Annotated in this window: 59 protein-coding genes (2 of these 59 cut by a window edge); 28 read left to right on the top strand and 31 right to left on the bottom strand. The window is 59.9% G+C overall.

The features are described from left to right. Nucleotides 1–586, top strand: partial view of an ABC transporter ATP-binding protein gene (locus EN807_RS18090; RefSeq protein ID WP_135936094.1) — the 3' portion only. Its footprint begins 200 nt before the window's first position; the window shows 586 of its 786 coding nt (coding positions 201–786); the start codon falls outside the window, past its left edge; its stop codon occupies nucleotides 584–586. Between the two features lie 506 nt (nucleotides 587–1092). After that, the gene (locus EN807_RS35565) at nucleotides 1093–1347 is read left to right on the top strand and encodes a hypothetical protein (protein ID WP_189522491.1); all 255 of its coding nucleotides are present in this window, start codon (nucleotides 1093–1095) and stop codon (nucleotides 1345–1347) included. A gap of 303 nt (nucleotides 1348–1650) precedes the next feature. Here the strand turns inward: EN807_RS35565 and EN807_RS18100 are convergent, their stop codons facing one another. The 8 genes from EN807_RS18100 to EN807_RS35570 form a co-directional block, all read right to left on the bottom strand. Continuing rightward, a complete protein-coding gene (locus tag EN807_RS18100) occupies nucleotides 1651–2595 on the bottom strand; it encodes a lipid kinase (RefSeq protein WP_135936096.1) in 945 nt (314 codons plus the stop codon). Nucleotides 2596–2845: 250 nt separating this feature from the next. Then, the gene (locus EN807_RS18105) at nucleotides 2846–3769 is read right to left on the bottom strand and encodes a branched-chain amino acid ABC transporter permease (RefSeq protein ID WP_246684241.1); all 924 of its coding nucleotides are present in this window, start codon (nucleotides 3767–3769) and stop codon (nucleotides 2846–2848) included. 59 nt (nucleotides 3770–3828) lie between these two features. Then, nucleotides 3829–4716: a branched-chain amino acid ABC transporter permease gene (locus tag EN807_RS18110; RefSeq protein ID WP_029355907.1), complete on the bottom strand. Its 888-nt coding sequence runs from the start codon at nucleotides 4714–4716 to the stop codon at nucleotides 3829–3831. Between the two features lie 70 nt (nucleotides 4717–4786). Beyond that, nucleotides 4787–5974: an ABC transporter substrate-binding protein gene (locus tag EN807_RS18115; protein WP_246684243.1), complete on the bottom strand. Its 1188-nt coding sequence runs from the start codon at nucleotides 5972–5974 to the stop codon at nucleotides 4787–4789. 55 nt (nucleotides 5975–6029) lie between these two features. Then, nucleotides 6030–6776 carry an ABC transporter ATP-binding protein gene (locus tag EN807_RS18120; RefSeq protein WP_135936099.1) on the bottom strand — a complete coding sequence of 249 codons (747 nt, stop codon included), beginning with the start codon at nucleotides 6774–6776 and terminating at the stop codon, nucleotides 6030–6032. Then, entirely contained in the window at nucleotides 6769–7524 is a 756-nt protein-coding gene (locus EN807_RS18125; RefSeq protein WP_135936100.1) for an ABC transporter ATP-binding protein, read from the bottom strand. The genes EN807_RS18120 and EN807_RS18125 overlap by 8 nt, the downstream gene beginning before the upstream one ends. 175 nt (nucleotides 7525–7699) lie before the next feature. Beyond that, nucleotides 7700–7900 carry a hypothetical protein gene (locus tag EN807_RS18130; protein ID WP_135936101.1) on the bottom strand — a complete coding sequence of 67 codons (201 nt, stop codon included), beginning with the start codon at nucleotides 7898–7900 and terminating at the stop codon, nucleotides 7700–7702. Between the two features lie 65 nt (nucleotides 7901–7965). Continuing rightward, complete coding sequence (locus tag EN807_RS35570; protein WP_189522492.1) at nucleotides 7966–8112, bottom strand: hypothetical protein; 147 nt, start codon at nucleotides 8110–8112, stop codon at nucleotides 7966–7968. A gap of 170 nt (nucleotides 8113–8282) precedes the next feature. On the opposite strand from EN807_RS35570, the gene EN807_RS18135 reads away from it, so the two are divergent. From EN807_RS18135 to EN807_RS18145, 3 genes are all read left to right on the top strand, one after another. Continuing rightward, nucleotides 8283–9377, top strand: coding sequence for a glycosyltransferase family 4 protein (locus EN807_RS18135; protein ID WP_135936102.1), 1095 nt, complete (start codon nucleotides 8283–8285; stop codon nucleotides 9375–9377). A 77-nt stretch (nucleotides 9378–9454) separates the two neighbouring features. Continuing rightward, nucleotides 9455–11623, top strand: a complete 2169-nt coding sequence (locus EN807_RS18140; RefSeq protein WP_135936103.1) for an amylo-alpha-1,6-glucosidase — start codon at nucleotides 9455–9457, stop codon at nucleotides 11621–11623. A 143-nt stretch (nucleotides 11624–11766) separates the two neighbouring features. Continuing rightward, nucleotides 11767–11976, top strand: coding sequence for a hypothetical protein (locus tag EN807_RS18145; RefSeq protein WP_127313769.1), 210 nt, complete (start codon nucleotides 11767–11769; stop codon nucleotides 11974–11976). Nucleotides 11977–12007: 31 nt separating this feature from the next. Here the strand turns inward: EN807_RS18145 and hutC are convergent, their stop codons facing one another. From hutC to EN807_RS18190, 9 genes are all read right to left on the bottom strand, one after another. After that, nucleotides 12008–12742: a histidine utilization repressor gene (gene hutC / locus EN807_RS18150; protein ID WP_029355923.1), complete on the bottom strand. Its 735-nt coding sequence runs from the start codon at nucleotides 12740–12742 to the stop codon at nucleotides 12008–12010. After that, entirely contained in the window at nucleotides 12742–13743 is a 1002-nt protein-coding gene (locus EN807_RS18155; protein WP_135936104.1) for a zinc-binding dehydrogenase, read from the bottom strand. Before EN807_RS18155 ends, hutC begins: the two co-directional genes overlap by 1 nt. A gap of 5 nt (nucleotides 13744–13748) precedes the next feature. After that, a complete protein-coding gene (hisD, locus tag EN807_RS18160) occupies nucleotides 13749–15071 on the bottom strand; it encodes a histidinol dehydrogenase (protein WP_135936105.1) in 1323 nt (440 codons plus the stop codon). A gap of 34 nt (nucleotides 15072–15105) precedes the next feature. Continuing rightward, the gene (locus EN807_RS18165; protein WP_135936106.1) at nucleotides 15106–15906 is read right to left on the bottom strand and encodes an ABC transporter permease; all 801 of its coding nucleotides are present in this window, start codon (nucleotides 15904–15906) and stop codon (nucleotides 15106–15108) included. Then, on the bottom strand, nucleotides 15903–16847 hold the full coding sequence (locus tag EN807_RS18170; protein ID WP_135936107.1) for an ABC transporter permease: 945 nt from the start codon (nucleotides 16845–16847) through the stop codon (nucleotides 15903–15905). Before EN807_RS18170 ends, EN807_RS18165 begins: the two co-directional genes overlap by 4 nt. A 65-nt stretch (nucleotides 16848–16912) precedes the next feature. Next, a complete protein-coding gene (locus EN807_RS18175) occupies nucleotides 16913–18019 on the bottom strand; it encodes a PotD/PotF family extracellular solute-binding protein (protein WP_127313734.1) in 1107 nt (368 codons plus the stop codon). A 35-nt stretch (nucleotides 18020–18054) separates the two neighbouring features. After that, entirely contained in the window at nucleotides 18055–19200 is a 1146-nt protein-coding gene (locus EN807_RS18180) for an ABC transporter ATP-binding protein (RefSeq protein WP_246684196.1), read from the bottom strand. A gap of 116 nt (nucleotides 19201–19316) precedes the next feature. Further along, on the bottom strand, nucleotides 19317–20090 hold the full coding sequence (locus EN807_RS18185; RefSeq protein ID WP_135936108.1) for a glucose 1-dehydrogenase: 774 nt from the start codon (nucleotides 20088–20090) through the stop codon (nucleotides 19317–19319). A gap of 384 nt (nucleotides 20091–20474) precedes the next feature. After that, the gene (locus EN807_RS18190) at nucleotides 20475–20714 is read right to left on the bottom strand and encodes a hypothetical protein (RefSeq protein ID WP_135936109.1); all 240 of its coding nucleotides are present in this window, start codon (nucleotides 20712–20714) and stop codon (nucleotides 20475–20477) included. A 510-nt stretch (nucleotides 20715–21224) separates the two neighbouring features. Between EN807_RS18190 and EN807_RS18195 the strand changes: the two genes are divergently transcribed. Together EN807_RS18195 and EN807_RS18200 are read left to right on the top strand one after the other, a co-directional pair. Then, entirely contained in the window at nucleotides 21225–21851 is a 627-nt protein-coding gene (locus EN807_RS18195) for a transglutaminase-like cysteine peptidase (protein ID WP_135936110.1), read from the top strand. A gap of 466 nt (nucleotides 21852–22317) precedes the next feature. Continuing rightward, nucleotides 22318–23067: a TylF/MycF/NovP-related O-methyltransferase gene (locus EN807_RS18200; protein ID WP_135936111.1), complete on the top strand. Its 750-nt coding sequence runs from the start codon at nucleotides 22318–22320 to the stop codon at nucleotides 23065–23067. Between the two features lie 69 nt (nucleotides 23068–23136). Here the strand turns inward: EN807_RS18200 and EN807_RS18205 are convergent, their stop codons facing one another. Beyond that, a complete protein-coding gene (locus tag EN807_RS18205; RefSeq protein WP_135936112.1) occupies nucleotides 23137–24060 on the bottom strand; it encodes a GSCFA domain-containing protein in 924 nt (307 codons plus the stop codon). 301 nt (nucleotides 24061–24361) lie between these two features. Here EN807_RS18205 and EN807_RS18210 point away from each other — a divergent pair, with 301 nt between their 5' ends. The 7 genes from EN807_RS18210 to EN807_RS18240 all read left to right on the top strand — a co-directional run bounded on the left by EN807_RS18210 (nucleotide 24362) and on the right by EN807_RS18240 (nucleotide 32423). Beyond that, a complete protein-coding gene (locus EN807_RS18210; RefSeq protein ID WP_135936113.1) occupies nucleotides 24362–26167 on the top strand; it encodes an ABC transporter ATP-binding protein in 1806 nt (601 codons plus the stop codon). A gap of 6 nt (nucleotides 26168–26173) precedes the next feature. Then, nucleotides 26174–27352 carry a hypothetical protein gene (locus EN807_RS18215; protein ID WP_135936114.1) on the top strand — a complete coding sequence of 393 codons (1179 nt, stop codon included), beginning with the start codon at nucleotides 26174–26176 and terminating at the stop codon, nucleotides 27350–27352. An 8-nt stretch (nucleotides 27353–27360) separates the two neighbouring features. Then, a complete protein-coding gene (locus EN807_RS18220) occupies nucleotides 27361–28548 on the top strand; it encodes a hypothetical protein (protein WP_135936115.1) in 1188 nt (395 codons plus the stop codon). After that, entirely contained in the window at nucleotides 28538–29710 is a 1173-nt protein-coding gene (locus EN807_RS18225) for a glycosyltransferase family 9 protein (protein ID WP_135936116.1), read from the top strand. Before EN807_RS18220 ends, EN807_RS18225 begins: the two co-directional genes overlap by 11 nt. 192 nt (nucleotides 29711–29902) lie before the next feature. Then, the gene (locus EN807_RS18230; RefSeq protein ID WP_135936117.1) at nucleotides 29903–30937 is read left to right on the top strand and encodes a hypothetical protein; all 1035 of its coding nucleotides are present in this window, start codon (nucleotides 29903–29905) and stop codon (nucleotides 30935–30937) included. A 38-nt stretch (nucleotides 30938–30975) separates the two neighbouring features. Next, nucleotides 30976–31740, top strand: a complete 765-nt coding sequence (locus EN807_RS18235) for a sulfotransferase domain-containing protein (protein WP_135936118.1) — start codon at nucleotides 30976–30978, stop codon at nucleotides 31738–31740. After that, on the top strand, nucleotides 31737–32423 hold the full coding sequence (locus EN807_RS18240) for a sulfotransferase (RefSeq protein WP_189522493.1): 687 nt from the start codon (nucleotides 31737–31739) through the stop codon (nucleotides 32421–32423). The genes EN807_RS18235 and EN807_RS18240 overlap by 4 nt, the downstream gene beginning before the upstream one ends. An 18-nt stretch (nucleotides 32424–32441) precedes the next feature. Here the strand turns inward: EN807_RS18240 and EN807_RS18245 are convergent, their stop codons facing one another. After that, the gene (locus EN807_RS18245) at nucleotides 32442–33362 is read right to left on the bottom strand and encodes a sulfotransferase family 2 domain-containing protein (RefSeq protein ID WP_135936120.1); all 921 of its coding nucleotides are present in this window, start codon (nucleotides 33360–33362) and stop codon (nucleotides 32442–32444) included. Nucleotides 33363–33659: 297 nt separating this feature from the next. On the opposite strand from EN807_RS18245, the gene EN807_RS18250 reads away from it, so the two are divergent. The 5 genes from EN807_RS18250 (at nucleotide 33660) to EN807_RS18270 (ending at nucleotide 38086) form a co-directional block, all read left to right on the top strand. Beyond that, a complete protein-coding gene (locus EN807_RS18250) occupies nucleotides 33660–34373 on the top strand; it encodes a sulfotransferase domain-containing protein (protein ID WP_127209253.1) in 714 nt (237 codons plus the stop codon). Between the two features lie 120 nt (nucleotides 34374–34493). Next, nucleotides 34494–35663 (top strand): glycosyltransferase family 4 protein, encoded by a 1170-nt coding sequence (locus EN807_RS18255; RefSeq protein WP_135936121.1) that lies wholly within the window; start codon nucleotides 34494–34496, stop codon nucleotides 35661–35663. 105 nt (nucleotides 35664–35768) lie between these two features. Then, nucleotides 35769–36584: a glycosyltransferase family 2 protein gene (locus EN807_RS18260; protein WP_206533401.1), complete on the top strand. Its 816-nt coding sequence runs from the start codon at nucleotides 35769–35771 to the stop codon at nucleotides 36582–36584. A gap of 78 nt (nucleotides 36585–36662) precedes the next feature. Next, nucleotides 36663–37394, top strand: coding sequence for a glycosyltransferase (locus EN807_RS18265; RefSeq protein ID WP_135936122.1), 732 nt, complete (start codon nucleotides 36663–36665; stop codon nucleotides 37392–37394). Nucleotides 37395–37630: 236 nt separating this feature from the next. Continuing rightward, entirely contained in the window at nucleotides 37631–38086 is a 456-nt protein-coding gene (locus EN807_RS18270) for an NUDIX domain-containing protein (RefSeq protein WP_135936481.1), read from the top strand. 122 nt (nucleotides 38087–38208) lie between these two features. Here EN807_RS18270 and EN807_RS18275 read toward each other — a convergent pair whose 3' ends face one another. After that, nucleotides 38209–39318, bottom strand: coding sequence for an ionic transporter (locus tag EN807_RS18275; protein WP_246684198.1), 1110 nt, complete (start codon nucleotides 39316–39318; stop codon nucleotides 38209–38211). Between the two features lie 394 nt (nucleotides 39319–39712). Here EN807_RS18275 and EN807_RS18280 point away from each other — a divergent pair, with 394 nt between their 5' ends. Next, on the top strand, nucleotides 39713–40369 hold the full coding sequence (locus EN807_RS18280; RefSeq protein WP_135936123.1) for a TerC family protein: 657 nt from the start codon (nucleotides 39713–39715) through the stop codon (nucleotides 40367–40369). Nucleotides 40370–40530: 161 nt separating this feature from the next. Here EN807_RS18280 and EN807_RS18285 read toward each other — a convergent pair whose 3' ends face one another. The 3 genes from EN807_RS18285 to EN807_RS18295 all read right to left on the bottom strand — a co-directional run bounded on the left by EN807_RS18285 (nucleotide 40531) and on the right by EN807_RS18295 (nucleotide 43909). Beyond that, nucleotides 40531–41661: a site-2 protease family protein gene (locus EN807_RS18285; RefSeq protein ID WP_135936124.1), complete on the bottom strand. Its 1131-nt coding sequence runs from the start codon at nucleotides 41659–41661 to the stop codon at nucleotides 40531–40533. Nucleotides 41662–42059: 398 nt separating this feature from the next. Beyond that, on the bottom strand, nucleotides 42060–43010 hold the full coding sequence (locus tag EN807_RS18290) for a glyoxylate/hydroxypyruvate reductase A (RefSeq protein ID WP_135936125.1): 951 nt from the start codon (nucleotides 43008–43010) through the stop codon (nucleotides 42060–42062). A gap of 461 nt (nucleotides 43011–43471) precedes the next feature. After that, entirely contained in the window at nucleotides 43472–43909 is a 438-nt protein-coding gene (locus EN807_RS18295) for a CBS domain-containing protein (RefSeq protein ID WP_065007865.1), read from the bottom strand. Nucleotides 43910–44160: 251 nt separating this feature from the next. On the opposite strand from EN807_RS18295, the gene EN807_RS18300 reads away from it, so the two are divergent. Beyond that, nucleotides 44161–44571: a DUF427 domain-containing protein gene (locus EN807_RS18300; RefSeq protein WP_135936126.1), complete on the top strand. Its 411-nt coding sequence runs from the start codon at nucleotides 44161–44163 to the stop codon at nucleotides 44569–44571. Nucleotides 44572–44626: 55 nt separating this feature from the next. On the opposite strand, the gene EN807_RS18305 is transcribed toward EN807_RS18300, so the two are convergent. Next, entirely contained in the window at nucleotides 44627–45043 is a 417-nt protein-coding gene (locus EN807_RS18305; protein ID WP_135936127.1) for an HD domain-containing protein, read from the bottom strand. 189 nt (nucleotides 45044–45232) lie between these two features. After that, the gene (locus EN807_RS18310; protein ID WP_127313715.1) at nucleotides 45233–45472 is read right to left on the bottom strand and encodes a hypothetical protein; all 240 of its coding nucleotides are present in this window, start codon (nucleotides 45470–45472) and stop codon (nucleotides 45233–45235) included. A 250-nt stretch (nucleotides 45473–45722) separates the two neighbouring features. Between EN807_RS18310 and EN807_RS18315 the strand changes: the two genes are divergently transcribed. Then, the gene (locus tag EN807_RS18315) at nucleotides 45723–46064 is read left to right on the top strand and encodes a hypothetical protein (RefSeq protein ID WP_135936128.1); all 342 of its coding nucleotides are present in this window, start codon (nucleotides 45723–45725) and stop codon (nucleotides 46062–46064) included. Between the two features lie 53 nt (nucleotides 46065–46117). On the opposite strand, the gene EN807_RS18320 is transcribed toward EN807_RS18315, so the two are convergent. The 4 genes from EN807_RS18320 to EN807_RS36650 form a co-directional block, all read right to left on the bottom strand. Continuing rightward, on the bottom strand, nucleotides 46118–47524 hold the full coding sequence (locus EN807_RS18320; protein ID WP_246684200.1) for a PAS domain S-box protein: 1407 nt from the start codon (nucleotides 47522–47524) through the stop codon (nucleotides 46118–46120). Nucleotides 47525–47695: 171 nt separating this feature from the next. Next, nucleotides 47696–47860 carry a DUF3309 family protein gene (locus EN807_RS18325; RefSeq protein WP_065007862.1) on the bottom strand — a complete coding sequence of 55 codons (165 nt, stop codon included), beginning with the start codon at nucleotides 47858–47860 and terminating at the stop codon, nucleotides 47696–47698. 354 nt (nucleotides 47861–48214) lie between these two features. Further along, a complete protein-coding gene (locus EN807_RS36645) occupies nucleotides 48215–48436 on the bottom strand; it encodes a hypothetical protein (RefSeq protein WP_135936129.1) in 222 nt (73 codons plus the stop codon). A gap of 8 nt (nucleotides 48437–48444) precedes the next feature. Continuing rightward, on the bottom strand, nucleotides 48445–48627 hold the full coding sequence (locus EN807_RS36650) for a hypothetical protein (RefSeq protein ID WP_127313712.1): 183 nt from the start codon (nucleotides 48625–48627) through the stop codon (nucleotides 48445–48447). Nucleotides 48628–48797: 170 nt separating this feature from the next. On the opposite strand from EN807_RS36650, the gene EN807_RS18340 reads away from it, so the two are divergent. The 5 genes from EN807_RS18340 to EN807_RS18365 all read left to right on the top strand — a co-directional run bounded on the left by EN807_RS18340 (nucleotide 48798) and on the right by EN807_RS18365 (nucleotide 52572). Next, on the top strand, nucleotides 48798–49229 hold the full coding sequence (locus tag EN807_RS18340) for a hypothetical protein (protein ID WP_135936130.1): 432 nt from the start codon (nucleotides 48798–48800) through the stop codon (nucleotides 49227–49229). Nucleotides 49230–49782: 553 nt separating this feature from the next. Next, nucleotides 49783–49989, top strand: coding sequence for a sugar phosphorylase (locus tag EN807_RS18350; RefSeq protein ID WP_135936131.1), 207 nt, complete (start codon nucleotides 49783–49785; stop codon nucleotides 49987–49989). Nucleotides 49990–50106: 117 nt separating this feature from the next. Continuing rightward, nucleotides 50107–51459: a Do family serine endopeptidase gene (locus EN807_RS18355; RefSeq protein ID WP_246684202.1), complete on the top strand. Its 1353-nt coding sequence runs from the start codon at nucleotides 50107–50109 to the stop codon at nucleotides 51457–51459. 158 nt (nucleotides 51460–51617) lie between these two features. After that, the gene (locus tag EN807_RS18360) at nucleotides 51618–52055 is read left to right on the top strand and encodes a DUF2267 domain-containing protein (protein WP_135936133.1); all 438 of its coding nucleotides are present in this window, start codon (nucleotides 51618–51620) and stop codon (nucleotides 52053–52055) included. 52 nt (nucleotides 52056–52107) lie between these two features. Further along, nucleotides 52108–52572, top strand: a complete 465-nt coding sequence (locus tag EN807_RS18365) for a YbhB/YbcL family Raf kinase inhibitor-like protein (RefSeq protein WP_135936134.1) — start codon at nucleotides 52108–52110, stop codon at nucleotides 52570–52572. Between the two features lie 29 nt (nucleotides 52573–52601). On the opposite strand, the gene EN807_RS18370 is transcribed toward EN807_RS18365, so the two are convergent. Beyond that, nucleotides 52602–54077, bottom strand: coding sequence for an FAD-dependent oxidoreductase (locus EN807_RS18370; protein ID WP_135936135.1), 1476 nt, complete (start codon nucleotides 54075–54077; stop codon nucleotides 52602–52604). A 249-nt stretch (nucleotides 54078–54326) separates the two neighbouring features. Between EN807_RS18370 and EN807_RS18375 the strand changes: the two genes are divergently transcribed. Then, nucleotides 54327–54971: a hypothetical protein gene (locus tag EN807_RS18375; RefSeq protein WP_135936136.1), complete on the top strand. Its 645-nt coding sequence runs from the start codon at nucleotides 54327–54329 to the stop codon at nucleotides 54969–54971. 114 nt (nucleotides 54972–55085) lie between these two features. Here the strand turns inward: EN807_RS18375 and EN807_RS18380 are convergent, their stop codons facing one another. Further along, nucleotides 55086–56049: the 3' portion of a LacI family DNA-binding transcriptional regulator gene (locus EN807_RS18380; RefSeq protein WP_135936137.1), read on the bottom strand. 95 nt of this gene lie beyond the right edge of the window; the window shows 964 of its 1059 coding nt (coding positions 96–1059); the start codon falls outside the window, past its right edge — the gene reads right to left on this strand; its stop codon occupies nucleotides 55086–55088.

Genomic DNA, 56049 nt, shown 5'->3' on the forward strand with positions numbered 1-56049 from the left:
GGGACCGGACGGCATCTGCTACATGCCGCAGGATACGGCAGCCAACGCGGTGCTGACCGTCTATGAATCGATCCTGCTCGCCCGCAAGCAGGGCTCGGCCTGGTCGGTTAGCGATGGCGACCTCGCACTCATAGACGGCATCCTGGCCGCGCTCAGCATTTCGGATCTTGCCTTTCGCAACGTCGGAGAATTGAGCGGGGGGCAAAGGCAGGTGGTGAGCATCGCCCAGACCCTCGCCCGCGAACCTGAAATCCTGCTCATGGACGAGCCGACGTCCGCGCTTGACTTGCACCGGCAGGTCGAGGTGCTGAGCTTCATGCGCGGGCTTGCGCGCAAGCACGGGATTGCGGTGCTGATCGCAATTCACGACCTCAATCAGGCCCTGCGCTTCGCTGACAAATGCATCGTCATTGCCGAGGGCCGGATGATCGCCTGCGGCGCGCCGGAAGATGTTGTTACCCCGGCGCTTTTGCGTGACGTGTACCGCGTCGAGGCGCGGATCGAGCGCTGCTCGCGGGGCATCGGTCATGTAATGGTGGATGGCGTCGCGGACGAAACGGCAGCGACTGCGTCGATAGCAGCTTAAGGCGTCAGAGGTCGAAAGCCAAAACCTAGAAAATAGATCGAAATTCTGGCGTAAATGTTTGAAATAAAAACTTTTACTATCGTCCAGGCGGCTACTTTGGCGTCGAAGGGAGGCGTTCACTCTCGACCGCTGCACGTCCTTCGACGAGCCGATGTTGTACGAGACACCTTGGGTAGACAGAGGTCGTGAAAACGCGCGATAAGGTTAGCCTGCGCTAGATTCAAAGGCCGGGGCACCAGAAGATGGCACGCCGAATGTGCAACGCAATGCTTGGCTTCGCGGCGCTTGCCATAACCGCGTGCCAATCGGCTCCTGAAGCGCCGCAACCTACTCTCGAACCTGCATTAGAACCTGGTACCATTCCCGCCCAAACTGCCTCGGATCCTGCGGCTGTTCCCTCCGGCTCAGCAATTATGCATCAATCCGTGGCGGTCACTCCGCCTGACAAGGCCGTTCCGACAAGGTATGCTGTTTTTTCGGGTCTATGGGCCGGACGATTGGATGGGATGTATGACGCCATACTTGCTGTTCAGACGATTTCTTCCAATGGGAAGGTGACGGTTACCTATGCGTGGGGAACTCTGGGCGACAACCATCCGGGAGAGGCCGCCGGCGCTGGAAGAATTGTGGGGAGTACGTTGAAGCTTGAGCGCCTACCGAATGGCGCAGACGTCAGTTTTGTCATGCGGCCCGACAGAACCCTGGCCGGAACCGTTAGGCTTGCCGGCCAGACCTACTCGGGCGCGTTCCTCAAGCAATGATCAAAGGACGTGTCTGAAGGCTATGTAGGGCCAGGCGACTGTTCCATATTGCAGCCTATTGTTACCGGGGTGGGGGCCTCCAGACCGTGACCAGCGGCTACAATGGTTGCCATGGCGTCGGCTGCATGGAACCCAACTTTGACGAGCACGGCAGCTACCAGCGTTGTCATGGCGCGGCTGCCTCGTCGACGATCCCTGAGATGTTGCCCGATCAGCCCACGTCCTTCTTCCAGAGGCGCGGACTCCTGATCGAGAGATGACCGCAGGCGATTGGGTTTATTCGACGCGCGCTTGATCGCCGGTCTACCCGCTATTTGCGCTGACCGCATCATCAAGCACCTTTGTGCGGGGCTGTATGCGCGCGCCAGCAGGCGCGAACACCGAAATCGCCTTCGGGTGGACCTTGAAATGCGCCGGGGTCGAGGTGACGATCTCCCCATCAGTGTTCACCGGCATCGGCCTTTTCGTCTCGATGTCAAACTCGACGCATCTCGCCGTGCGAACCTCGCTCCAGGCGCCATGCGTGCCGGAGCGGAACGAGCGCAGCATAAGCGCCATTTTCCAGAGGTTCGTCATTTCCAGGCTGTACAGGTCGAGATGACCGTCATCGATCTCCGCCGACTCCTCGACGATGTTGCCGCCGCCATAGTGGCGGCCGTTGCCGACTGCAATCTGGTAGGTCTTGACTTCGGTCGCTACGCCCTTTTCGGTAATCCTTGCTTCGAAGAGGCGGGCCTTGGTCAACACTTTTATGGCCGCCAAGGCATAGCCAAACCTGCCGAAACGCTTCTTCAGCGCCGGATCGAGACCCTGCGCAAGGTCGGTGCTGAGGCCGATGCTCGCAACATTGAAGAAAGCGTGACCATTGACGGTTCCGATGTCGATCAGACGTCGTCCGCCCTCTACGATCACGTCGGCCGCCTTCCCCAAATCCAACGGTATTTCGAGGGTGCGCGCCAGATCGTTCGCCGTCCCCATCGGAATGATACCCATCGGCAGCCGGCTTTCCATAACCGCGACCGCCGCCGAGGACACCGAGCCATCGCCGCCGCACACGATCACAAGATCGGCCCTATGGCGAAGGCGCACGATGTCGCGTGCTATCTCGGGCAGCGCCTCAAACGTCTCGACGCTGACGCGGAGCCCACCGGCTTCCAGCCGCTCGACGACCGGTGCGATAGATTCCTGCCCGCGTCGTGCCTTTGGATTGACGAGTAGAAGCGCGCGTCTGTTCGTGATGTCGTTCATGCGGCGTAGATAGGGTGCTAGCCTGCAGATTGCGATGTCAACAGGCGCGCTTGGGAAGGCGCCAGAGTTGAATTTTCGTAACAGCCCGAATTGCTGGTTGTCACATCCGATGAGGAATCTGCACAGGTGGGGGACGCTGTCGCCCGCATCCGCTGCGGCTAACTTGGCCGAACCTGACGCTCAAACGTTTTTGTGAGTCGACTTCTCGATGTCGACCGTCGATGATCCGAAATTTCGGCCTCATACTCGTTCAGAGCGGCTTCCGGATCCATTTTGCCAGGACGCCAACGATGCCCTCCCGGAACGACAGCACCGCGACAACGAAGATGATGCCCTGGCCGATGGTGACCCAGTCGCCAAATGTCGCGAGGTAGTTCTGCATCGTGACGATGACTGCCGCGCCGACGATCGGTCCGAACACCGTGCCCATGCCGCCTAAGAGCGTCATCAGCACGACCTCGCCGGACATGGTCCAGTAGACGTCGGTAAGCGACGCCAATTGGAACACGATTGCTTTGGTTGCACCGGCGACGCCGGCGAGCGTGGCCGACAGCACGAATACGGCAAGCTTGTAGCGGTTGACCCGATAGCCCAGCGAGATCGCGCGGGGCTCGTTCTCGCGGATCGCCTTCAACACCTGTCCAAACGGCGAATGGATAATCCGGTAGATCAGCAATATGCCGGCGAAGAAGACGGCGAGCACGAACAAATAGAGGACTTCGCTCGAGCGCAGGTCGATCAGCCCGAACAGATGGCCGCGCGGCACGGCCTGGATGCCGTCCTCGCCGCCGGTAAACGCCGCCTGCAGCGAGAAGAAATAGATCATCTGCGCAAAAGCCAGTGTCACCATGGCGAAATAGATGCCGTGGCGGCGAATGGCGAGGGAACCGATGGCGAGACCGAGCACGGCTGCCACCAGCGTGCCCGCGATAATGGCAAGTTCAGGCGTCAGACCCCACACCTTTGCCGCATGGGCCGAGACGTAGCTTGCCATGCCGAAATAGGCTGCGTGGCCGAAGGACAGGAGGCCACCAAAGCCGAGCAACAGGTTGAAGGCGCAGGCAAACAGCGCGAAGCACAGCACCTTCATGACAAAGATCGGATAAAGCAGAAATGGCGCGGCGATGAGGAAGACGAAAAGCGCGGCGAAGATCGCAAGGTGATGACGGGGCATGCCCGCGGCGCCAACTGACGTGATGGTCGCTATAGCGATCGGGTTGGTGTCGGTTGCCATCACACACTCCGCCCAAACAGACCGGCGGGTTTGACGAGCAGCACGAGCGCCATGATGACAAAGATCACCACGGCCGAACCTTCCGGATAGAACACGCGGGTCAGGCCCTCGATCAACCCAAGCCCAAAGCCGGTGAGGATCGAGCCCAGGATTGAGCCCATGCCGCCGATGACGACGACGGCGAAGACGACAATGATCAGGTCTGCCCCCATGTTCGGATTGACTGCGTATATCGGCGCGGCGAGCACGCCGGCGAAACCCGCGAGTGCGACGCCGAAGCCATATGTGAGCGTGACCAGCAGCGGCACGTTGATGCCGAACGCGCCGACCATCGTCGGGTTCTCGGTCGCTGCCCTCAGATAGGCGCCAAGCCGAGTCTTTTCAATGATGAACCAGGTCGCGAGGCACACGATGAGGGAAGCCACAATTACCCAGGCGCGCGAATTGGGCAGGTACATGAAACCGAGATTATGCCCGCCGGTCAAAAGCGGCGGCGGCGGGTAAGGCAGGCCAGATACCCCGAAAAATTGGCGGAAGAAGCCGACGATGATCAGCGCCAGGCCGAAAGTGAGAAGCAGTCCGTAGAGATGGTCTAGGTGATAGAGCCGTCGGATCAGCACGCGCTCGAGCACTATCCCGGTGACGCCGACGATCGGCGGAACGATGAACACAGCCCACCAGTAACCGACGCCGAGATAGTTGAGCAGCATCCAAGCGCCGAAGGCGCCCAGCATGTACTGCGCGCCATGCGTGAAATTGATGATGTTCAAGAGACCGAAGATGACCGCCAGCCCGAGGCTCAGAACCGCGTAGAAGGACCCATTGATCAGCCCGAGCAGCAACTGGCCGAACAGGACCTGCGGCGGAATTCCAAGCAGTTCGAACATGGTCGCTCCAGCTGACTTGTCGACGAGACGACGCGCCGAGCGGTTCGGCGCGTCGTTGGCGAGGGCTCGCTTATTTAACGAGCGAACAGCCGCCTTCGGCGAGCGGGCGGAACGCCTTGTCGGCCGGAATGGTGGCCACCGTCTCGAAATAGTCCCATGGCCCCTTCGACTGGTCCGGCTTCTTGACGCGGAACAGATACATGTCGTGCAGCTTGCGCCCGTCGGCGCGGATCGTACCCTTGCCGAACAGCGGATCGTCGGTCGGCATTTCCTTCATCTTGGCCATCACCTTGGCCGCATCCTTGTCACCAACGGCCTCGACGGCTTTAAGGTAATGCAGGACCGAAGCGTAGACTCCCGCCTCGATCATCGAAGGCTTTTGTCCGGCATTCCGCTTTTGGAAGCGGGCCGAGAATGCCCGCGTTTGATCGTCCTTGTCCCAGTAGAACGCGCTGGTGAGCACGAGGCCTTGCGCCACGTCGAGGCCAAGCGCATGCACGTCATTGATGAACATCAGCAGGGCGGCGAGCGCCTGGCCACCCTGCGTGATGCCGAATTCCGACGCCTGCTTGACCGCGTTGATCGTGTCGCCGCCGGCATTGGCGAGGCCGACGACCTTGGCACCCGACCCTTGCGCCTGCAGCAGGAAGGACGAGAAATCCTGGCCGGGGAAAGGATGGCGGACAGCGCCGAGAACCTTGCCGCCCGATGCTTCGACGACCGCCGACGTATCGCGCTCGAGCGCGTGGCCGAAGGCGTAGTCTGCCGTGACGAAGAACCAGCTATCGCCGCCTTCTGCGACCATGGCCGAGCCCGTGCCGTTGGCAAGCGCCCAGGTGTCGTAGGTCCAGTGCACGGTGTTGGGCGAACATGCTTTGCCGGTGAGGTCGGACGAGGCCGGACCCGAGGCGAGGAAGATCTTGTTCTTCTCCTTGGTGATCTCGTTGACGGCGAGCGCCACCGACGAGGTTGGCACGTCGGCGATTACATCGACATTTTCGGTGTCGTACCACTGGCGGGCGATGTTCGAGCCGACGTCCGGCTTGTTCTGGTGGTCGGCGGAGACGATCGACACGTTGATGCCCTTGTCCGCCGCCCTGAAGTCTTCCGCCGCCATCTGGGCCGCGATGACCGAACCTTCACCGGCGATGTCTGCATAGATGCCGGAACGGTCATTCAGAACGCCGATCTTGACATCCGTGGCGTGGGCCGTGCCGGCCATCAGCAGGCTCGTCAGCGAAGCCAGAATAAACCCCATTTTTTTCATCGCTACTCTCCTCCGATTGCGGCGCAACGCGCCGTTGATGATTGCCTCAGACACCGAGATAGGCGTGCAGTTTGTCGATGTTGGCGTCGAGTTCGTCGTTGGGGATCGTGTCGATCACGCGCCCCTGTTCGACCACGTAGTGACGGTCCGCGACCGACGCGGCGAAATGAAAATTCTGTTCAACGAGCACGATCGTGAATCCCTCGTCCTTGAGCCGGGCAATGGTGCGGCCGATCTGCTGCACGATGACGGGCGCAAGCCCTTCGGTCGGCTCATCGAGCAGCAAAAGCTTCGCGCCCGTCCGCAAGATCCGGCCGATGGCGAGCATCTGCTGTTCGCCGCCCGAAAGCTTGGTGCCTTGGCTCGAAAGCCGCTCCTTCAGGTTCGGGAAAAGCTCGAAAATCTGCTCGACGCTGAGCCCACCGGGGCGCACCTGCGGCGGCAGCATCAAATTCTCCTCGACCGAAAGGCTGGAAAAGATCGCGCGTTCCTCTGGGCAGTAGGCGATGCCCATCTGTGCGATCAACCGCGACGGCAGCTTGATCGTCTCGCGGCCGTCATAGGTGACCGAGCCCGAGCGCCTGGAAAGGATGCCCATGACTGCCTTCAGCGTCGTCGTCTTGCCGGCGCCGTTGCGGCCGAGCAGCGTCACCACTTCGCCTTCGCCAACCTCGAAACTCACGCCGTGAAGCACATGGCTCTCGCCGTACCAGCCCTGCAGGCCATCGACGCGCAGCAGCGGTCTCGCCGAGGGGGCAGCAGCCGGCCTGCTCGTCAGTTCAACTTCAGACATGTCCGGCCCCGATATAGGCTTCGATAACGAGCGGATCTTTGGAAACCGCAGCATAGTCGCCTTCGGCGAGGACTTTGCCGCGCGCGAGCACGGTGATGCGGTTCGACAGCGAGGCTACGACCGAAAGATTATGCTCAACCATCAAAATGGTGCGGTTCTTGGAGATGCGCCGGATCAGCGCCGAGATGCGCTCGATGTCTTCTTGCGCCATGCCGGCCATAGGCTCGTCGAGGAGCAGCATTTCAGGGTTCAGCGCCAGCGTCGTCGCGATCTCAAGCGCGCGTTTGCGGCCGTAGGACAGATCGCTGGCGCGGATATCTGAAAACTCGGTCAGGCCGACATCGGCGAGAAGAGCCGCACCCTCGCTATTGAGCTTGGAAAGCACTTTCTCGGAACGCCAGAAATCGAAACTGTCGCCGCGCCGGCGCTGCAGCGCGATGCGGACATTCTCGAGTGCCGTCATGTGCGGAAATACCGCCGATATCTGGAAGGAGCGCACAAGGCCCAGCCGCGCGATGTCGGCCGGCTGCATCCTGGTGATGTCGCGGCCTTGGTAGCGGATCGCGCCGCGCGTCGGCTGGAGGAATTTGGTCAGCAGGTTGAAGAGGGTCGTCTTGCCTGCGCCGTTGGGGCCGATCAGCGCGTGGATCGATCCTCGCTCGACCGTCAGGTTGACATTGCTTACAGCGACGAAACCCCCAAATTCCTTAGTCAATCCCGCGGCTTCGAGGATCGCTCCGGAATTCATGCGCGGGAGCCTTCGCCCGCCATCGGCGTGAAAACGTGGAACCGCGCTGCGAGGCTGTCCGCCCCCAGGGTGACTTCCATGGTTTCCTCCCGTGGCTCTCCCGCCCGCAACAAACGACCTAATGAACATCGCGTCAAGGCTGCAATTTTCATAAGCGTCTAACTTCGCGAAAAGCTTAGCTGCGCTGGCTCGAGTTGGAGTTTTCCCGGTCTGCCCGGGGGATCTTGCTCTTCGACGCTTTCGATCCGCCGCCCCATTCCTGGGCGATCCTGGCTTGGGCGCCGCCCTTGGCCGGTTCCTTGGCCTTGTCGCCGCCGCTTGCCCTCTTTCCCGATACAGGATGGTCGGCTTTCGCAAACGAGTTGGTCTTTGTCATGGTGTCACTCCTATCGACGGTCGGGGATCGCAGCCATTACGGTCCGCCTGCGGGGCAGGCGTCGGTCAGTCCTCGCCGCGGTTTGGATCATTGCCGGCAGCCTGGCTGCTCTTTTGCGGCTTGTCCTTCTTGTCCTGATTGCCGCCGCGGTTGCCGCCATGCTCGCCGCTGGATCCCTTGACGGCTTTTGTGTCCTGAAGCTTCGTAGCCATCCTGGTTCTCCTTTTGGTCCAACTGTTGGAACCCCCTGACGTCGCGATTGTTCCCGCGGGGAACTTATCGGCCTTTCGGGAGTTCGCCAGAGGACCGCAATGAACGCGAGGAAGGAGATCGCCGTCGAAGCTTTTTGAAGGATGACCTTCGCTTTCGAGAAGGGTTGCCGATGAAAATTGCCCAGATCGCCCCCCTTACCGAAGCCGTGCCGCCGCGGACCTATGGCGGGACCGAGCGAATAGTTTCATATCTGACTGAGGAGCTTGTTCGGCAGGGGCATGATGTGACCTTGTTCGCCAGCGGTGATTCACGCACCTCTGCCGAATTGGTACCGTGTTGCGATATTGCATTGCGTCTGAATCCCAGGGTCCGGCACGATATTCCCCAGCACGTGATGATGCTTGAACAGGTGCGCAGGCGGGCCGATGAATTCGACGTGCTGCATTTTCACATCGATATTCTCCACTTCCCCATAGTTCGGGACTTTGCCGAGCGAACCGTTACGACACTTCATGGTCGGCTCGACCTCCCGGATCTGGCGCAGCTTTATGCGATGTTTGATGACATTCCGCTGGTTTCGATCTCTTACGATCAACGCTGGCCCATGCCGCCTGTCCATTGGATCGGAACGGTGTATCACGGTCTGCCTCGCGATCTTCTCCCTTTTCGCCCGAAAGCCTCGGGCTATCTCGCCTTCCTCGGCCGCATCTCACCGGAAAAGGGGCCGGAAACGGCGATTGAAATCGCTGCGCGTACCGGAATGCCGCTGAAGATTGCCGCCAAGATCGACAAGGTAGACCAATCATATTGGAAAGAGAGGGTCGAACCCCAGGTGCTTCGAAATTCCAGCGTGGAATTCATCGGCGAGATCGACGAACGGCAAAAAGCAGACTTTTTGGGCAATGCGGCAGCGCTTTTGTTCCCTATTGACTGGCCGGAACCCTTCGGACTCGTAACCATCGAGGCGATGGCCTGTGGCACGCCTGTGATAGCGTTTAGACGCGGCGCCGTTCCGGAGGTCATCGACGATGGCGTGTCCGGGTTGATCGTCGACACGCTCGACGGAGCTGTGGACGCGGTACGGCGGATAAACGGCCTCGATCGTGCACGGGTGCGAGGGACTTTTGAAGAGCGATTCACGGTTGAGCGCATGTGCCGCGACTACGTGGCGATCTATGGCTCGCTCTCCGACGACATAACGAAAGCACTTGGTTGTCAAAACAAGCGCGCTAAAAATGCCGCAATGATGACTATGTCTACCTGACGGAGCAAGGCGACGGCTCGGCTGCCCGGATCAGCGCCTGAGCCGCCTTGTTCGCTTCTGAACGGGAGGGGTTGACCATGACCACTCAACTCGAAGACCGCAAGATTGATCCAGCCGTGGCGCTGCCGGCAATCGACGAAACGGCACCGCGCGAGCCGCATCGGCAATTTGCGCTGAAACACGAGGATTGCTTCGTCGTCGCAGACAGCTACGGCGACATACGCGGCATCGGCGACGGGCTTTTCCGCGACGACACGCGTGTATTGTCGCGCTTCCGTCTGTTCATTGGCGGCCGGATGCCGTCGCTGCTCGGCGCCTCGCTGTCGCAGGACAACATCCTATTCACCGCCAATCTCACCAATCTAGCCAGTATCGGGCCGAATGGCAGCGAAGCATTGCCGGGCGTCGTCCACGTCGATCGGACGCGGTTCATCTGGCAGGACCGCATGTTCGAACGCATCAAGTTCACCAACTACTCCGCGCGCGAGGTGGTTCTGCCGGTCCGGCTCGACTTCGACGCCGATTTCCGTGACATGTTCGAGGTGCGCGGCACTACGCGTAGCCGCCGCGGTCGCGCGCATGACGCACTGGTCGGCGAGGCGAGCGTAACGTTCAGATATGAAGGCCTCGACAATGTGGCTCGTCAATCGGCCATCGCATTCTCGATCAAGCCCGATCAGGTGCACCCCAATCACGCCGATTTCCTCATTGTCGTGGCAAGGCGTGACAGCAGAGCATTGTACCTGGAGGTCGCTCACAGCGAAGAAACCCCCTCGAGCGACCGCTTCCGCGCGGCCGCCGCGCGAGCCCGCTTCGCCATGCGCTCAAAGCGCCGGCAGGGCGCCACCGTCTTCAGCTCCGGGCGCGTGTTCAATGACTGGCTGACACGCACGCGCGCCGACATCGCGCTGCTGACGACCGATCTGGAGACCGGGCCATACCCGTATGCCGGCATCCCTTGGTTTTCGACGGCTTTCGGCCGCGACGGCGTCATTTCCGCCTTGCAAATGCTTTGGCTCAATCCGGACCTTGCTCGTGGGGTCCTGGCCTTCCTTGCCCACTATCAATCGACCGAGACCTCTGTATTCGACGATGCCGAGCCTGGCAAAATCATGCATGAAACCCGCAAGGGGGAAATGGCCGTGCTGCGCGAACTGCCGTTCGGCCGCTACTATGGCGGCGTCGACACCACGCCACTTTATGTCTACCTGGCTTCGTCCTACGCCGATCGCACCGGAGACGAGGCGTTCGTCGATCGCATGTGGAACTCCCTGGGCGCTGCCACTGCTTGGATGGAAGAGGTCGGGGCCCGCAACGGGGATGGCTTTGTAACCTACAACAGGGCGGCCGACACTGGTCTGTTCAACCAAGGCTGGAAGGACAGTTCCGATGCCATCTTCCATGCCGACGGCACGATCCCCAAAGGACCGATCGCATTGGTCGAGGTGCAAGGTTATGCCTTCGCCGCATATCAAGGGATGGCGGCGCTGGCCGCCAGGCGCGGCGACGACGCAAAGGCGGCGCACTGGAGCGCCCTGGCAGAGAGGATCCGTCAGGCAGTGGAGACGCATTTCTGGATGCCGGACCGCGATTTCTATGCTTTGGCAATCGACGGAGAAGGCAAGCAATGCGCGGTTCGCACGTCCAATGCCGGTCACCTGCTTTACGTCGGGCTGCCGTCGGCGGAACGGGCTCAGTCAGTCGCCTCCCAGCTGCTCTCTGGTCATCTCAATAGCGGTTGGGGCGTTCGCACACTGGCCGACGACGAGATCCCATTCAACCCTATGTCATATCATAATGGCTCGATCTGGCCGCACGACACCGCGCTCTGCGCCTCCGGGCTCGCCCGCTATCACGAGCGCGACAGCGTCGTGAAGCTGATGAGCGGTATGTTCGAGGCGGCGGTCCGTTTCAATATGCGGCTGCCAGAGCTGTTCTGCGGCTTTACGCGTGCGGCCAGCGATTCACCGGTTGCCTACCCGGTCGCTTGTCTGCCGCAGGCCTGGTCGGCTGGCTCCGCTTTCATGATGCTGCAGGCTTGCCTGGGCATTCGGGTTGACGGCTGGAAACGCGAGATCACTGTGGAACGCCCGCGGCTGCCTATCGGCATCGACAACATCGTTATCCGCCACCTGGCTATTGGCGAGGCGAAAGTCGATCTCATCTTCGAGCGCATTGGCGACCGTGTTGTGTGTTATCTCGATCACCGTCATGAGGGTCTGGTGCCTCTGGTGGTCCGCTCATAACGCAGGCCGGCTAGCGGCCACTGGGTTAGCCGCTGTCAGCTGATGGCCAGCGAGGGCGCGCGCCCAGGCTTGTCTTGAGCAACTCCAGGAACACAATGTCGCGGCAAACGTTGCAAAGACAAGTCATCGTCTTTGAGGAAGCCATGGCGATCCGTCGAAAAGCTGAGGAAGCTGGTATTTTTGATCCGTCCGAGTTGGCTCTGCTGGCTCGAGCGTTCGAACAGCTCAAGCTTGAAGGTCAATCGACTGGTCAGCGTGAGGCGCTCGCGTCTCGCATTATTGCAAACTACATGGCCGGCGTGATCGACGAGGCAGAACTGATTTCCCTATCAAGGCAGCCGTTGGGCCGATGACGCTGCCCGCCCGCTTGGCGGGCCGTTGCTGCTATGCGGCGGGTGAGGGCGCGTAGCGGCTGCCAAGCGAATAGCGGCTGCCGACATAGGTGAGATTGTTGACGGTCGCGACCGCCGCGCCCGACCAGGTCCGCCGATGCAGGAGCAGGCAGGGGTCGCCGGGCCGAATCATCAGATGGCGGGCCGCCATCTCTTCTGCGGCGACGGCCGAGATCACGTGCTCCACTTCCGTCAGCGGCGTCGCCCGCTGCAGATAATCGTAAGTGGTGGTCGCAACGAAATTTTGCCGATGGTAGTCCGGTGCGAGAGCCGGATTGACAAAGCGCTCCTCGAGCTGGACAGGCACCTCGTCTTCGAAATGCACGATGATCGAATGGGCGACCGGTCTGCGGCGCGTGAACTCGAAGGCGACAATGAGGTCCAGCGCCGGGTTGCGGATCTTCTCGAGGACGACGACCTCGGCCCTGTGGCGTGCGCCGCGCGCGGCGATCTCGCCGGCAATGTTCCTGATTTCGATGAGGGCCGATTGCGGTTTCGGCGGCGCCACGAAGGTGCCTACGCCCTGGATGCGCAGGAGGTGGCCTTCCGAGGTCAGTTCCCTCAGCGCCCGGTGCACAGTCATCCGCGAGACGCCAAGCGTGCTGACCAGCTCGTTTTCGGAAGGCAGCCTGCGGTCCTTCGGCCATTTGCCGCTGCCGATGTTGCCGAGCACGTAGTCCTTGACCTTTTCGTAGAGAGGCCCGGCGGTTTCGGGAAGCCTGATCATCATCCTCTCTCCATTCGGATGATGGTCTTCAACCCGCCGCTCGTGCCTGCGATCAGGCGCTGGTAGGCGGCGGGAATCTCGCCGATCGCGATCTCTTCGGACACGAAGCGCGACAGCGCGGGGGCGAGATCGCCAAGCATCGCGACGGCCTGCGCAAGCTCGTCGGCGAAGGCGTGGCAGCCGACAAGCGCGATCTCGCGTTCGACCAGGAGGTTGGGGTCGAGATCGAGGCGGCCATGCGATATGCCGACCAACGCCAGCGTGCCACCCCCGGCCAGGAGATCGAGCAGTTGCGCCATCACCGCCACGTTTCCCGTCGCGTCGACGGCATGGCGCAGATTGGGATCACAGGGCAGGGCGTCCAGGTCGACGACGGTCGCGCCGCTCACCTCGGCCACAAGATCCGCACGCGCCGCATTGCGGTCGGCGACCAGGACCGGCCTCTCGCCGTGCCGCGACAGGAGCAGCGCAGCCAGCCCGCCGATCGGGCCGCAACCGGCGATAAGTACCGGCACCCCGGCCGGCGCCGACAGTCGCCGGACGGCGTGCAGGGCGACCGCCAGCGGCTCCGCCATGGCGGCGATTGCGGGATCGAGCGCGGGGTCGTGGCGCAGGAGCAGCCGCGCCGGCAGGTCCGTCTCTTCCGCGAAGCCACCGTCGCAAACCTCGCCTACAAAGCCCAGTCTGGCACAGACATTATGCAGGCCGGCCCGGCAAGCAGGACATTCGCCGCACCAGAAACGCGAATCGGCGACGACCCGGTCTCCGCAGGCCAACTGGGACACGCCGGCGCCCACGGCTATCACCTCGCCGGCGAACTCATGCCCGGCGACGCTCGGCGCGCGGCTGATCCACTGACCGGTGCGGAAGTTGTGGAGGTCCGAGCCGCAGATGCCGGCAGCCGTCACTTTGAGCCGCACCCAGCCAGGCCCTGGTTCGCCGGGCGATGGCACATCCTCAACCCGCAAATCGCCCGCCGCGTGGAGTCTGGCAGCCTTCATCGCCGCTACCGCACCAGATATCGGTCGCGCACGTCGGAGACGGCGTGTTCATGCGAGGAGAAGCCTTCGTAGCGGGCAAGCGTGCGGGCGTGGCGCGCGAATTCCGGATAGGCAGCCGCCGTCACGTAGCCGATGGAAGAACGCTTGACGAAATCGGTGACCGAGAGCGGGCCGCAGGTACGCGCCCAGCGGCTGGTCGGCAGGACGGCGTTGGGGCCTAACCCGAAATTGCCGATCGAGACTGGCGTGTGCGGCCCCATCAGGATCTCGGCGGCTTCGGTGATGTGGCCAAGATGTGCGAAGGGATCGTTGGAGAGTATCTCCAGATGCTCCGGTGCATAGTCGTTGACGAAGCGGTAGCTCTCCTCGATCGACGCCGTCAGGACGATGCCGCCACAGGCGCCGGTCAGCACCGCGGTGGAAAACGCCACCCGCTGTTCGGTCATGCGCGCCCAGTGCTCGGGCAGGGCGGCCAATGCCTCCTCGGCCACGCGGCGGCTGTGTGTCACCAGGTAGGCCGATGAGTCCGGTCCGTGCTCTGCCTCGATGAGGAGGTCGAGCGCGGCTAGCCCGCCATGCACGCTGTCGTCGGCGAGGATGATCGCTTCGGACGGACCGGCGGGAAGGCCGGGATCGATGACTCCGGCAAGCAGCCGCTTGGCCGCAACCACCCAGGGGCTGCCTGGACCGACGATCTTGAGTGCCGGCCTGATCGTCTCTGTGCCATAGGCGACCGCGGCGACCGCCTGCGCACCACCGCATTTGTAGACCGTTTCGACGCCGGCGATACGCGCTGCAACCAGCGTCGCTGCGTCCACCGAACCGTCGGGCGCTGGCGGCGTTATGATAGCAAGCTCCGGGACACCCGCCACCACGGCGGGCACTGCGGTCATCATTGTCACCGAAGGGAACGCCCCTTTGCCGCGCGGGACATAGAGCGCCACCGAGCGGATCGGCGTGAAGCGGTCCCCGGCATATGCGCCGGGCCGCATTTCCTTGAGCCACATGGCTTCCGGCTTCTGCTCTTCGTGGAAATGCCGGATGTTGTCGATCCCGAAGCGAATGGCGGCGACCACGTCCTCGTCCACCATGCCGAAGGCGGCGTCGAACTCGGCGGGGCTCACCTTCAGCCGCGCGGCATCGAGATCTGCCTTGTCAAAGTCGCGGGCGAAGCGGACGAGCGCGGCGTCGCCTTCTGCTCGGACCGCCTCGATGATCGGTGCGGCCTTCTCCAAAAAGCCAGAGAGATCGGTCTCTGAGCGCCGCATCAGTGCCGCACGACTGGCGGCGTCGATCTGGCTCAGGTCGTGGAACGATACGTTTGGCATAGGATCCCTTTGCGGCCCGGCAGGCCGGCATTCCTCATTTCGATTTCAGGAAGATGTCGAGCCCGACCAGCCTGTCGAGCAGGAAGATGGCGACAGCCGAGCAGGCGATGAAGACCACGGAGATCGCGGCAAGGTCCGGCGTGATGATAGAGCGGATGGAGTTGTAGATCAGCACCGGCAGCGTCACGATGCGGGCATCGACGAGCAGCAGGCTGACCAGAAACTCGTTGAGCGCAAGGATGAACATCAGCAGCGAGCCGGTGATCACCCCCGGCATCACCGCCGGCAGGGTGACGGAGAAGAACACCTGGAGCGGCGGCGCGCCGCAGTTGGCCGCGGCCAATTCCAGGTCCGGGTCAAGTCCGGTGGCACTCGCCGTGACCGCCCAGATCATGAAGGGAAGGTTGATGACGCAGCAGGCGATGCCGACCGGCCAGAGCTGGCCGAGAATGCCGGCGCTGCCGAAAATCAGCATGAGGCCGATGCCCGATCCGATCAGCGGGATCGTAAAGGGCAGCAGCAGATAGATCTGGATCGTCTTCTCAAAACGCACCGCATATTTCGCCAGCGCTATGCCAGCCAGCGTGCCCACGGGAATGGCAACGATCGTACAGACCGTCGCGACATGGAGCGTACGCAGGAAAGCGTTGCGCAGGTCGGAGGCCTGTGAGATGCGCGCGTACCACCGCAGCGATAGCCCGTCCGGCGGAAACGTGATGATGTTGCCGCCGGTGAAGGAAGCGCCGAGCACGACGATCGTCGGCGCCGAAAGCGTCACCAGGGCGATCGTAACCAGGGCCCACAAGACAACGGATTTGCTGCGCGAGCCGCTCACGCCCGTGACCTCCCCATCGCAAGCGTTCCGGCTCCGAACAGCGCGAACACCAGGCCGACGAGGATTGACCCGAGCGCGACCAGCATAAGCGCCAGCGTCGCGCCGAGTCCCTGGTCAGACGTTCGGAAGAACTGATCGTAGATGGCGTTGGCGATGAAGTCCTGCGAGCCGCCGCCAAGGATCGCGGGGACTGCGAAATCGGTGAGCGAAAGCGTCAGCACCACCACGCCGGCGCCGATGAAGCCCGGACGAGCGAGTGGCAACACGACATGGGTGAACGTGCGAACCCAGTTCGCACCGAGCGATCCAGCGGCCGCCTCCAGCTCTTCGGGAATGGCTGTGAGTGCCGGCGCGAGCATCAGTACGGCGAAGGGCAGCATGTACTGGACGAGGCCGAACAGCACGGCGGGATAGTTGTAGATGAGCCGCATCGGGGCAACCCCGACAAGTCCGAGCGCCTCGTTTACCATGCCCTGATTGCCGAGGATGATCAGCCAGCCATATGCACGCACAACCTGGCCGATGAAGAAGGGCAGGAACAGCGCAATCAGCAGGAATTTGCGCAGTCTTGGCGAACGCGTGCGCACCATCAGATAGGCGTAGGGAAAGGCGAAGACGAGTGTCACCGCGGTGACGATCAGGGCGGCGATGAGGCTGCGCTGCGCGACAACGAGGAACAGCGGCTCTGTCAGCGCCCGCCGGAAATTGGCGATTGAATAATCGTCCGAGAATTGGAAGGTGGTGGTGTCGAGCGTGCGCAGGCTTGCATCCGCGATCTGGATGAGACCGAGCACGAGCAGTCCGACCAGCAGCACTGCCGGAAGCAGCATCAGATAGGGCGTGGCGCGCCTGAATCGCGCCGGCCAGATAGCGGCGGCAATGCCTTCCAGCGCATCCATGATACGCCATTTCAAGGGATAGGCTGTCCTGGCTGCCCGCATGAGAAAATCCGTATCCGACCTCGTAAAGGAGCCGGTGCCGCCAGCGCAGCACCGGCCGACCGGCGTCAGCCCTGCATGATCGCCTTGAACTTGGAAAACCACTCGCTCTCATTCTCGACCTGGATCTTCGACGAGATTCGGATGAGGCGCTGGAAATCCGCTTCGGTGGTCGGATAGGACGGATCGCCCACCAGATCCTTCGGCGGTGTGAGGCCCGGCACCACGCCCGGCAAGCCGAGGCCGTCCAGCCAGACCTGCTGGGCTTCCTTGGTCAGCGCATGATTGATGTACTGCTTGGCCCAGTAGAGTTCGTTTTCCGGCAGGCCCTTGGGGATCCACAAACCGTCCGTGTCGAATTTCGCACCCTCCTCCGGCACCACCCATTCGATTTTCACGCCGTTCTTGCGGGCCTCTCGGGCGTTGGTGGAGATGGTGCAGGCGGCATCGATTTCGCCGTTCTGGAACCAGGTGGTGAAGTCGGGATCTTCGCCGAGCAGCGGCTGCTGCGCCTTCATCTTGGTGATGAAATCCCAAGCCGGCTGCATGTTGCCGGGTATGTCCTCCAGCTTGCCGCCACCGGCGACCTGGGCCGGGAAATGGAAGCCGATGCCGTCATTGTAGAAGGCAAGCCGGCCCTTGAACTTCGGGTCGAGCAGGTCTTTCCAGGACTTCGGCGGTCCGTCCGGGAACGCCGCAGGCCGATAGGCCAGCACATAGACATAGCCGTAGGTATTGACGATCGGGAAGCCTTCCAGGCCGGCCGGCTTGGCAAGGTCCGTCACATTGGCGAGGTTCGGCAGGTCGGAGAGATCTTCTGTCACGCCGCGCAGTGCCGACTTCGTGGCATTGGTTGTGGTATCCCAGTTGATGTGGATCGGCGGGACCCGGTTCTGCGCCACGGCCGCCCAGACTTTGGGCTGGATCTCGTTGTCTTCAGTCAGGTCGTGACGGACAGCAATCCCCGTCATTTTGGTGAAGCTGTCGGATACGCCGGCCTTCAGGCTATCCACCCAGCTGCCGCCCCAGGCGCGCACGATGATCTCCGCCGGCTTTTCCGGCTCCTGCGCATAGGACCTGCGCAGGCCGAGAGCTGAGGCGCCGCCGAGCGCGGCGGTGGCCTGAAGGAAGGTCCTGCGGGAAAGATGGGATAATGTCGGCTTGAAGCGCTTCATCTGCATTCTCCTCTGGGTTTGACCGGTTTCCGGTTCTATTGAAAAACAAGCATGTCCCTGGCATTCCACCCCAGGAACACGCTTTCGCCTATGTCGAACTGCGTGTGCGCGGCGGGATCATGGTCAAAAACGCGAATGACCTCGTCGCCAATCGCGGCGCAGGCTACCTCGTAGACCATGCGCTCGCCTTCGAAGATCGTGTCGGTGACAGTCCCGGCCAGCACGCAATCGAGCTTCGACAACTGAGCAGCGTCGCCGGCGAGTCGGATCTGCTCGGCGCGGATCGCTCCCGACGCCTTGCCGCCCTCCGCAGGTGGATTGACCGGATCGCCGATTTTTCCGGCAAGCGTCAGAGCACCGCGAACGATGGAGACGTCGCCCCCTTCCGATACGGACCGTACCGTACCGGCAATGAAGTTGGTGACGCCGATGAAATTGGCGACGAAGGCGTTGCGGGGCTGGCGGTAGGTATGGATCGGCCGCGCCTTCTGCTGGATCTCGCCCTGATCCATGACAACGATGTCGTCGGAAACCACCAGCGCCTCGCGCTGGTCGTGCGTGACATTGATCGTGGTGACGCCGAGCTCGCGCTGGATGCGGCGGAATTCGAGCTGCATTTCCTCGCGCAGCTTGCGGTCGAGCGCAGCCAGCGGCTCGTCGAGCAGCAGCAGGTCGGGCTCGAACACCAGCGCGCGCGCGATCGCGACGCGTTGCTGCTGCCCGCCAGAAAGTTCGTGAATGCGCCTGCCGCCATAGCCCCCGAGCCGGACCAGCGCGAGGTATCGCTCAACGCGTTCGGGAATGGTGCGTGCATCGCGCCGACGCATCTTCAGCGGGAAGGCGACATTCTCGGCCGCCGTCATATGTGGAAACAACGCAAGCCTCTGAAAGACCATGCCGATCGACCGCTTGTGCGGTGGCACCGCGCTCACCGCTTCACCGTTGATGAAGATCTCGCCGCTGCTCGGGGTCTGGAATCCGGCGATCATGCGCAGGAGGGTTGTCTTGCCGGACCCCGAAGGCCCCAGAATGGTGAGGAACCGGCCCTTCGGCAGATCGAAGGACGCATTTTTGACGGCATGAACCCCATCGAAGTCCATCCCGACGTTGCGGACTGTGACTGCGATTTCCCTGCCGCCTTCCACTTCCCGCGAAGCTCCGGCCCGGAAAGGCTCCTGCATTGTGGTTCCCCTTTTTGTCGCCGGCCGCATGCAAGAACGTCCAGCGTTGTGAGGTGGTATATACAACCATATACAAGATGGGTCTACACGGTTCTTGTGGCACCGCCCTCAGTCGCTCAGATGGATGCGAGATAGCCGCCGTCAACTGGCAGGCAATGCCCAGTGACATAGGCGGATGCCCCGCTCGCCAGGAACACAACGGCTCCGGCCAGATCCTCCATCGTGCCGAAACGCCGCTGCGGTATCTTGGCCAGCATTGCCATCTGCCAGTCGGGATCCTGATAAAAAGCATCTGTCATCGCCGTATGGAAATACCCCGGAGCGATGGCGTTGACGCGGATGCCGAGCGATGCCCATTCCGTGGCCAGCGCGCGCGTCATGCCCAGAAGCCCAGACTTCGAGGAGCCGTAAGGTGCCGCGGTCGGAATGCCGACATAGGAGGTCAGCGAGCAAAGATTGATGATCGCGCCACCGCTGTTGTCGGCAGCCATCCGCCGCGCCGCAGCCTGCGCGCAGAAGAAGGCGCCCTTCAGATTGGTCGATATGATGCGGTCCCACACTGCTTCGTCCACGTCGAGCGACGGCTGGACTTGCTCATAGCCGGCGTTGTTGATCAGAATGTCGAGCCCGCCAAAGGTATCCGCCACCTGGTCGACCACCACGCGGATGCGATCGGTGTCGAGCACGTCGAGTGACCGGCAAAGCGACCTTCGTCCGTTAGCGCTAATTCGGTCCGCCGTCTCAAGAAGGGACGCTTCGTCGCGGGCGGTCACCGCGACGTCGGCACCTGCCGCGGAGAGCGCCTCAGCCATAGCCTGGCCGATGCCGCGGCTGGCGCCCGTCACCAGCGCCTTTTTTCCCGTCAGATCGAACAAGGAAGCGGCGTCCATAGTCACGATTCCTGCACTTCCGATATTGCATGCGATCGGATTGGAAACGAACACCAGTTGCGACCGGTTGTCTATACATCTTGCGATCTTCGCTGGCGGCGGATCACTGACCAGCGCCAGTAGGGCGGGATTGAACCGTTCGCGGCGGCGCTGGAAGGGATGGCAGCGGCCGACGTGACGGCCGACTGACAGCGGCGCAGATGCAGACGCGGCCCTCGAAGCCTCGCCAGGATTTTTCCTGAGTTCGCGACCTGACGCATTCAATACTCTCGCCAGAGGCGGTCAAGCATTCATGGCTGCAGGATTTTCTTGCGCCCTGTCCAACCACCCTTGTTGCATGGCGGGTGGTTGGACATTTTTGCATGGAAGGACAAGGTCAGTATATTAACGGCCCGCCCATGGTGCACGACCCCTGAGGGCCTTGCCGGGCTGTGGTCGTTGTTCTTTCGGGGCTACCACCGACAGAGGCAAGGAAGCCGTATGGTTGGTGTCTAAAGTCATTTTTCTGTTGTCGACATCAGGAGCAAATCCGCGGGTCGGATCGCGGTCCGGATTTTGAGCGGCAGCGAGAGAGGCTCCTGTCGACAAGGCGAGGAGGGCGAAAGCCGTTGCAAGTTTTTTCATCGTATTTTTCCTTTCTTAGAATGAGCAGACCTGCCAATCGGCGCCTCGCGCGGTATTGACTCCTGCTTGCGAAATCGCTGTCGGCTTTCTGTCCCGTCACTATGACGAGGCTTCCTGCTCACGATCGAAACTTACGCCACGCCTGTCGCAGAGGTTTGCCCGAGTGCCATCGAAAAGTATCCGAATGTATGCCAAATCTACGCGAGAGCCCCGTAGCTCTTGGACTTTTTTGCTTCGACAAATTTGGCTACAATTTCTTCTCGGCCCCCCTGTCCGCGTTTGAGCCGCCGATGACCTAAATGCGCCGATGTGGTCATGCGACACGCGAAGGTCATGATCTTCAGTGGGTATGGAAGTTCTCCAGCATTGACCGCGGCGCCCAGCAGCAGGTCATCGATGATTGTTCGCGACCGTAGCTTCAAATTGTGTGTCGGCTGCGTTGATGTCCCCATGAAAAGATGGTAACGCGATATTAAAGATTGTTTCGGGTCGTTACCTTGGGCGGGGCGAATGGGATTGGTGATACCGCGGGCATGGCTGTGTGCCGGCCTACTGATTGGCTTGATGATGTCCGCGACGCCGATGGAGAAAGCTTCGGCCGATGCGGTGCCTGGTGCCATGGCCACCGGGCAGCGGACCTCCATCCCAGTCGGCTACATGGAATTCTGCCGAAGGCAGGCCGCAGAATGCAGGATACGATCAGGCAAGATCCCGCCGATTCTTATGACCAGTGGAATGGAAGATAAGCTCGCGTCCGTCACCAAACTCGTGAATAGATCGATCAAGCCCGTGAGCGATTTTGCCGTTCACGGCACGATGGAATTTTGGTCCTATCCTGTTAGCGCGATCGGCGACTGCGAGGACTACGTCCTGCTTAAGCGTCAGATGCTCAATTTGGAGGGCATATCGCTCTCAAACCTTCTGATCACTGTCGTCAGAAAGAAGGACGGCGAGGGGCACGCGGTGCTGACGGTCAAGACCGACAAAGGCGATTATGTGCTCGACAACCTCAACGACGATGTGAAGCTTTGGTCGGAAACTGGATATAGATTTCTAAAAAGGCAATCGTCCACGCATACCGGGCGCTGGGTCGCGATACTTGAACACCCCGATGTTCTGGTCGGGGCAGTCGACTGAACCTCTCGATTTGCGACTGAACAATACCTGGCGCACCCGCGCCATGCCCGAGAATGGCAGGAATGCGCCAGCCAGCCTTTCGCTTCCCGCTTCATTGAGACCTGGGTCTTCCTCCGCCACGATCGATGTTGTGGGGCTGCCTGCCGCCGCCAAGCGCGATGCCTGAGCTTTTCGATGGTATCTGCCGCGGGCGCCATCGCTCGCGGCGCGCGCAGCGCAAGCCGGGCAGTGGGATAACTCCGACAGCCCCGGGCGATTGACTGTTTCCGGACCGGCCCAGGCACGTGGCCCGTGATCTTGAGTCGCACCCCATGCAAGTTCCAACCTCGACGTCGCCTTATTACGGGCACCGGAAAGTGCTCTCTTGCGCGCTCGAAAAGCCCATGTCCTGCAGGCGGAACTCGACTTCATTCCGCGTCTGATGCCGGCAGAGCTTTCGATTCCGCCCGTTTTATGAACATAGAAAATGCTGGTACCGATGAAATTAAGAGATATGGCGCGCGCTGTTGTTTCGAAGAAACGCAGAGGCGTGGCTTGGTATAAGGTTTCTCAGAAGCAGGCCGACAAATACGGCTTCTATGTTTATTCCAGTCATATGATCTGGAAGGACCAGCCATTTTTCCGAAAGGCGCTGCAGCGGGTCAAAAACATCCGCGGGATTCCAGATCCCCGGGCTTTCGTCCTGCAAAGCTGCTTGCGATCGATCGAGCGTATCGATGGCGATGTGGCCGAATGCGGCGTAAGGCAGGGCCGGTCGACGATATTCATGCTGATGAGCGATCTTCGGCCACGGCACTACCACCTTTTCGACTCGTTCGCTGGCCTCTCCGAACCAACCGCAGAGGATCGCAAGCCAAACGGCCGAACGCCATGGAAGTCCGGCGATCTCAGCACCGACGAGAAGATAGCCAGAGAGAATATTTCCGGCTTCAGCAACACCACTTTTCATGTGGGATGGATACCAGAAACCTTTTCCAGCGTATCCGACCGGCGTTTCGCCCTGGTCCATATTGACGTCGATCTATACGAGCCGACACGTGACGCGCTTGCCTTCTTCTACGATCGGGTGTGCGCGAATGGCATGATCATATGTGACGACTACGGCTCTGGACTCTGTCCTGGAGCCCGAAAGGCCTTTGATCAATTCTTTGAAAACCGCCCGGAAGGCATCATCGAGCTTCCAACGGGGCAGGCGATTGTCGTAAAGCCAAGCTAGCGCTGAATGGCTGCGGCTACTTTCCATCGACATCAAGAGAGGGATGTCACGGCGGCAAGGCACGGGATGTCAATTCCCGCGTGATGGCGCCTGCGACGGAGAAAAGTATGCATTGAAAAACTGTTCAACGATCTCCTCGACGACCGATTTCTTTACGTGCCGTAAGTCCTCTCTATAGCTGCGAGCAAGGCCTCCATAGGTGACAAGCTCGAATGAGGGAAGGTAATGGACATTGTCCCGTTCCCGGCAGACTTGACCAAGCACAGCCCGAAGAACGGACTTGCCTTCAGTGCTCGCAGTGACGACATCCATGTCTTGAAATGTCCGAGCTAATGCAACCGGTGAGACTGTGAGAATTATCGGTGCATCGGGTTTGTGTTGACGGACCATGTCCACGGTAGCCATCACGTTGGCGTAGTTTTCCTGAAAGCCGCTGACGTGAAGCGTCGTTTCCTGCATTCCGCCTCCGCCACGATAAAGCGGTTTCTGTGCTGCTGCTTTGCCACTGGATTTGTTGATGAAGACCTCAGTCATTCCGAAGGTGAATATGAATGCCGTGGCTGCATCGAAGCCAACCCGCATCCCTCCGTTTATCCTCTCGATCACCTTTCTGAGAACTTGCGGAGATTTGGCGAAGATGCCGCGGCGGTACGGGTCCTGAAAGCAGATTGGGCCCCAAGGAGCACGTTTCTTGACCTGCCACCAGTCGTCATGGGCCTGATCCCATAGAACGGTGAAGGTGTTGTAGAAGTTCATATGCTCCTGCCGAGGCAGCTCATCTACAATGGCCTGTGTCGGGTCGAAGCTGATATTTCTGTAAGACGGAACGCATGCGATCTGTCTGCTTGTCAATGCACGTCGAATTTCCGGCGCGAAGCAACTCCCCATCGTGAAGAATATATCGTCAGAAGTGAATATTGAGGTTTTGCGGATTGTAACGGTGCCAGAACTGACAAAGTCGTCATACTTCGTGTTTGATTTGGTGGATGCCATCAAGCGAATAGGTTTAATGTATCCGAGTTGGTGGTAGAGCCGAAAAATACTTTCGTCAAACTCGCTCTAGCAATGTCACGATGGCTCCATGATCTTCATAGCCGGCCGCCGAGAGCAATGCCCGACACTTAGTCCGCTTCGCCGATAGCCGCAATCAGGAGGATTCAAGATTGACTATAACTTCGAACGAAGTCAGACGTCAGGTACCAGTTTGGCGCACGTGTGACGGCGCCGAGAAAATTTTCATGGATCGGCAGGAGCGAGGGTCGTCAGAGAACGATACATCGCATCGGGAAACGGAATGAGCGCAAAGAAACGAATTTCAGCGGCCCTGGCATACCCGCTGGTCAAGCGCCTGATCGTGGAGAACCTGCCGCCGCACATAAAGCTGTATCTCACCGGTTTGCTGTGTTCGATCGTTGCTGCGGCGGCGACCGGCGCAACGGCTTGGATCATGAGTGTCATGATCAATAGCATTTATGTAGAACGGAACGCTGCCGCCGCATGGGGTATTAGCGCCGTGATTGTCGGCATTTTCCTGGTCAAGGGGATCGCCGACTACTGCCAGACCATCACAACGGGGAAGGTTCGCCGGGCTATCGTTTCGGACCTTCAAAACCGCCAGTTTTCCCGAATGGTGCGTTTCGACATCAACCGCTTCGCTAACCAGCATCCGGCGAAATTCGTCTCCAAGATCATGTTCAATGCGCGCGCCGGGGCCGCCGTTATTCTCACCATCACGAGCAGCACCGTCTCCGATGTGCTGAAGCTGATTGCCCTGGCAAGCGTCATGGTCAAGCAGGATCCAATGATGTCGCTGATATCGGTGGCGGTTCTACCCCTGCTATTCCTATCGGTGGGCGCGATAACCAGGAAGCTCAAGGCGCTGGCAAGGGGCGAGACGGAGTTGGCAGCACTGGTCCAGTCGATCGGCACGGAAGCCGTCGAAGGTATCCGCACCATCAAGTCCTTCCAACTCGAAGACAAGGCGGCCGCCAGCTTCGCGAAGGCCGTCCGCAAGATGGAAAGGCGCGGCATCCAGATCAACCGCACATCGGCGTTGATGAGTCCATTGATGGAGACAGGCGGCGGCTTCATCATTGGCCTTTTCATTATTTACGCCAGTTGGCAGACCCTCGGTAACGGCAAGACGCCGGGCGAATTTATGGCCTTCATAACCGCCTTTATGCTTGCCTATGAACCCGCCAAGCGGCTGGCCCGGGTCAATGTCGACATCCAGAAGCAAATGGTGGCCGTCGGGCAGATGTATGATTTGATCGACACGCCAGAACAGCGACAACTCGCAACCGCGGGCGAGCACCTCACCGATGTCGAGGGCAGCCTCCGTTTTGAAGATGTGGCCTTCTCCTATGAAGGGAATAGCCCTGCGCTGCACGGTGTTTCCTTCGAGGTCCGACCTCGTGAGAAGCTGGCGATCGTCGGCCGCTCCGGCGCCGGCAAAACGACCATCGTCAATCTGATCCTGCGCCTGATGGAGCCGGACAGGGGCAGGATTCTCCTCGACGGAAAGGACATTTCGAAGATCAGCCTGGCCGACGTTCGCGACAATATCGCCCTGGTTTCACAGGATGTTTTCCTGTTCGAAGGCTCGATCCGTGACAATATTCGCGACGGACGCCCGAACGCCAGCGATCAGGAAATCGAGTCCGCGGCGGACCTCGCCCGGGTCACAAGCTTTGCTTCGAGCCTGGAAAACGGGCTCGACACGCTGGTGGGTCCGAGCGGCACCAATCTGTCAGGCGGGCAGAAACAACGCGTTGCCATCGCGCGCGCCCTACTCAAAAATGCTCCGGTGATTGTCTACGATGAAGCAACATCCGCGCTCGACGGCGAAAACGAACGGGCGGTCATGGAGGCTGCGTTCGACGATGCATTTCAGCGCACTGTGATCTGCATTGCGCACAGGCTTTCAACCATCAAGGCGGCCGATCGCATTCTGGTATTTGACGCTGGTATGCTTGCAGACTCCGGGACCCATGACGAACTCGCCATGCGCAGCGAAATCTATCGCTCGATCTTCCATTTGGAAGCGTCCGCTCCAATCGTCGAAGGCGGCAAAACGCTGCGGCAGAGCGTATTGCGCTGAAGGCCGATGACCAGTTTTTACCATGGCTCCTACATCCGGTATGTGATTGGTGGATTGGGCCTGCAGTTGCGCCGATACACAAAGGCCGTGCGGGCGCTGTATACCGGCTCCAAGCCTCGTTCCGTTCTTGAGCAGCAGGCCAAGGTCGACGCGCTGATCGCGCACAGGGACTGGACAGGCCTTGAAGCACGTACCAATGAAATGGCCATCATGGCCGATCGTGTCCGCGACCCGGAGTTGATGCAGAAGGCAGGCCAGGCGTTCGAACGGCTGGGCAACTTCGCGCGGGCGGCCGAGCTTCGGCTTTCCGCTCGCCGGCAACGAAAAGGGGAAGGTGCCAATGAGTGGACCGGAGAGGGCCTCGGTGCGGATACACTGCTGATCGATCTTGTAGAGGATGATCCTCGCAGTCTTGGCCGGGTTATCCGCCATGCGCGACTGGCCGGCGCTGCCGCTGCATGTGCGCAAAGCGCGACAATTCGGGTCGAGCCGCGCCTCGTATCGCTTGTGCAGCGGACGTTCCCGAATGCGACCGTGGTCCCAGCGCAGCAGAATGTCGCTGCTGGCAAATTTGCGACCTTCGAAAATCTCGCCTGGGTTTTCGGCCGCGATGCCGAAAGACTTGCCGCCGATTTCGTCCCGCTGCGGGCGGATCCTGAACTCGTCGAGACATTCCGCAAACGCTATCGCTCGATGACGGATCTGCCACTGGTCGGCCTGTCCTGGGGCAGCAAATCACACACCAAGGACGTCCCTGATTTCCCCGAATGGGCACGGTTCATCGCCCAGACACACGCGACATTCGTTTCCCTCCAGTACGGACAGATCAAGCCGGCGCTGCGGCGCCTGCGCAATGGCAATGACGCGCGGCTTCTCTATGATGACAGTGTCGACCAGATGATTGACATGGACCATTTCGCTGCGCAGGTCGCTGCGCTCGATGCCGTCGTAACGATCAGCAATACGGCGGCCCATCTGTCCGGAGCACTCGGTGTTCCGACCATTTTCTTGATCGACGACAAGTTTCAGACAGCGTGGCCAGTGATTGGCGATCGAACGCCTTGGTATCCGAAAGGGCTCGTCATTCGCAAGGAAGGACGTGCGTGGCCGGTGGTGCTCGACGACGTCGGCCGGCGGCTCTCGTCAATCCTGACGGTGCGTTCGACGCCGTCCAGCGATAGTTGAGGGTCGCTGTGCCGAGCAGACGATCCATCCTTGAAAAGGCAAAAGCCGCCGACCTGCGCCCGCAAGGTGTTGACGGCAAGCGGCTGCAGAAGGTTCTTGAACGAGCAAAGAAGTTTTTTAAGCGTCCCTCGCGCCATGCTGACGAAAGCGTCGAACGGCATGTGAGCCTGATGGCGCAGAGTGTCGAGCGGCGTGACTGGCAGGCGGCCCGGGAACATGCGCTGGCACTCGGCCTGCTCGGTGAGCAGCTTGGCGATCCCGGGCTTGTCAAAAAAGCCGGGCGTGGACTGAGACGTCTCGGCGGCGGGAATCGTGCCTGGCAGTTGATCGCGTCGAGCAAGCAAGTGCCCGGCCGGCCCGAATGGGATGGCAGTGATCTTGCGGGTCGCAGGCTTGCCGTCGAGCGGCGCGAAGGCGATCTTGCAATCTTCTTCCAGTTCGCGTCGCTGCTGGGGCCGGTGGTCGCAGCTGCCGAACGATGCACCGTTCTGGTCGAGCCGCGACTCGCGCCACTTTATCGCAGAACATATCCTGCGCTCGATATCAGGCTGGAAGGAGAAGGGGAGGTGGCGGCGACGGACGCCGATGTCTTCGCCTGCTTCGAGACACTGGCGAAGCACTTCTGGCCGGATGAGCCGACAGCGCGCGCGCCATTCATTCCGTTGGAGCCGGACCGCCGACTGGTGGCCGAGCTACGCAGCACCTATCTCAATCGCGGCTCGGGGCCTCTGATCGGCTTCGCCTGGGGAAGCCTGAACAAGAGCAAGGATCTGCCGGCTCTGGACGATTGGCGGGCGCTGCTCGGCAATCTGCCGGGACGTTTCATCAGTATGCAATATGGCGATGTCGGGCCAGCGCTCGCCGAATTCGAACGCTGGGCGCCGGGACGCATCATCCATGACGCTTCCGTCGACCAGTTGTCGGATATGGACCGCTTTGCCGCGCAAATCTCAGCACTCGATGCGGTGGTGACGATCAGCAACACCGGCGCCAATCTAGCGGGAGCGCTTGGCGTTTCGACTGTCGTCATGCTTGACGATGGGTTTCGGCTGTCGTGGCCTGCCTTCGGCGAAACGGTAGCCACATATCCAAGCGTTCGACTGGTTCGGAAGGGCGGCCAGGCATGGGCATCCGCAATGCAGGAAGCAGGTGGACGGGTTACGCAAATCATCAGTGGAGTTGGTGATGGCCGGTAGCCAACTCCTTCGCCGGTTCCGCCGCGGTGTCGCGCTTGCAGGCTACAAGTATAAGGTCTGGTTCCGTCGCCACCGGCGGCAGCTTTTCCTTCGCTGGCGTGATGGCGACATTGCCGATCAGATGGCGGATTATCGGCGAAGCATTGAGGCGCGCGATTGGTCGGCCGCACTGCCGAAAGCCCTGGCTCTGGGGTCGATTGCGAAGTCGCGGGGCGAGGTTCGCCTGCTCGACGAGCTTAGCAAGGCGCTGATGCGTATGGGCGCCTACGGCCCGGCGGCCGAGCTCAAGATCGCCCGGCGCCACATCGTTGAGGGCCGCGTCAACGGCGAATGGCTCGGCCAGGATATCTCGAACCAGGTCTTACTCGTTGATCTGATGGAGACCGAAAAGCAGGGTCTGGCAACCGCGATCCATCATGCGAGTTCCGTCGGCCGTGCGCTCGCCCGGGCCGCTCGTTTGATCGTCCTGGTCGAGCACCGGTTGGTGCCGCTCTTTCAGCGGACATTTCCCGCCGCCGATGTGCGAGCTGTCGGTCCAGGGAACAAGGCCGCCTATGGCGAGGCGCAGGCCTTTGCGGGCGTTCAGCATCTGACGGCCGTGTTCGAGACAGATGAGACCGCGATCCGGGAGCATTTCGTCCCCCTGAAGCCGGATCCGGCGCGGGTCGCTGAACTTCGCGCCCGCTATCGGAAGGATGGCCGGCCTCTGGTTGGTGTCGCATGGGGCAGCTCCAATCCTGGCAAGGACCTGCCGCCACTTACGGCATGGCGCGGGCTTATCAGCCGTGCCGACCTCCGGTTCGTTTCGCTGCAATATGGCCAGGTCGCGTCCGACCTGAAGATCCTGACCGATGGCGAGCTCGCGCGTATTCTCCATGACGGATCAATCGACCAACTTGTCGACATGGACCTTTTCGCGGCGCAGGTTGCCGCCATGGACGCCGTGGTAACCATCAGCAATACCGGGGCGCATCTGGCGGGCGCGCTCGGCATCCCGTCGGTCTTTATTCTTGGCGATGGGTTCAAACGTTCCTGGCCGGTCGAGGGCGATCGCACACCCTATTATCCTTCCGCCGTGCTGGTCTCGAAACGGGAAAGGCCTTGGGCCGCGGTGATGGAAGACGCACAAAACCACATGGGCTCACTCATCAGCACTGTTTGAATCCACCACGCAAGGCATCGCGAGTGTGCCAGGCAGGTCCAAACCGGCGAAGTGGTCAAGCGCCTTTCTTGACGGCAAGAGCATTGTAAACTACCCGGCGGGGCGGCCGTTCTGAATTTCACGGATAAGAGGCGATGCATATCTTTGGGTAGGTCGAGAACCAAGGCGGCTTCTCCTGTCAGCGAAGGCTTTGTGCAGCGGCTCCTCGCCGCGTACCGGCTTGTTCATCCAGGAAATCTGTTCAAGCGCGGGCGTATCTACGCCCGCGGCAGAGCAGCGACGAGGACTGTCTACTTCGTCCCACACAACCGCAACAATGTTCGGCTGCTGGCTGACGCGGCAGAAATTCTGGTTGACCGCGGCATCCGCTGCGTGTTCGCGCATCTCGATGGATTGAAACGCGGCGGCGTAGCGCGACCTGAACTCAACGCCCGGGGAATATCGCATATCGGCTTTGCCGAGCTCGAGCGGATGATCAGACCCGGCGACATGCTGGTGACTGGAAATGACTATGCGCCGCAATTCTTTAGGCGATTCATAGACTCCATCAACTTCGGCATGGTCCGTGTGGTCGGGCTGATCGGCGGTGCGCGACTGCTGCAGCCGCATCGATTTGTGAGAGCTGACTACATCCTGTCGATGGGACCAGCGGCGCTGCAGCAAAGACGCCAGCCGACATACGTTGTCGGCTCCCCGGTAATTGAGCGTGCCGTCGGAAGCGCTGGCGCCAGGCACGATGAAGGGCTTTTTGTGCTGGTGAACTTCAAGGGGGATATCGAAGAGCCCGCAGATCGCCAAGCGATTGAAGCCGTGGCAGCCGCATGTGCGAAACTCGGCCTTTCCTATGTCGTTAGCGTGCACCCCACGATGTTCGCAAAAGTCGATATGCTGAACAAATCGACCCTGGATTTCGCACAGCTGCTTCCGGACGCTCTGGCGCTCGTAACGCGCCCAAGCACCACTGTTTACGAAGCAATCGCCTGCGGCATTCCGGTGGTGCTGTTTCCGCTGGTTTCTCCCATGGTCGAGTTCGACAGCCCTATGGGCGCTTTCAAACCAACATTGTCGGAGCATGACCTCGTCGAGGATATCCGCGCTGCGGTCAGGTCAAGGCCGACTTATTTTGAGCAAAGCCGGGACTTCCTCAATGCCAATCTGTCGATTGATCCAAATGTGCCGGCTTCGCAACGGATCGCCAATGCCTTAATCGATATTTACAATCGCTGATCTGCTCGATCAAAGTGCCCGCAATCGGAGTCCGCAAGTTGAGTTTGTTTTCCAACTTTTTTGCAAGAAAGCCGCCCCTCCTTGTCGTCTCGTTTCCCAAATCCGGGCGGACCTGGCTGCGCGTAATGCTAGACGATCTGGGCGTGGATGCGGCTTACACGCATGACGGTTCCGACCACAAGGACCTGCGTGACATTGCGCAGATCAGCCCCGATAAATCTCGCTACAAACGCCAACGGATTCTGTTCCTGACGCGAGACCCCCGCGACACTGCGGTATCTGGATATTTTCAGGTCAACAAACGCCACGGGCTGGAAGCAGGTCCGATCGGCGATTGTATAAGAAGCCCCAAACACGGTGTCGAGAAGATTGCCCTTTTCAACCTGCAGTGGTTTGCGGCCGCAAGTCACATGCGAAAGATTGCGCTTCTGCGCTATGAAGATGTGCAGCGGGATACAAACGACGCATTGCGCAGCATCGGAAAATTTTTGGGAAAATCCTTTGAGGAGTCCCAGCTTGCCGATGTTGCCGTCAGCAGATCGTTCAAACGGATGCAGCAATCTGAAATCTCAGGAGAGCTGGGTGCGCGCTATGGCGGGAGATTGCAACCGCGCGATCCTGACGACCCGGAAAGCTTCAAGGTTCGAAAAGGTAAGGTCGGTGGTTATTTGGACTACCTCAGCGCGGATGATATTGCCTTTTGTGACAATGTGCTTGCGCGGCTCGATTACTGGAAGCGGCTTGATGAAGCCTTTCAGCGGCATGGCATATCTTATGCCGACGACAGGGCAGGTGTGAATTGATCCGATGCACAGGCTTTGTCTGCGGATGCGGACATAGCGGCACCACGCTGATAGCTACGATTCTTGCCTCGCATGCCGATGTCTTTTTGCCATTCGAAGAAACGAACGTGTTTTTCAAATGGGCTCCGCTTGCGCTGTATCGCTACTCGAAGCTGAAACGGGCGGCCATTGGGGCGGGCAAGTCGGTGCTGCTTGAAAAGACACCGCGTCATATCAGGCGTGTCGACCGGATACGACGCCTGGTGCCGGGCGCGAAGTTCGTGATGCCGGTACGCGATGGGCGCGATACCGTTGCTTCGCTGACAAGGCGGCTTGGCGATGCGACCGCGAGTTTGGATCGATGGATTTCGGATAACGCAATGGTGCTTGCTGAGCGCGGCAGCACCGACGTCCTGATTTATCGCTACGAAGATCTTGTCGATGACCCGCAAGCGACCGTCGAAAAGATCTGCACCTTCCTGGGATTGTCGTTCGATCAGAGTCTGCTCGACTATCATCGGAACCCGCAACGATGGTTCACACTCGATGCGCAACCACAACATGCAGCGTTGCGCAACCAGCAAGTGAACCAGCCAATTTATGACGGCCGCGGCCGCTGGAAGACCGAACTGGGTCAGCAGGAATTGATGGAGCTTACCGAGGGGCGTGGGAAACCCCTGATGCAGGCGTTCGGGTACATTTGAGACCGCCGCGCGACCACTTTACTCAGGAAGCGCGCGCGGATAGCCAAACTGATCGAAGTCGCGCTCATACGCGCGATAGATGGTATCAGCCAGTTCTGGCGTGAAATAGTCGGCAAGCCTGCGGCGGGAGGAGGTGTGCAGAGGTGGCATCGCCGCGCGTCGCATCTCGTCGCTTGCACCGACATGATCGAGAACCCGTTCGAAGTCCTGTGCGAAAGTCTCCGTCTTGCCGACGAGGTCGAACGCAACTCCTGGAAGGTCAACGATGTCGCTTTGCCGCTGCCAATGCTTGTCGATCCGCCATGTGGAAGTCGTGCAGGCAAAGGCCACGAAATCTGCAAAGGACAGGCTCTTGTCAGCACCAACAGGCAGCGCCAGATCAGCCCTTTCGCGGTGGGCTAGATAGACCTCCACCCTGCCGTAACCAGGCACAAGGGGACGGTCGCGATATTGGTCGGCCCAGCACGACAACAGCCGGGTATAGGGATTGCGAACGAAGGTAAATCGCAAGGCTTCGGGACTTGTGGCCATGCGATAGAACTGCAGGACGCCATGGCGAGGCGCCTGCAAGTTCGACGCCTTTCGGTTGTGCACCCTCCAGTTCTGGTCGCTGCGCCACCCCGACACGGTGTCGTTTCCGATCATGGCTGCAAGGTTGCTGCGAATGCGGCTGCTCGCCGCCTTTGGCGTGGCGAGGTACAGGATCTTGAGTTGCGGGACTACGTCGATCAGGTCGTCCGGCAGATATGCGGTTTCCATGGCTCTGCGGTAAAAAGCCAACGCCTCGGGATTGCGCCAGCTCAAAACCTGCTCGACAACCCGCCACCGAAGCGACCGCAGTTTCGGCCTCAATTGGCGTTCGATTTTCCTCAATCCACGAGTCTGCTTCGATTTCGGGACGGGAATCTCATACGACACGTTGGGGGTGCTGGTGTTCATCCGCTCTTTCCTATTAGTTTCTAAATGCCTCACCACTGGGAAAACCGCAAGCAACGGTGGACAATCGCCCCAAATCTGTTTTCGCCGCGCGCCAGCACCGACTTCCTGATCTACCGCAACAGTGATTTACGGTTGACGCGCAACCGGCCGCCGAGATTGGGAAGCGTATGGACGAGGCGCGACAAAAGACGTGGTTGCTCATCGGCCAAGTTTGATCGACATGAGTCGTCATGTCATAAGGTCCGGAAGCGGGGTCCTTAGCAATCGGCAGCTGATAGGAATGTTTGCGAGGTGACCATGAAATTACTGCGGTGGCTCAAACCGAAGGCAGAAGAAAATTCCAGTAATTTAGGCCTTTGCATTTCCTACCCCAAATCAGGGCGGACATGGTTAAGAGTCATGCTTGATCAGCTTGTCGTCGGCCTCGATTACACCCACGGCGGCAGCGCGTTCCACAGAAAAGATTTCCGCTCTGCCGACGCTTTTTTGGGAAAGCGGCCCCTGATTTTTTTGCATCGCAATCCGATCGACACAACAATTTCCGGATATTTTCACGTCACCAAACGCGAAGCGTGGCGCGGCTTATTCCAAGGCGATTTGTCGAGCTTTGTACGAGACCCACAGTTTGGTATCGAGAGGACCCTCCGCTTCAATGCAATGTGGCTGGCGGCAATAAGAGAAAGAGACGATGTGTTGATCACGCGATACGAAACGCTCCACAGCGATGCCGCCTCCGAGCTTAGACAAATCGCGAAATGGTTAAATGTAGAACCAGACGAGGAGGAAATTACGAAAGCAATTGACGTCGGTCGATTTGAGTCCATGAGAAACAAGGAATCCTCTGGGCAAAGCGATGAGCGCTATGGTCACCGCTTAAGAACGGTAGACAGCACCGATTCCGATAGTTTTAAAGTTAGACGCGGCGTAGTTGGCGGGTATAAGGACTACCTTACCGAAAAAGAAATTTTATACTGCAAAAATATCATGGAAAATTATGGAATAACTGCCTAGCGATAACCACATCTTCACTCCAGCAGTGCAGGCGGATAGCCAAACTGGTCAAATCGCGCTCATCTGCGTGATTTATAAAATCCGCCGGTTCCGGAGTGCTCAACGGCGTAGCGAGATCGCATGGATTTGTCACAGCATAATCAACGGGTTCAGGCGGAACCGAAGACGCCTATCCTGTTCGTACGCCAGCGCTATGCGCCCTTTGGCGGAGGCGAGATCATGCTGGAAAACATCATGGCGGCGTTCGCCGCGCGTCAACGGCCGGTGGCTGTGCTGTCCGGCGACTGGCCGCGATACGAAGGCATAGAATTCATCCATTGTGCCGGCCGCCGCTTTCCCCGCTCCCTGCGGGCGACGTCCTTTGCCCGAGCCGCATGCCGCAAGATCGCCGAAATGCCACCGGCCCTGGTGCAGAGCAACGATCGTCTTCCGTGCTGCGATGTCTTCCGGGCCGGGGAAGGCGTTCATGCCGCCTATCTTGCCGAGCGGCGTCGTTTCGAGACGCGGCTTGGCAGGGCAGCGACGGCGCTGAGTCCCTTTCATCGCCAGACGCTGCGTCTTGAACGCACAACCTATGCCAGCCCACGGCTTAAAGCTGTGATTGCCATTTCGAAAATGGTGGCTGAGGACATTATCCGTCACTACGACTATCCGGCGGAACGTGTGCACCATGTTCCCAACGGGGTTGACCTGGACCGCTTCAACCTGGAGCTGCGCCAACAGCATCGGGCCGCCGTCCGCGCGCAGCTCGATGTCGACGATAACAGGCCGGTCGTCCTGTTTGTCGGCTCGGGTTTCGCGCGAAAAGGACTTCTTCCATTGATGAAGGCTGTCGCCACGCTGGACGGTGAGCTGGAGGTGTGGGTCATTGGCCATGATTCGCGCGCCAATGCCTTCAAACAGGCCGGCGACAGACTTGGTCTTGGCGCAAGGCTCAGGATGTTGGGGCCGCAGAAAGATATGTTGCCATGGTACGGCGCGGCCGACATTGCCGTGCTGCCTTCCATTTATGACCCATTCGGCACAGTGGTGATCGAAGCCATGGCCAGCGGCTTGCCCGCCGTGGTAAGCACCGGGTGTGGGGCGCGCGAGCTGGTCGATCGGTTCGAGCCGACGCTTGTTTGCGACGCAGCCAGCTTAAACGACCTCGCCGCTGGGCTTGCCCGCGCGTTGCAGCTGTCGTCACGGCCTGAGACTGCGGCCAAGGCCAGAGCGGCGGCCGAACACTACGATTTCAACGTCATGATCAGGAGAATGATAGCGCTCTACGAAAGTATCGACCTGAGATAATTTTCGACATTTTTTTTGAATCCGTTAGTATCGCTCGGAGTGCTAACAGGCCGGGGGGGCAGTTTCTTTGAACAGTAGCAGTTTTGACGCCGGAACCGTCTGACCGTGCCGGCGCTCTCAGTCATCATAATCAGCCGCAATGAGGAAGCGTGCATTGCACGTTGCCTTCGCTCGGTACATTTTGCCGACGAAATCGTCGTCCTCGACAACAACAGCACCGATCAAACCAGGGACATCGCCAGTGGACTCGGGGCCAAGGTCCTAATCACCCTCGATTGGCCCGGGTTCGGGGCGCAGAAAAACCGTGCCCTCGCCGCGGCGACGGGGGATTGGGTCCTTTCGCTTGATGCCGACGAATGGGTCGAGCCACCCCTCGCTGCAGAAATCAGAGCCGCTATCGCCAACCCAAAAGGCTATGATGGCTTCGAAATACCAAGAAGATCCCGCTTTTGTGGGCACATCGTCCGCCATGGCGGCTGGTCGCCCGATCTGGTGCTCAGGCTTTTCCGTCGACAGTCCGGGCGCTTCAGCAACGACACGGTGCACGAGAAAGTTGTGGTGAATGGGAAGGTTACGCGATTGTCCCATCCTATGGAGCATGACTCCATCGCCGACCTAGCAGACGCGCATGACAAGATCGGCCGATACGCAGAAGCGTCCGCGGCGCGGCTGCTTGCCGAGGGCAAAAGAAGCTCGATAAGCAAGGCGGTTTTACGCTCGGTCTGGGCCTATATGAACAGCTATGTTTTCAAGCTGGGATTTCTGGACGGTTCGACCGGCGCGATGGTCGCCGCTTATTCGGCCAGCTACACCTATCAGAAATGGGCGCTTGTCGCATTGGGCAGCGAGACGAAATCCGCCGAAGAAAGCAGGACCGGCGTGAAAGGCAAATCTGTGCGATTCAGAAATCGTCCTGGCTAATTTCTGCACCATTGTTGCCGAGCTGTTGCCAGACAGTTAGTGTACGACCGTTTTGAAATTGGAGCCAAGGTACTGAATATGACTGATGCGTTTAGGGTATTCGTTGGATGGGATAGCCGCGAGCCGATCGCCTACGACGTAGCACGGCACTCTTTGCTTAAAAACGCTTCGGTGCCTGTCTCCGTCATTCCAATCAAACAGGACGAACTGCGTGCCCGTGGACTGTATTGGAGGGAAAAAGATCCACTCGCGTCAACAGAGTTCACCTATACGCGGTTTCTCACGCCTTTTCTCGCCGACTACACGGGTTGGGCTTTGTTCTGCGATTGCGACTTCCTGTGGCTCGGTGACGTCGCAGGTTTGCTGGAATACACGAAATCGAACAAGGCGGTCTATTGCGTCCAGCATGACTATACGCCGAAGGCCACTACCAAGATGGACGGCGTGGTCCAGACATCCTACCCACGAAAAAACTGGTCCTCGCTGATGCTGTTCAATTGCGCGCACCCTTCGGTTAAATCGCTTACGCCAGAGGTCGTGAACCGCGAAAGTGGTGCCTATCTCCATCGAATGCAGTGGGTCGCCGATGAGGACCTGGGCTCGCTGCCAGTAGAGTGGAACTGGCTTGAAGGTTGGAACGAAAAGCCGGCGCATGGCACACCTAAGGCGGTCCACTATACAAGCGGTGGTCCGTGGTTTGCCGAGTGGCAGAATGTCGACTATGCGGATCTGTGGAAAGCCGAACGCGACGAATTTTTGAGTAATGCCGAACAAACGGAAGCTTCTCTTTCGCGCTCGGCGAGCCGGTAGCTAATCCAACCGATCGGCCCGACCATATCGGACGTTTCGTCGAGATCGCCAGCAGGGCGCGGTTCCTGCAGATCGGTGAACAGACTAGGCGTGCCTGGGTCGAAATCGAACCGAGCGGGGTGTCGAAAAGCCATTTTTGGCGACGTGCTTTCCAGCGCGCGGCGTTGACACAGCGTCTGCTGCGCCAAGCCGGCAACTGCTTTGTCGTTGTTGCTGCATGGCAGAGGCTTGAGGCCATGGCGAAAAGAAGTGCGGGCATCCTGCCTTACCGGAGATCGAGCAACGAACTGCAGGTGTTGCTTGTTCATCCGGGCGGGCCGTTCTGGCAAAGCCGCGATCTTGGCGCATGGTCGATTGCAAAGGGCGAGTATGGTGATGACGAACAGCCGGAAGCTGCGGCGCGCCGCGAATTTGTGGAGGAAACCGGCTGGAAGCTCAAGGGAGCACTGCTTCCGTTGGGGGAACTGCGTCAGCGCGGCGGCAAGTTTATCACGGCGTTCGGCGTCGAAGGCGATTTCGACGCCGGCAGCCTGCGTAGCAACATGTTCGAGATGGAATGGCCGCCGCGCAGCGGCCGCATGCAATTCTTTCCAGAGATCAATCGCGCAGAATGGTTCGGCCTCGATATGGCCCGGGAAAAGCTGCTTGTGGGCCAGTGGCCTTTTCTCGACCGGCTAGTGGTGTCTGTCTAAAGCCGGCCCAGCGGCCGACCGAGATCTTCAACTGGTCGTGCTGATCGCCACGCCCCAGGAACCATGGGCTGAGGCGAAGAGCATGTTGACCCTGCCATAGCGCCAGGATCAGGCCCCGCGCTCTACGGCACGAAGATAAGGAACAGATAGGCGACAAACACGACGAGATGAACGAGCCCCGTCAGCATCGTTGTTCGGCCCGTCCCAAAGCTCACGATGCTGATGGCAAGCGCGAGGATGAGAAGCACGGTATCCCCCGGGCCTAGACCAAGAGTCAGGCTCCGTCCGGTGAGCAGGCTCGCCGCACCGATTGCCGGGATTGTCAGGCCGATTGTGGCGCAGGCAGAGCCGAGAGCGACATTCAGTCCTCGCTGAAGTTCGTTATTGAGCGCTGCCCGAACCGCCGACACCGCCTCCGGCATAAGCACCAGCGCAGCGACGAAGAAGCCCACGATTGAGTCCGCCTGGGTAACTTGAAGAAACTCGAGCCCATTCTCGATGCTGCCGGCCACCTGCTCGGTCAGAAGAACGATCCCTGCCAGTCCAACAAACAAGAGGAGCACGTTTGTGGTCACGTTCCCACCCTCAGATACATGCGCCTCATGTTCCGCGCTGGACGTCAGATCCTCGATAAAATCACCCCGATGGCGCACCATCTGGGCAAAGACGAAGGCACCATAGAGGAGGATTGAAAGAACGCTCACGAAAGCGAGTTGCGATGCGGAGAACGTACCGGGGCTTGTTGCAAGCGTGTAGTTTGGAAGGATCAGCGTAAGAACCGTCAGCGCCATAATGACGGCAAGGGAAGCGTTGGTGCCCTGTCGTTTGATGTCCTGATATCGATGCTTCAGCCCACCCAGTGTGAGGCAGACCCCGACAACACCAGCGCACACGATCATGACCGTTGAAAACACGGACTCGCGTGCCAGCGTCGGGTTGTTCTCGCCATGGAGCATCATCGAAACGATGACCGATGCTTCGATGGCCGTGACCGAAAATGTCAACAGCAGCGTGCCGTAAGGTTCACCGAGCCGCCGTGCAACGGCTTCGGCATGATGCAAAACCACAAACACGGTTGCGAAGATGAAGATAGCGACCACGATCATCGCCAGGATCTTGATCGAAAGCAGCGAATGCTCGATCGACGCGGCGCCGAAATGAATCAGTGCGGCCAGACCCAACGAGCCGATTGGGAACAGATATTGGCCGATCGATCGTCGATGAACAGCCAAGACGGATTTCCTTCATCGCCATCGACGGTCGCAGATTGAGTATTACAGAGACTGACCGAAGCCCACGGTCTCAATGTACTTGCGGCTGCCGGCCCATTCAATGGCCGCGTGCTCGATCGACTTGGCCTACCTAAACTTGCCGAGCTCAATGCCGCATATGCGTTACAATTAAGCCTTGAGTTTTTGCGCTTACCGCAATAGCTAGGTGCTTCCAGGCCGGGCCCCTCTGGCAGTCCATCAGGACTGTGATGTCGGACTGGAATTCAATCCGGGTGGCCTGGCTTTGAGATTTCTTCAGCTGTAGCGGCATTTCTCTTGTCATACGCGGTGTCCGCGTTGCTCTACGGTTATGCTCGCAAGCCGCGTCACCCCTAGCTGAACGCAAGGGTGCCGTATGACAGAATTTTTTAGTCCTGAAGCAATGACCGCTCTGTTGCAGGTCATCATGATCGACCTGGTGCTGGCCGGTGACAACGCCATCGTTATCGGCCTTGCCGCGGCCGGACTACCCAAAGAGCAGCGCAGAAACGCAATCGTCGTTGGTATAATCGCAGCGGCCGTTCTGCGCATCGGCTTTGCGGCCGCGACAACCCAACTCCTGCAGATCGTCGGCTTGCTGTTGGCTGGCGGTATATTGCTGTTGTGGGTGTGCTGGAAGATGTGGCGCGAACTCCGGCAAAACCATGCGCAGGAAACACAGGCGATCGAAGCGCTTTCGGAAAGTGACGTCGACTACGACGGCATCGTAGCTGGCAAAGCTCCACGCAAGACCCTGGCGCAGGCAACCTGGCAGATCATCATCGCCGACGTCTCGATGTCGCTCGACAATGTTCTGGCGGTAGCGGGAGCCGCGCGCGAACATCCGAACGTATTGATCTTCGGCCTTGTCCTCTCCGTCGCGCTGATGGGCATTGCTGCAAACCTCATCGCCAATCTGCTTCAGAAGCACCGTTGGATTGCCTATGTCGGCCTGGTGGTCATCCTCTACGTAGCTGGCGACATGATCTATCGCGGTGCGCTTGAACTTCTGCCCCACGTCGCGGGCGCTTGAGACTCAGAAGATGGGCCGGCCGGAACGACGTCGTTCCGGCCGGTTCTGCTCCCAGGCAAGGCTGATGGCCCGTGTCGGCGCAATTATCCTGCCTCGGCTCGCTCCCCTTACCATTTAGAGCGCACTCACCCGATCCGGCGGTAGAAAGAGTATCCTGGTGCTCAGATCCGTGTGAGTCGCGGTTTGCCCCCACGCAAACGACCAAATCGGAAGGCATCTGAAACCGCCGAGCGGACCATAAGCATCTCGCCTATGGTTTCGTGTGTCATGAGCCCGACCAGCCGGTCGGAATTGTCCACGACGGCGACAGCAGGCACATCTGCCTGCTGCATGAGCCGCAGGCTTTCCTCGAGGCTTTTGCGGTAATGTATTTTCGGGATATCGCTCCGCATTGCGCTCGCGACCGGTTCAGCAGGCCCCTTTTCTTTCAATGTCCGGATCATGTCGTTGCGTGTCACCAATCCCTTAAGATGGCCGGCGGAATCGGTGACAGGGAAGTCGTGCTGCGTGGTCGCGAGCAGCATCTCGATTGCCTCGTCGAGCGTCGCCGACCGTTCCAGCCGGGCGAACTCGGTGATCATCACGTCACCGACCAGGACGCTTGTGGCAACCTCGCGGATCTGTGCGTTCTGGGCTTCTGCTGCCGCGGCGAGATAGACGAAGATGCCGATGAAGATCAGCAGCGGGTTGTAGAACAGCCCAACGAAACCGAAGACGAAGGCCAATCCTTGCCCGATCGTGGCGGCGATCTGGGTCGCGCGCGACCAGGAAAGGCGGGCGGCGAGGGCCGCGCGCAGGATACGGCCGCCGTCCATCGGGAAGGCCGGGATCATGTTGAAAAGGACCAAGAAGACATTGACCCCGGCAAGCCTGGCGAGAAAATTCATGCGCGGATCCTCGATCCCGGCCATCTGTTCGACACCCGCCGACCCACCGAGCAAGACGAAGATCAGCGCGGCGATCGCGACATTGACCAGCGGCCCGGCGACCGCGATCACGAACTCCTGTCCCGGCTCTTCGGGCATGCGTTCCAGCCTCGCCACGCCGCCGATCGGGAAAAGTGTGATGTCCGGCGTGCCGATGCCGAAATACCGTGCGGCGGCGATGTGACCGAACTCATGCAGGACCACGCAGGCAAAGACGGCAATGATGAAGGCAACGCCTTCCCAAGCCGCTGGCGTGCCGCCAATCCGATAGTGCGTCAGCCAAATCCAGACGAGCAGAAGCAGGAAGGTAAAGTGAACGCGCACGGTGGTGCCGGCGATCGTCCCGAGGTTCAGCGACCAACCCAAATCTGTCCACTCCGAGAGGCCCCACCTTCACCATAGGCTTTGGCAGGACGCTTGCAATCATCCGAGAACATCTGGCGCTCAAGCTCATCGTCTGCGACTAAGACCCACCCGGCCGCGAGATGCTCCGCCTTAGTGTCGCGGTCCCGTCGCAAGGAGAGTTTATCACGACACGACATCCCGGTGAACTTCTTGCGCCGTCATGGTTTGAACGCCGTCATGGTTTGAACTTCGACGTTTGAACTTCGACCTGCTAGGAAGCCCGCTTGCGGGCCCAACCGACTCTGCCGGCCATGCTGCCTTTGGCGCACCACCAAGGCCACACTAACATTCTCCCTGGACCACTCGGTGGGGGCTGGTCACTCCGCTCTGCGCGCCTCGGGTGAGGCCCTTACCTCGAGTCAGTAACCCAGTTCGAGGTCGATCTTGTTGGACAGAGGCTCTCCTCTTGCGACTTGACCGCAGAGATCGGCGGCCTGGTCGATTCCAGAATCCACCCAGAAGCTCGCGACATGAGGTGTGATGGTCACCTTGGGATGATTCCACAGTGGCGATGAGGCCTCCAGCGGTTCACGCTGAAACACGTCAAGGCAAGCACCAGAAAGCTGATCTTCGTCGAGAGCGCGGATCAGGTCGGCTTCCTTGACATGCGCGCCCCTGGCGACATTCACGAGGTAGGCACCTCGCTTCATTTTTCCAAAGGCACTGGAGTTCAGTATCCCACGAGTGTCACCAGTCAGGGGAAGTGAACAGATAACGTAATCCCGGAGTGTGAGTGCGTCCGCAAGCTGGGCACGGCCAAAGTAACTCTGTATGCCAGGAAGCGTCTTCTGGTGACGAGACCAGACAGCAGTGTCGTAGCCCAGGTCCGCAAACAGCTTTGCGGCCCATCCACCGATCCGGCCCGCACCCAGCACAACAATTCTTGTCTCGGAGACCTTCCGCGGCGCGATCGGTTTCCAAATCTTGCGGGCTTGCTGACTCATGTACTCCGCAACATGCCGTTGCTGGCAGAGAACGCGAAGGACGATGTACTGCACCACTTCCGAAGCCTGCTCACGCGTTGCGAGCCTAATGAGCGGAACACTCTTGGGAAAGCTTTGGAGATCAATACCGTCGACACCTGCCCCCAAATAGACGACCGCGCGCAGTCCTGTCATCGCGTCGAAAAAGCCAGGACTGGCGCCCTTGTCGATCAGCGCTATATCTATGTCACCTTTGTTCCCGACGTCTGGCCAAAGCCTGAACTCCAGCTGCGGCACACGCTTCTTCAGCTCAGCAGCCCACACTTCGGCGTCGATGTAGTCAGGATACTCATTGACCATCAGAACGGTAATGGGTTGGCCGGACACTTTGCACCTCCAAGATACAGGCAATGATCGGATCCATATTCCCGCCTATCCTAGCACACCGGCCGTGCTCAACGAATCTGCGAAATGCTGCTGGCCCGCCGGGCTGCGGTAAGGTGCAATGCGCCTCCAGGGTGCTGGGGAAGCCTTGCACCAGCCCGCTCGGCCCATTGTCGCGCCTCATCAAGGCGACCGAGTTCCGCGAGCATCGCGGCTCCGTAGAAGGTCGAGTCAATGAAGTAGTCTGGCAACTTTCCTCGGAGCTCGAATGCGTCCTCGTAACGCTCACGCTGCGCAGGACGCCGGACGCTTGCGGGTTTTCGGCGCTAGGACCCGTTGCTTCGGAATCGGATTCGTCATCCATGGATGTTCCTGGCCGAAGACCCGCCGGGCGGGGCGCCAGCGTTAGCCGACGCTCCGCGGAGCAAGATATATGTCGACCTCGCGCTAAACGTGTCGCCGCGTCAGTGAGCAGTTTGCGAGTGCTCGCCGCCCGGCTTCGAGATGTCGCTTAAAGCATCTCCCGCTTCTGCCGCTTCGCCGTTCGTCGCGAGATCGCCAAGAGAGATGATCCCGACGAGCCTCTTTTCGCGGTTCAGAACCGGAAGCCGACGCACCTGCAGGTCGCCCATGTTCTCAAGCACATGCTCGACGTCTTCGTCATCGAAGCAGTATTTGACCTCCGGGGTCATGACATCACGCACCTTGGTGTCAGGTCCCATACCCAATGCTACGCCGCGGATCGCGATATCACGATCGGTGATCATCCCGACCAGCCGGTCGTGGTCGCCCACGGGCATCACTCCGGCGTCAAGCTTGCCCATGATCTGCGCTACTTCGCGAATGGACTGTTCGGGGTTCGCGACCTGGACATTCCTCGTCATGCAGTTGCCGACTTTCATGGCAATCTCCCTTCATTTGCGAAGCCCCGCCGCCGATACGGTATTGATGACCGATGAACGAAGTTTCGGCGGTAGCGTTCCCTTGAATGTGGATTGAATGGCGCGCACAGGCGGCCATCGCTGCCCGAGCGACGGAACTTGGGATAGGGACCGATTGCATTTCGTTGAGACGCCGATGCCTGGCCGACCTGGAACCCTGATGGGCGATGCTACGTTTCAGTGAGAGACAGCGCAGCCAACGGAGAAGTCGAATGCAGCCCTCAGCCGCAAATTCCGCTCGCCACCCCGGCGCGCTTACAGTCACCCCGTTCAATGGAACCGTGACGGTCAGGTTCTCCGACGCGATTGTTGCCTCAACCGAGCGGGCAAAAGTGCTTCATGAAGATGGACACGATCCCGTTTTCTACATCCCTTTCGAGGATATCTATTTCGAGCTTCTGGAGAAGACGAACACCACAACGCGCTCCCCGCTGAAGGGCACAGCAAGTTACTGGCGGGTTCACGCGGTCGGCGGAGCGGCTGACGACTTCATGTGGGCCTACGAGACGCCCGACACCCCGGCATCAGCCATCGCCCGCCATGGCGCCTTCGATCCCGACAAGGCGCGGATCGATGCCGATCCTGCCGAGGACAAGCGACACACGCCTCACCTCCCCGAATAGAGTGGCGCTTGAATTTCCACATCGGCGGGTAACGCCGCAGGCGGCAATCTTTCCCTCATTCGGAGAATCTTTCGTCGAGGACCCGCAGTCCGTCTTCGTACTTCGACGTCGGCGCGCCAATCTGCCGTGCCTGCCACAGATTGTCGGCGAGATCTGCGCGCTTGACCGGCAGCGCCAACGGGTTGGATGCTGCTCTGCGCACGAAAGCGAGGTCGTCCTCGTCCGGCCTGCGTGTCATGGCATCGACTGCCGACACGATGGATGTTCCAAAACCAGCCGCCTCGAGCCGATCGCGGTCCCAACCGTCGCTTTTCTCAAGAACATCGTGAAGGTAGGCAACGGCCTTTTGGTCGAGCGTTTCGACGGCATCAACGATCCGGCGGCAATGTTCGATATAGGGCCGTCCGGTCTTGTCCGTCTGCCCGGCATGAGCCTGTTCGGCGATTTTTGCCGCGCGGTAGAGCACGCTCACTGCTTCGATCCTTGCTGGCCTGTGTATTGATGCAACCGGCCTTTGCTCCGGTGCACAACGTGCCTCAAGGCAAGGTAGCCCGTGTCACCGAACGCGCGACGATTGCCTGAGGTTCCAGAGCGCGGGCAAGGCTCCGGCACGTCGGAAGGACGTTATAGGTTGCTAGCCTTGAGCGACAGTTCGAGACGGCTAGCCGCCGTCGGACGGTCCATCGACAATCCCGGAACTGGGCAGAATCCCAAAATCCTGTGACTTGGCACCTTGTGCTGCCGTCAAAAATCCGTCTGCATGAAGACCGCGCCGCAGCAACTCTCTCACCGCCGCCGACCGGCTTGGCATGCGCCTTTCGAAGCGCCAGTTTTCCAATGCAGCCAATTCGTCAGCATTTAGCATGATCTGCAGTCGTTCGGGTCTTTCCAGGTCGGCCATTTTTGCCTCCAGCCGCTCAAAGTTAGTAATTGTCTAAAAATTAGGAAGAGTCTCATCGCCCGTCAAGGCCGGTTCATACGCTGTCGGCGTGAAAGGTTAACAGTTGCTGTGAGGCATCGACTGCACAGTCCGCGCAATATGCTAACTTATTGATTTCACGATATAATTTTATTGATCCCCTTGCCATTCGGATCGTCATGGCGCATGCTTACCACGAGGGACAAACCGCTCCTGAAAAAGAGGGTTTTCCATGAGATACGATTACTCGGCTCATTTGTGTCAAGACGTTAACCTGCAAGTTAGGGCAGCCGCCCGCTATAAGGGAATGGTCAATGTCACCGCGGTGGCCGAGGCCGTGCGGCTGCGAAACCTCGCAGAAAACGTCGCGCTTGAAGACATCGAATGCCTGGTACTGCAAGCGGCCCAGTTCTGCGGGGCGGCCATGGAATTCGACAGCCTCACAGTTCTTGAATCACATAACCACCATCGGCACTCAGTGAATTGCGATGCTCTGCCTGGCAGCGGCGGCTGCGATGTTCTGCAGGACAGGACTGTTTCGCTATATCATCGCCAGCCGGACCGAACGCAATAGGTCCGGCGTCAGCACAGTCGGTCGGACGGGAAGGTTCAGCTTCACGGGCGCTTTCAAAGGGCCGCGTTATCCGCGACAGACGTCTGGACGAAGGGTAGCGGCGCCTCGAGCGTCCAGGTGACGCCTTGCTCGTGGAACTCCAGCCGCCCGCTGCCGCTGAGTGCCTGCGGCGCCACCCGCTCGAGAACGACCACTCCGAAGCCGCGCCCCCTGACAGCGTCCAGGATCGGCCCGTCCAACTCATGCCAGACCAGTCGAAAGGTGTCGGCGCCGTCGCCGGCAGGGATCACATTCCAATCGATTTCGACGCGTCCGCCGCTACGGGACAGCGCTCCATGTTTTGCCGAATTGGTGGCGAGTTCGTGGAAGGCGATACCGAGATACTGGACGGCGTTCGGCTGCAGTATCACCATTGGCCCGGCCATCGACACGCGGGACTGCGCTGCAAAGGCCTTGAGCTGTGCCTGGATGAGCTCGCCGACCGTCGCGCCGCGCCACTCGGCATTGACCAGGAGATCGTGGGATTCCGAAAGCGCCATGATGCGCTCCCGAACCTGCCCGAGGAAAGCCTCAGGTGTGCTCGTCAGCCTGCTGGTCTCGCGGATCATCGAGATGATGACCGAAAACTGGTTCTTCACCCGATGATTGACCTCGCGCATGAGCAGACGGATGCGCCGCTCGTTCTCCTTGTGAGAACTGATGTCGCGCGCGATCTTGGAGGCGCCGACGACCCGCCCGATCCCGTCGCGGATCGGCGAGACGGTGAGCGAGACCGAAACGAGCGTGCCGTCCTTGCGCAGGCGCATCGTCTCATAGGAGGGGACGCGTTCGCCGGCGCGGATGCGGCTGATGATCGAGACTTCCTCGTTGAGACGGTCGGGCGGAATGAGCATCGTCACCGGCCGGCCGATCGCCTCGGCAGGCGTGTAGCCGAACAAGCGCTCTGCAGCATCGTTCCAACTGGTGATGATGCCATTAATGTCCTTCGACACGATGGCGTCCATCGACGACTCGACAATGGCGGCAAGACGCATGCGGGCTTCATCGCCCAGCGTCTGGGTGCGCAGGTCGAGCAGCGTGTTGATTGCACCGACAACATTGCCCGCTTCGTCGCGAAGCAGGCGTGGGTGAGCCCTGAACGGGACGAGTTCGCCGTCCGGCCGCTCCGCAATCGCCTGGTCCCACAAGACATCCCGTCCTTCGCGCAGCGCCACGGCCATCGGACACTCGTCATGTGCCATATCCCGACCGTCGAGATGACGAAGCTTCCACGAACCGCACCATAAGTCCCGACCGATAACGGGACGATGGCCCCAGAGCTCAGCTGCGGCTTCGTTGAAGAAGGTGATGCGTCCCTGCCCATCAACGGTGTAGATGGCGACCGGCAGTGCCTGCATCAGATCGGCAGCGGGAATGCCCGGAACTCCGAGGCCGATATCGGCTTGTTCAACGAAGTTCACTTATGGCGCCATTCTCGTGGGATTTCCGAGCGGCTATAATGCACTTGAGCGATTTCGGTTCCGTCCGGACAATCACGTGCGCCCCCTTTGCCTGCAGCCGCCACATTCCTGGACAAGGTACTAGCGCGACACAGGATCACCCTGAAGTTATCGGCCTAAATCGAGCGGGCACTAAATTCGTCCGAGAAGGACCAGGATAATGACGATGAGTAGCACGAGACCAAGGCCGCCGCCACCATAATAGCCGGTGCCGTAGAACGGTCCACCACCCAGACCGCTGAACCCGCCAAGCAAGACAAGGATCAAAATGATGATGAGTATGGTTCCGAGGGTCATGGTGGTTCTCCCATTCTTGCGCCTTCGCGCCATACAAGGGCACGTCCATGCGCCTGTTGATGACGGTATGAACTCCCAGAAGGGCCTTCCTGTTCCACCGGAAGTAGCATCGTGTCGCTCGTCTAGCGGGAAAAAGCCGGTAGGCTGACGAGAAAGCCCGCCGGCCGGGAGCCAGCGGGCGACAGGCTTTTTCTGCCTCGGACCGCCTGGAGGGGCAATCACAGCAAGGGTGCCTGACGCGGGCCTGCCGAGGCGGCGCTCACAGTCAGCCGGTTGATGATGTTTGGCACCTCGCCATTTTCAGCAGAAATGCAAGGTGCCAGGCCGCAGGCTTCGCCGGGAGGTGAATACGATTCACCTTCCTTGGTGTGCCGGTCGGGTGCCGCCCCCCTTCTTTTCCGAGTCATGAGTATGGTGGCTGTCGCGTTCGCCTCCGCCGCCTGAGATCTTGCTGCGGCTGCGCTGATCGGAATCGGCTGGCGGCTTTTCTATCCCCAGCGGTTTCTTGGCATTCTCGTGCGATGCGCCAGGACCGCCATGGCGGATGCTGGCGCGGGTCTTCTTCGACGTGGACATGAAATCACCTAACGGTCCTGCTGGTAGCCTTGATGGGTCGTATTGACCCTCGTGTTGCCCTGCTGGCCCTGTTTGTCGGGATTTGGGGCGGAATGGCCGTGCTGCGTTTGGTCGACGGGAATCGACTTCTTATCGCCTGGACCCTTAGGGCTCTGGTTCTCTGCCGGAACGGGTGGTGGTTTTGTGCTCATGACGTTCTCCTTTCACTAGCCAAAACAAGCAGGCCCCCGAGAAGGTTCCTGATACGAACCCTGCGAGGGGCAAACTCCTAACATTGCCAATTCCGGCCTTGTCGGCGCGTCGCAGCGCAATAATCTTCTGTGAGGGCGTGGGCGCTTCGACCTATTGAAAGGAGCCGACCATGAAACACCAAACATTCGACCAACTGCAGACAATTGCAACAGTTGAGCCTTCGGCGACATACCCGACCATGTCTCGGACGCAGCGGATCGAGCGTTGGGCAAAGCTTCTCGATCAAAATCCACGGCGTTGCCTCGGGGCGCTTTCAGGCACCGAATATCTCAGTCCTGAAGCCCGTGCCGTAGCGCGTGGCGCGGGGTCGCCGATCACCGTTGCCTATGAGGATCCGGTGCTGCGCGCCATGGGTCTGAAAGATGACACCTACGGCGAGGCAAAGCGCTTCTTCGAGCTGAGTGACTGGCAGTTGCACAACATCGTCTGTCACTGCCACGTCGGTGCTACGATGCAAGCGCGATGGGCTGCCGCCAGAGTTCGCCGGACAATTACCGGCAACAGACTTCTGGCTTGGCTGAGGGCAAGGTTTGTGCATTGAGGCCAGCGCAGAACGGTGACGACAAGTCTTGATCGTTTTCGTTAGCGACTGGCCGCCAGATGTTGGTGGCATTGCCGGCAACGCAGTGGAGGGTGGAGCCGACGCCCTGCTTTCAGAGCGGCCGGGTGAAGATTTCATGCTCGCCCGGTCGGGCTCTTTGTCGGCGAGCGTGGCGACCGTATAGAGAAGCAATTCGAGCGCCCTCTTAAGGGAACAAGGCCCCCCTCATACGGTCCATGCTGTAATGCCGGCAAGCGGCACGGTGGCGGCTTCCACAAGGCTTAGACGTCCGGTTTTGCTGACGCTTCCGTCGCCTTGACCACGACGTATTCGGCGTTACCGCCGCGGTCATTGCCAAGCATGGCAAACATCGAATCGCCCTTCTTCAAAGTATGGCATTCAAGGACCGTTCTCTCGGGCTCTACGAGAGACCCTTGCGCAGAGATCATCGTGTGAAATTCCCGCAATCTCGTCGGGGAACTTTTCTGGAGGGACATGGTTGGAATGTGCGGCCGAAAGAATCCGGGCGTGTAGCCGTGCCAAGGAGGTTCACATGAAGCTTCGCGAGTTGATGGACCAAGTGAAGGATCTGCCGCCGGATACCCTCGTCTGTGCCGCCGAGCTTGACGAGGCCTTTGCGGCCAACATTGCTGGCATAGAAACAGTAGAAAGTGCCCGGATTGAAAGCCGCAAGCCGGACGGCACCGAAGCTGTCGAACTCGCCAACGGGAGCGACAAGGTTGTCGTGATCCGCTGGTGAACCGCTGGCTCGTGCTGGAGCTGTCGCGTGCCTGATCACTGAACGCTGGAGCAGTCGCAGACCATGTTTCCGGTTTTGAACAAAAGACTTTGCGCCTGCCTGATCGCCGGAACTCTGATGCTCTCGGCCGGCGGCTTTGCTCCGCTCGCAGCCCAGGAAATCCCAAACGACTTCACGGGAATCGTGCGCGAGAAAATTCCGGCCGTGGTCGCAATAACCACCCGACAGATTATCCAAGACCAGGCGACGTTGAACGACCTTCTTAGTCCTTTCGATGGCCGCGGCCTGGGACCGGCTCAACCGCGGGTGCGAGAGGCTCTTGGCTCCGGCTTTGTGATCAGCCCCGATGGGTACATCGTCACCAACAACCATGTCGTTGCCGATGCAAGCGAAATTCGTGTCGTATTCTCCGACAAGGAGACGCTGCCTGCGCGGCTCGTCGGCCGCGATGCGGCAACCGACCTCGCGGTGCTGAAGATCGACCCACGGCCCAACATAACAACGACCGCCTGGGGTGACTCAGATGCAGTACAACCCGGCGCATGGACCATCGCGATCGGCAGTCCGTTCGGGCTCGGTGGGACCGTCACCGTCGGCGTGCTTTCGGCCCGTTCGCGCGACATCAATGCCGGTCCTTACGACGACTTTCTCCAGACCGACGCCTCAATCAATCGCGGCAATTCCGGCGGTCCCCTGTTCAATGCGCGCGGCGAAGTGATCGGGGTCAACACGGCTATCGTATCTCCCACGGGTGGCAGCATAGGGATTGGCTTTGCGGTACCATCCCGTACCGCCCGTAACGTCGTCGACCAGTTGATCCGCACCGGCAGGATCGAGCGCGGTTTCATCGGGGTGCGTCTCCAGGAGATCACGCCCTCGATTGCCGAGGCGCTTGGAATACCCGGCAGCAAGGGAGCGCTCGTGGCCTCGGTCGAGCCCGGCAGTCCGGCAGAGCAGGCGGGTATACAGGCGGGAGACGTGATTACGCGCTTTGACGGCAAGGACATCCAGAGCGTCCACGATCTGACGCTCGCGGTTGCGAGCCAAACGCCGGGAACAAAAACGACGCTCACAAGGAACCGCGCAGGCAGCCAACAGGAGATAGCTCTGACCATCGGACAGCGCGCCGATGAGGAGGGACAGACCGGCGCCGTTCCAAAGTCGGAAACGGCGGACCCGCGTCTGGGATTGTCGCTCAGCCCCATCCCGGATGAGGCGCGCCAGCAGCTCGGACTCCAGCCGGACACCACAGGCGTATTCGTGCAAGAAGTGGCTCCCAATAGCCTCGCCGCCGAAAACGGCTTTCAGCCTGGCGACGTGATCGTCTCGGCCAACAACCGGAATGTGACACAGCCGTCGGATATCCAAGAGGAGTGGGCGAAATCGCGCCAGCAGAACAGGCCCATATTGTTCCGCATCAACAGGCAAGGACAATCTGTTTTCGTCGCCGTGGTTATGGCCAAATCTTGACGGGCCAAATCTTGACGGGAGCACACTGAGCGAAAGCTTGGCCGGATGGATCACACGCCCTCGCGAGAGATGGCCTTTAAGCTTGGGGGACGGGAACAACAGCCGACCACAGTCGTTTCGTCTAATGAGTCATTCAAACCGTTGAACAGGAGGCTTCGATGAGCGCCACCGGACTCGACGTATTCGACAAGACGCTGCAGACCACAAACATCTGGCTCGACGAGATCATGGCCGAGATGGGACCGGATCGGCAGATCGCATGGCATGTTCTTGGAGCAGTGCTCCACGCGCTGCGGGACCGCATGCAGCCGGACCTTGCAGCCCACCTCGGCTCGCAGCTGCCGATCCTGGTGCGCGGCGCCTATTACGACCAGTATCAGCCTTCCAAGACGCCCGAGAAGTTGCGGTCGCTCGACGAGTTTCTGGCCAAAATCAAGGCGGAGCTGGAATTCACCCGACCGGTCGATTCCAAGGATGCATTCAGGGTCGTATCCAAGGTGCTCGCTCACCATGTGGGAGAAGGGCAGATGATCAAGGTTTGGGAATCCTTGCCCGCAGAAATCAGGCGCGTCGCGGAAGCTCAGCAAGCGGCGTGAATAGCGCCAGATTATCGTGAATCCGGCTGTAATGCTTGTTGGGGAAATGGAAATGCCACTCACCCTTATCAGCCCTGCGTTCCCTGCGGGCGGGAAAATCCCTGAAAGGTATACCCGCGACGGCCAGAACGTCTCGCCGCCGCTCAAGTGGTCCGGTGTTCCGGATGATGCCAAGAGCCTTGTTCTTGTCGTGCAGGATCCCGACGCGCCGAGCGGTATTTTCGGGCACTGGGCGGTGTTCAATATCCCGCCCGATGCCAGCGAGCTAGCCGAGGCGCAAGATGGCAAGCCAGGTCCGTCGGCACTTCGGCAAGGTACCAATGATTTCGGCAATGCCTATTACGACGGCCCACAGCCGCCGGTGGGACATGGCGTCCATCATTATCATTTCCGGCTGGCCGCGCTCGACGTGCCGAGCCTCAGTGTGCCGGGACAGGCGGGCGTGCAGTCTGTCTGGAATGAAGCCCGCAAGCATGCGCTGGAGCAGACTGAGCTGGTCGGAACCTACGCACGGTAACACCGGGTCGTGTCAGTCCGCCGCCTTTTTTACAGCGCGGCCGGGGCAAGCGGTTTTCGAGCCGGGCCATGGATGACCGAACCGTCGGCGGCGAAAATCGAGCCATGGCAGGGACAATCCCAGGTGTTGTCCGCGTTGTTCCAGGTCACGGTGCAGCCCTTATGGGTGCATGTCGCCGAAACCGGGTGGAGTACCCCTTCCGTGTCTCTCCACGCCGCGATCTTTTCGTCACCCCTGACGACCACACCGCCCATGCCGGGCACGATGTCGTCGAGGCTTGAGACAATCGATTGGCTGCGGCCATTCTTATGAAAGTCCTCGGGATAAGACCGCGCCGGATCATAGAGCTTTTGCCATGGGCTCGGCCGAGCGCAGATCAAATCCGCGATCATCATGCCTGCGGCCGTTCCGTTGGTGATGCCCCAGGCGTTGAATCCCGTGGCAATATGAAAACCGGAGGCTTTGTCCGGATCGGGTTCGCCGGCATACGGAACTCTATCGGCCGTATCATAGTCCTCGTTACACCAGCGCCACGCAACGTCCCCAACCGGAAGGCTCATTCTTGCCCATTGTTCCAGCTCGACGAACCGTTTCGCCACGTCGCCGTCCTGGCCTGTGTCGAATTTGGGGCCGAGCGCGACCAGCAGCGGGCCTTCGGCATCGCGGCCGGTGCGGATGGAATGCGTTGGATCGTCGATGCCGATGAAGATGCCGTCGACAGCGAGAGGGTCATTGATCCGAAACGCCATGGCAGTGTGGCAGCGCGGCTGGGTCCGGTTCGCCATACCGACGGGGCTCTTCACAGTCATGTTGGTGGCGACGACCACATGCTCGGCGTGAACGGTGCCGCTGTCGGTGACGACGCGCCAGCGGCTTGCCTCTCCGATCGAGATCGCGCGGCTGTTTTCGAAAATCCGTCCGCCACGGGCCGTCACCGCTTGAGCCAGACCAACCAGATACATCGCCGGATTGAACTGCGCCTGGTCTGAAAAACGCAGAGCGGCGGCCGTTTCGAAAGGGAGCGGCGCGCGCTCGAGACTATCGGCGTTCAGCCCAACTTGCCGCGCGGCCTCTGCCTCGGCCACGATCTCCGCGCGCCGGCTTGCATCACAGGTGTAGGTATAGGCGTCTTTGGCCTCGAGATCGCAGGGAATGCCATAGTAGCGAACCGATTCCCGGATCTGGACAGCGCCGGCGGAATTCGCATCGGCATAGGCTTGCGCCAGATCCCGGCCGAAGGTGTAGATGAGATGGTGGTAGATCAGCGCGTGCTGCGTCGTGATCTTGGCCGTCGAGCGGCCGGTCACCTGGCCGCCTGTCCGCAGGCCTTCGATGACGATCACCGACCGACCGGCCTCGCAAAGGCGAAGCGCCGTCGTGAGCCCGACAATCCCGGCGCCCACGACAACGGCCTCCGCATGGATCGAGCCCTCGAGCGGGGGATAGTTCGTAGCGGCGGCTGCCTCCACCCAACAGCTTCCCGGTTTTCCCGAAAGATTGGCCATTTCACCGGCATCCCATGCGTTTCGAGGCATCTCCATCGACAACCCGCGCCGACGCGAAAACGTTCCCGGATTTACGGCGCGCACCATCGGGTTGCCTGAGGCAGTTGTCGCAAGCCGCTTGGCATAGCCCAAAGAAGAGTTCGAGGTATAGGATGATCCGCATCCGATATTCTGGCGATAAACCAATTCGTACCTTGTTTTACCCTGTGCAATTGCGAACAATGGCATGGAGTGATTCGGAGCTTGTCTATGCACGCACTGCAAGCGGCCCTGGCTGCGGTGATCTTGAGCACTTCAGTCAGTTCTGGACTCGCCGATGACATTTCTCCCTTTATTTATTTTGCGACCCAAGACCCTTTCACAGACGGTCTGCCGACCAAGAATGATGTTTATGTCTTTGGTGGCGTGTTTGCGAGCGGGGCCTTCGGGGACACGATCAATGTTTTTGGTGCCGACTACACGGACAACTATATGATCGGAGCTGCATACGGTCGCGATCTCGTCGATATAGGCGCTGGTTTCGTTCTTGGTGGCGTCACCGGCGCGGCCATAAGATTTGGCCAGGACGACGATACGTCTGGCGAATTTTGGGCCGGAGCGCGACTTCGCCACCAAGGTCTTGTCATTGGTGATTTGGCGATTGCGCCCGCACTGACCGCTGGATTTAGTGCCGTTACAGGCCCTACCGAGATCGAGCGCGATCGCGAGATCCGCTACGATGGCGATGCATCATTCCTCGGCTTCGTTGGTGCGGAGCTTTCTTTCAGAGTCAGGCAAGCTCCCAATGTCGAACTTGTCTATCAGCTCCACCATAGATCCGGCGCCGACGGCACAATTGGCGATATGAAGGAGGGTTCTAATGCGAACGCTCTTGGAATCCGTTATCGCTTCTAAGCTCGGTGCTAATAGACCTTTTTCAGGCGACTGCGCGCCCACCTTGTTGGCTCACGGTGAGGACGGCGACACTCTCGTGAGGTCGGCGGGGTCGCCTATAGCGCCTATTCACCCTCAGGCTATATCCTTCAGAGTGTCCAGCGGCCCTTTCAGTGCAGACCTGGGCTGGATCAACTCTGGCGCAATCAGGAAGGTCTGCGGTGCCGTCGGCGGTTCATCCATCAGCTCGAATGCCTTCGTGATCATCGCCTCAACATTCTGCCGCACCATGATTACCGGGAAGGGCAGGAACGAGCCGAATGGATCATAGTCGTAGCAACCGACGACGAGCTCGCTGAACATTTCTGCCGGCCGGCCCGCCATGAAACGCAGCAGACCTTCCATATTGATCGACGAATTGATGAACAGCGCGCGCGGCAGCTTGCCATGTCGTTGGTAATACGCCTCGAAGGCGCGCAAAGTTATATCAGGCGAATACCCGGAGGACTGCACACCGTCATCAGGATCGGCGCCCAGCAGCGCCTTCTTGGTCGCATGGAAAGCGGCGATGCGTTCGCGGCTGGCGTGGTCGTTGCGGCCGCCAAACAGAAACAGCTCGTCCGGCCGCAGAGGATCGTCGTTGCCGAAGCGGCGGATGATTGCTTCCGTCAGCATGCGCGCGCCCTCATAATTATCGCTGATCACCGAATGCGCCTTCGCTCCCGGCAGGTCGATGTTGATATGCCTCAGCCCCGCCGGTTCGCAGACCTCGTGGACGCCGTCCGGGTCGGTGGCGCCGACGATGAAGAGCTGGTCGATTGAATAGGAGATCAGCGTCTCCGCGGTCCGCCGTTCCTCGTCCGGGTCGCGGCTGGCGCTAACCACTACCGGGCATTGACCGCGGCTGCGCACATGCCCCTCAAACGTCTGCGCCATGGAGGAGAAGTAGCGATTGTCGTGGACGGGCAGCATCAGGCCGACCAGGCCCGATCGCGAGCGTCGCAAGCCTCGCGCCTGCAGATTGGTGGTGTACTGGTGGAGTTCGGCGAGGCTGAGAATTGTTTGCGCCGTAGTTTCCTTGATGCGGCGCTTGCGCCAA

Source organism: Mesorhizobium sp. M5C.F.Ca.ET.164.01.1.1 (genome assembly GCF_004792125.1).
GTDB lineage: Bacteria > Pseudomonadota > Alphaproteobacteria > Rhizobiales > Rhizobiaceae > Mesorhizobium > Mesorhizobium wenxiniae.

What these genes read in the sequence shown, in the direction of transcription:
- EN807_RS35565 (WP_189522491.1), top strand. Translation starts at nt 1,093, where the DNA reads ATGTATGACGCCATACTTGCTGTTCAGACGATTTCTTCCAATGGGAAG.
- EN807_RS18100 (WP_135936096.1), bottom strand. Translation starts at nt 2,595, where the DNA reads ATGAACGACATCACGAACAGACGCGCGCTTCTACTCGTCAATCCAAAG.
- EN807_RS18105 (WP_246684241.1), bottom strand. Translation starts at nt 3,769, where the DNA reads ATGCCCCGTCATCACCTTGCGATCTTCGCCGCGCTTTTCGTCTTCCTC.
- EN807_RS18110 (WP_029355907.1), bottom strand. Translation starts at nt 4,716, where the DNA reads ATGTTCGAACTGCTTGGAATTCCGCCGCAGGTCCTGTTCGGCCAGTTG.
- EN807_RS18115 (WP_246684243.1), bottom strand. Translation starts at nt 5,974, where the DNA reads ATGGGGTTTATTCTGGCTTCGCTGACGAGCCTGCTGATGGCCGGCACG.
- EN807_RS18120 (WP_135936099.1), bottom strand. Translation starts at nt 6,776, where the DNA reads ATGTCTGAAGTTGAACTGACGAGCAGGCCGGCTGCTGCCCCCTCGGCG.
- EN807_RS18125 (WP_135936100.1), bottom strand. Translation starts at nt 7,524, where the DNA reads ATGAATTCCGGAGCGATCCTCGAAGCCGCGGGATTGACTAAGGAATTT.
- EN807_RS18130 (WP_135936101.1), bottom strand. Translation starts at nt 7,900, where the DNA reads ATGACAAAGACCAACTCGTTTGCGAAAGCCGACCATCCTGTATCGGGA.
- EN807_RS35570 (WP_189522492.1), bottom strand. Translation starts at nt 8,112, where the DNA reads ATGGCTACGAAGCTTCAGGACACAAAAGCCGTCAAGGGATCCAGCGGC.
- EN807_RS18135 (WP_135936102.1), top strand. Translation starts at nt 8,283, where the DNA reads ATGAAAATTGCCCAGATCGCCCCCCTTACCGAAGCCGTGCCGCCGCGG.
- EN807_RS18140 (WP_135936103.1), top strand. Translation starts at nt 9,455, where the DNA reads ATGACCACTCAACTCGAAGACCGCAAGATTGATCCAGCCGTGGCGCTG.
- EN807_RS18145 (WP_127313769.1), top strand. Translation starts at nt 11,767, where the DNA reads ATGGCGATCCGTCGAAAAGCTGAGGAAGCTGGTATTTTTGATCCGTCC.
- hutC (WP_029355923.1), bottom strand. Translation starts at nt 12,742, where the DNA reads ATGATCAGGCTTCCCGAAACCGCCGGGCCTCTCTACGAAAAGGTCAAG.
- EN807_RS18155 (WP_135936104.1), bottom strand. Translation starts at nt 13,743, where the DNA reads ATGAAGGCTGCCAGACTCCACGCGGCGGGCGATTTGCGGGTTGAGGAT.
- hisD (WP_135936105.1), bottom strand. Translation starts at nt 15,071, where the DNA reads ATGCCAAACGTATCGTTCCACGACCTGAGCCAGATCGACGCCGCCAGT.
- EN807_RS18170 (WP_135936107.1), bottom strand. Translation starts at nt 16,847, where the DNA reads ATGCGGGCAGCCAGGACAGCCTATCCCTTGAAATGGCGTATCATGGAT.
- EN807_RS18175 (WP_127313734.1), bottom strand. Translation starts at nt 18,019, where the DNA reads ATGAAGCGCTTCAAGCCGACATTATCCCATCTTTCCCGCAGGACCTTC.
- EN807_RS18180 (WP_246684196.1), bottom strand. Translation starts at nt 19,200, where the DNA reads ATGCAGGAGCCTTTCCGGGCCGGAGCTTCGCGGGAAGTGGAAGGCGGC.
- EN807_RS18185 (WP_135936108.1), bottom strand. Translation starts at nt 20,090, where the DNA reads ATGGACGCCGCTTCCTTGTTCGATCTGACGGGAAAAAAGGCGCTGGTG.
- EN807_RS18190 (WP_135936109.1), bottom strand. Translation starts at nt 20,714, where the DNA reads ATGAAAAAACTTGCAACGGCTTTCGCCCTCCTCGCCTTGTCGACAGGA.
- EN807_RS18195 (WP_135936110.1), top strand. Translation starts at nt 21,225, where the DNA reads ATGGGATTGGTGATACCGCGGGCATGGCTGTGTGCCGGCCTACTGATT.
- EN807_RS18200 (WP_135936111.1), top strand. Translation starts at nt 22,318, where the DNA reads ATGCTGGTACCGATGAAATTAAGAGATATGGCGCGCGCTGTTGTTTCG.
- EN807_RS18205 (WP_135936112.1), bottom strand. Translation starts at nt 24,060, where the DNA reads ATGGCATCCACCAAATCAAACACGAAGTATGACGACTTTGTCAGTTCT.
- EN807_RS18210 (WP_135936113.1), top strand. Translation starts at nt 24,362, where the DNA reads ATGAGCGCAAAGAAACGAATTTCAGCGGCCCTGGCATACCCGCTGGTC.
- EN807_RS18215 (WP_135936114.1), top strand. Translation starts at nt 26,174, where the DNA reads ATGACCAGTTTTTACCATGGCTCCTACATCCGGTATGTGATTGGTGGA.
- EN807_RS18225 (WP_135936116.1), top strand. Translation starts at nt 28,538, where the DNA reads ATGGCCGGTAGCCAACTCCTTCGCCGGTTCCGCCGCGGTGTCGCGCTT.
- EN807_RS18245 (WP_135936120.1), bottom strand. Translation starts at nt 33,362, where the DNA reads ATGAACACCAGCACCCCCAACGTGTCGTATGAGATTCCCGTCCCGAAA.
- EN807_RS18250 (WP_127209253.1), top strand. Translation starts at nt 33,660, where the DNA reads ATGAAATTACTGCGGTGGCTCAAACCGAAGGCAGAAGAAAATTCCAGT.
- EN807_RS18255 (WP_135936121.1), top strand. Translation starts at nt 34,494, where the DNA reads ATGGATTTGTCACAGCATAATCAACGGGTTCAGGCGGAACCGAAGACG.
- EN807_RS18265 (WP_135936122.1), top strand. Translation starts at nt 36,663, where the DNA reads ATGACTGATGCGTTTAGGGTATTCGTTGGATGGGATAGCCGCGAGCCG.
- EN807_RS18270 (WP_135936481.1), top strand. Translation starts at nt 37,631, where the DNA reads ATGGCGAAAAGAAGTGCGGGCATCCTGCCTTACCGGAGATCGAGCAAC.
- EN807_RS18280 (WP_135936123.1), top strand. Translation starts at nt 39,713, where the DNA reads ATGACAGAATTTTTTAGTCCTGAAGCAATGACCGCTCTGTTGCAGGTC.
- EN807_RS18295 (WP_065007865.1), bottom strand. Translation starts at nt 43,909, where the DNA reads ATGAAAGTCGGCAACTGCATGACGAGGAATGTCCAGGTCGCGAACCCC.
- EN807_RS18300 (WP_135936126.1), top strand. Translation starts at nt 44,161, where the DNA reads ATGCAGCCCTCAGCCGCAAATTCCGCTCGCCACCCCGGCGCGCTTACA.
- EN807_RS18310 (WP_127313715.1), bottom strand. Translation starts at nt 45,472, where the DNA reads ATGGCCGACCTGGAAAGACCCGAACGACTGCAGATCATGCTAAATGCT.
- EN807_RS18315 (WP_135936128.1), top strand. Translation starts at nt 45,723, where the DNA reads ATGAGATACGATTACTCGGCTCATTTGTGTCAAGACGTTAACCTGCAA.
- EN807_RS18325 (WP_065007862.1), bottom strand. Translation starts at nt 47,860, where the DNA reads ATGACCCTCGGAACCATACTCATCATCATTTTGATCCTTGTCTTGCTT.
- EN807_RS36645 (WP_135936129.1), bottom strand. Translation starts at nt 48,436, where the DNA reads ATGTCCACGTCGAAGAAGACCCGCGCCAGCATCCGCCATGGCGGTCCT.
- EN807_RS36650 (WP_127313712.1), bottom strand. Translation starts at nt 48,627, where the DNA reads ATGAGCACAAAACCACCACCCGTTCCGGCAGAGAACCAGAGCCCTAAG.
- EN807_RS18340 (WP_135936130.1), top strand. Translation starts at nt 48,798, where the DNA reads ATGAAACACCAAACATTCGACCAACTGCAGACAATTGCAACAGTTGAG.
- EN807_RS18350 (WP_135936131.1), top strand. Translation starts at nt 49,783, where the DNA reads ATGAAGCTTCGCGAGTTGATGGACCAAGTGAAGGATCTGCCGCCGGAT.
- EN807_RS18355 (WP_246684202.1), top strand. Translation starts at nt 50,107, where the DNA reads ATGCTCTCGGCCGGCGGCTTTGCTCCGCTCGCAGCCCAGGAAATCCCA.
- EN807_RS18360 (WP_135936133.1), top strand. Translation starts at nt 51,618, where the DNA reads ATGAGCGCCACCGGACTCGACGTATTCGACAAGACGCTGCAGACCACA.
- EN807_RS18365 (WP_135936134.1), top strand. Translation starts at nt 52,108, where the DNA reads ATGCCACTCACCCTTATCAGCCCTGCGTTCCCTGCGGGCGGGAAAATC.
- EN807_RS18370 (WP_135936135.1), bottom strand. Translation starts at nt 54,077, where the DNA reads ATGGCCAATCTTTCGGGAAAACCGGGAAGCTGTTGGGTGGAGGCAGCC.
- EN807_RS18375 (WP_135936136.1), top strand. Translation starts at nt 54,327, where the DNA reads ATGCACGCACTGCAAGCGGCCCTGGCTGCGGTGATCTTGAGCACTTCA.